Origin of the sequence: Phenylobacterium sp. (genome assembly GCF_031181185.1) — a bacterium.
GTDB lineage: Bacteria > Pseudomonadota > Alphaproteobacteria > Caulobacterales > Caulobacteraceae > Phenylobacterium.
In genome coordinates, this window is sequence record NZ_JAPSKZ010000010.1 from 1 (window position 1) to 40,937 (window position 40,937).

At 69.4% G+C, this 40,937-nt stretch carries 39 protein-coding genes and 1 riboswitch; of the genes, 25 read left to right on the forward strand and 14 right to left on the reverse strand.

Features of this window, described 5'->3' with window-relative positions; genetic code table 11:
* Window positions 1-52 precede the first annotated feature (52 nt).
* Entirely contained in the window at window positions 53-175 is a 123-nt protein-coding gene (locus RIF93_RS02195) for a hypothetical protein (protein WP_375163818.1), read from the forward strand.
* A gap of 131 nt (window positions 176-306) precedes the next feature.
* Window positions 307-498, forward strand: coding sequence for a hypothetical protein (locus tag RIF93_RS02200; protein WP_309088011.1), 192 nt, complete (start codon window positions 307-309; stop codon window positions 496-498).
* A gap of 33 nt (window positions 499-531) precedes the next feature.
* Here RIF93_RS02200 and lepA read toward each other — a convergent pair whose 3' ends face one another.
* On the reverse strand, window positions 532-2,337 hold the full coding sequence (gene lepA / locus RIF93_RS02205; RefSeq protein WP_309088013.1) for a translation elongation factor 4: 1,806 nt from the start codon (window positions 2,335-2,337) through the stop codon (window positions 532-534).
* Window positions 2,338-2,906: 569 nt separating this feature from the next.
* Here lepA and RIF93_RS02210 point away from each other — a divergent pair.
* Genes RIF93_RS02210 through RIF93_RS02220 form a run of 3 tightly spaced genes read left to right on the forward strand, consistent with a single transcriptional unit; the run spans window position 2,907 to window position 8,350 of the window.
* Window positions 2,907-3,932 carry a hypothetical protein gene (locus RIF93_RS02210; RefSeq protein WP_309088015.1) on the forward strand — a complete coding sequence of 342 codons (1,026 nt, stop codon included), beginning with the start codon at window positions 2,907-2,909 and terminating at the stop codon, window positions 3,930-3,932.
* 57 nt (window positions 3,933-3,989) lie between these two features.
* A complete protein-coding gene (locus RIF93_RS02215; protein ID WP_309088017.1) occupies window positions 3,990-6,761 on the forward strand; it encodes an autotransporter-associated beta strand repeat-containing protein in 2,772 nt (923 codons plus the stop codon).
* Window positions 6,762-6,799: 38 nt separating this feature from the next.
* On the forward strand, window positions 6,800-8,350 hold the full coding sequence (locus tag RIF93_RS02220; RefSeq protein ID WP_309088019.1) for an autotransporter domain-containing protein: 1,551 nt from the start codon (window positions 6,800-6,802) through the stop codon (window positions 8,348-8,350).
* 446 nt (window positions 8,351-8,796) lie between these two features.
* Here RIF93_RS02220 and RIF93_RS02225 read toward each other — a convergent pair whose 3' ends face one another.
* Window positions 8,797-9,384 (reverse strand): GNAT family N-acetyltransferase, encoded by a 588-nt coding sequence (locus RIF93_RS02225; RefSeq protein ID WP_309088021.1) that lies wholly within the window; start codon window positions 9,382-9,384, stop codon window positions 8,797-8,799.
* Window positions 9,385-9,539: 155 nt separating this feature from the next.
* Here RIF93_RS02225 and RIF93_RS02230 point away from each other — a divergent pair, with 155 nt between their 5' ends.
* Together RIF93_RS02230 and RIF93_RS02235 are read left to right on the forward strand one after the other, a co-directional pair.
* Entirely contained in the window at window positions 9,540-9,914 is a 375-nt protein-coding gene (locus tag RIF93_RS02230; protein WP_309088023.1) for a hypothetical protein, read from the forward strand.
* Window positions 9,915-10,048: 134 nt separating this feature from the next.
* Window positions 10,049-10,714 carry a DUF1134 domain-containing protein gene (locus tag RIF93_RS02235; RefSeq protein ID WP_309088025.1) on the forward strand — a complete coding sequence of 222 codons (666 nt, stop codon included), beginning with the start codon at window positions 10,049-10,051 and terminating at the stop codon, window positions 10,712-10,714.
* Here RIF93_RS02235 and RIF93_RS02240 read toward each other — a convergent pair.
* Both RIF93_RS02240 and RIF93_RS02245 read right to left on the reverse strand, forming a co-directional pair.
* A complete protein-coding gene (locus RIF93_RS02240; RefSeq protein WP_309088027.1) occupies window positions 10,711-12,045 on the reverse strand; it encodes a dihydroorotase in 1,335 nt (444 codons plus the stop codon). The two genes, RIF93_RS02235 and RIF93_RS02240, sit on opposite strands and share 4 nt — an antisense overlap.
* Window positions 12,038-13,012, reverse strand: coding sequence for a glycosyltransferase family 9 protein (locus RIF93_RS02245; RefSeq protein ID WP_309088029.1), 975 nt, complete (start codon window positions 13,010-13,012; stop codon window positions 12,038-12,040). The genes RIF93_RS02240 and RIF93_RS02245 overlap by 8 nt, the downstream gene beginning before the upstream one ends.
* A 62-nt stretch (window positions 13,013-13,074) precedes the next feature.
* Here RIF93_RS02245 and RIF93_RS02250 point away from each other — a divergent pair, with 62 nt between their 5' ends.
* From RIF93_RS02250 to RIF93_RS02275, 6 genes are all read left to right on the forward strand, one after another.
* Complete coding sequence (locus RIF93_RS02250; RefSeq protein WP_309088031.1) at window positions 13,075-13,869, forward strand: folate-binding protein YgfZ; 795 nt, start codon at window positions 13,075-13,077, stop codon at window positions 13,867-13,869.
* 62 nt (window positions 13,870-13,931) lie between these two features.
* Window positions 13,932-14,519, forward strand: coding sequence for a DNA-3-methyladenine glycosylase I (locus RIF93_RS02255; protein WP_309088033.1), 588 nt, complete (start codon window positions 13,932-13,934; stop codon window positions 14,517-14,519).
* Window positions 14,519-15,190: a ribonuclease HII gene (locus tag RIF93_RS02260; protein WP_309088035.1), complete on the forward strand. Its 672-nt coding sequence runs from the start codon at window positions 14,519-14,521 to the stop codon at window positions 15,188-15,190. Before RIF93_RS02255 ends, RIF93_RS02260 begins: the two co-directional genes overlap by 1 nt.
* A 100-nt stretch (window positions 15,191-15,290) precedes the next feature.
* A complete protein-coding gene (locus RIF93_RS02265; RefSeq protein ID WP_309088037.1) occupies window positions 15,291-17,555 on the forward strand; it encodes an ATP-binding protein in 2,265 nt (754 codons plus the stop codon).
* An 82-nt stretch (window positions 17,556-17,637) separates the two neighbouring features.
* The gene (locus RIF93_RS02270) at window positions 17,638-18,717 is read left to right on the forward strand and encodes a site-specific DNA-methyltransferase (RefSeq protein ID WP_309088039.1); all 1,080 of its coding nucleotides are present in this window, start codon (window positions 17,638-17,640) and stop codon (window positions 18,715-18,717) included.
* Window positions 18,718-18,746: 29 nt separating this feature from the next.
* Entirely contained in the window at window positions 18,747-19,901 is a 1,155-nt protein-coding gene (locus RIF93_RS02275) for an MFS transporter (RefSeq protein WP_309088041.1), read from the forward strand.
* On the opposite strand, the gene mutY is transcribed toward RIF93_RS02275, so the two are convergent.
* Window positions 19,898-20,935, reverse strand: a complete 1,038-nt coding sequence (gene mutY, locus RIF93_RS02280; protein ID WP_375163821.1) for an A/G-specific adenine glycosylase — start codon at window positions 20,933-20,935, stop codon at window positions 19,898-19,900. The genes RIF93_RS02275 and mutY overlap by 4 nt on opposite strands.
* A 98-nt stretch (window positions 20,936-21,033) precedes the next feature.
* Between mutY and RIF93_RS02285 the strand changes: the two genes are divergently transcribed.
* From RIF93_RS02285 to RIF93_RS02325, 9 genes are all read left to right on the forward strand, one after another.
* Window positions 21,034-21,573 (forward strand): DciA family protein, encoded by a 540-nt coding sequence (locus RIF93_RS02285; RefSeq protein ID WP_309088043.1) that lies wholly within the window; start codon window positions 21,034-21,036, stop codon window positions 21,571-21,573.
* 113 nt (window positions 21,574-21,686) lie between these two features.
* Window positions 21,687-22,307: a DsbA family protein gene (locus RIF93_RS02290; RefSeq protein ID WP_309088045.1), complete on the forward strand. Its 621-nt coding sequence runs from the start codon at window positions 21,687-21,689 to the stop codon at window positions 22,305-22,307.
* A complete protein-coding gene (locus tag RIF93_RS02295; RefSeq protein ID WP_309088047.1) occupies window positions 22,308-22,931 on the forward strand; it encodes a DsbA family protein in 624 nt (207 codons plus the stop codon).
* A gap of 6 nt (window positions 22,932-22,937) precedes the next feature.
* Window positions 22,938-26,381 (forward strand): chromosome segregation protein SMC, encoded by a 3,444-nt coding sequence (gene smc / locus RIF93_RS02300; RefSeq protein ID WP_309088049.1) that lies wholly within the window; start codon window positions 22,938-22,940, stop codon window positions 26,379-26,381.
* A gap of 176 nt (window positions 26,382-26,557) precedes the next feature.
* Window positions 26,558-26,914, forward strand: a complete 357-nt coding sequence (locus tag RIF93_RS02305; RefSeq protein WP_309088051.1) for an AtpZ/AtpI family protein — start codon at window positions 26,558-26,560, stop codon at window positions 26,912-26,914.
* 16 nt (window positions 26,915-26,930) lie between these two features.
* On the forward strand, window positions 26,931-27,716 hold the full coding sequence (locus RIF93_RS02310) for a F0F1 ATP synthase subunit A (protein WP_309088053.1): 786 nt from the start codon (window positions 26,931-26,933) through the stop codon (window positions 27,714-27,716).
* Window positions 27,717-27,773: 57 nt separating this feature from the next.
* Window positions 27,774-27,998: a F0F1 ATP synthase subunit C gene (locus RIF93_RS02315; RefSeq protein ID WP_012521147.1), complete on the forward strand. Its 225-nt coding sequence runs from the start codon at window positions 27,774-27,776 to the stop codon at window positions 27,996-27,998.
* A 75-nt stretch (window positions 27,999-28,073) separates the two neighbouring features.
* Window positions 28,074-28,691 carry a hypothetical protein gene (locus tag RIF93_RS02320; RefSeq protein WP_309088056.1) on the forward strand — a complete coding sequence of 206 codons (618 nt, stop codon included), beginning with the start codon at window positions 28,074-28,076 and terminating at the stop codon, window positions 28,689-28,691.
* Between the two features lie 12 nt (window positions 28,692-28,703).
* Window positions 28,704-29,207: a F0F1 ATP synthase subunit B gene (locus tag RIF93_RS02325; protein WP_309088058.1), complete on the forward strand. Its 504-nt coding sequence runs from the start codon at window positions 28,704-28,706 to the stop codon at window positions 29,205-29,207.
* A gap of 7 nt (window positions 29,208-29,214) precedes the next feature.
* Here RIF93_RS02325 and RIF93_RS02330 read toward each other — a convergent pair whose 3' ends face one another.
* The 6 genes from RIF93_RS02330 to RIF93_RS02355 all read right to left on the reverse strand — a co-directional run bounded on the left by RIF93_RS02330 (window position 29,215) and on the right by RIF93_RS02355 (window position 35,435).
* The gene (locus RIF93_RS02330; protein WP_309088060.1) at window positions 29,215-29,601 is read right to left on the reverse strand and encodes a PGPGW domain-containing protein; all 387 of its coding nucleotides are present in this window, start codon (window positions 29,599-29,601) and stop codon (window positions 29,215-29,217) included.
* Window positions 29,602-29,731: 130 nt separating this feature from the next.
* Window positions 29,732-31,297: an aminomethyl-transferring glycine dehydrogenase subunit GcvPB gene (gcvPB, locus tag RIF93_RS02335; RefSeq protein WP_309088062.1), complete on the reverse strand. Its 1,566-nt coding sequence runs from the start codon at window positions 31,295-31,297 to the stop codon at window positions 29,732-29,734.
* Window positions 31,294-32,625: an aminomethyl-transferring glycine dehydrogenase subunit GcvPA gene (gene gcvPA, locus RIF93_RS02340; protein ID WP_309088063.1), complete on the reverse strand. Its 1,332-nt coding sequence runs from the start codon at window positions 32,623-32,625 to the stop codon at window positions 31,294-31,296. Before gcvPA ends, gcvPB begins: the two co-directional genes overlap by 4 nt.
* A 53-nt stretch (window positions 32,626-32,678) precedes the next feature.
* Entirely contained in the window at window positions 32,679-33,044 is a 366-nt protein-coding gene (gene gcvH / locus RIF93_RS02345) for a glycine cleavage system protein GcvH (protein ID WP_309088065.1), read from the reverse strand.
* A gap of 13 nt (window positions 33,045-33,057) precedes the next feature.
* Complete coding sequence (gene gcvT, locus RIF93_RS02350) at window positions 33,058-34,209, reverse strand: glycine cleavage system aminomethyltransferase GcvT (RefSeq protein ID WP_309088067.1); 1,152 nt, start codon at window positions 34,207-34,209, stop codon at window positions 33,058-33,060.
* A 183-nt stretch (window positions 34,210-34,392) separates the two neighbouring features.
* A riboswitch (glycine riboswitch) is annotated at window positions 34,393-34,482 on the reverse strand.
* A 182-nt stretch (window positions 34,483-34,664) separates the two neighbouring features.
* Window positions 34,665-35,435 carry a hypothetical protein gene (locus RIF93_RS02355; RefSeq protein WP_309088069.1) on the reverse strand — a complete coding sequence of 257 codons (771 nt, stop codon included), beginning with the start codon at window positions 35,433-35,435 and terminating at the stop codon, window positions 34,665-34,667.
* A 276-nt stretch (window positions 35,436-35,711) separates the two neighbouring features.
* Here RIF93_RS02355 and RIF93_RS02360 point away from each other — a divergent pair, with 276 nt between their 5' ends.
* Window positions 35,712-36,335 (forward strand): DUF4145 domain-containing protein, encoded by a 624-nt coding sequence (locus tag RIF93_RS02360; RefSeq protein ID WP_309088071.1) that lies wholly within the window; start codon window positions 35,712-35,714, stop codon window positions 36,333-36,335.
* A 273-nt stretch (window positions 36,336-36,608) separates the two neighbouring features.
* On the opposite strand, the gene RIF93_RS02365 is transcribed toward RIF93_RS02360, so the two are convergent.
* Both RIF93_RS02365 and RIF93_RS02370 read right to left on the reverse strand, forming a co-directional pair.
* Window positions 36,609-37,091, reverse strand: coding sequence for a hypothetical protein (locus RIF93_RS02365; protein ID WP_309088073.1), 483 nt, complete (start codon window positions 37,089-37,091; stop codon window positions 36,609-36,611).
* A 1-nt stretch (window position 37,092) separates the two neighbouring features.
* Entirely contained in the window at window positions 37,093-37,917 is an 825-nt protein-coding gene (locus tag RIF93_RS02370) for a DUF6731 family protein (protein ID WP_309088075.1), read from the reverse strand.
* Window positions 37,918-38,704: 787 nt separating this feature from the next.
* Between RIF93_RS02370 and RIF93_RS02375 the strand changes: the two genes are divergently transcribed.
* Window positions 38,705-38,926 carry a hypothetical protein gene (locus RIF93_RS02375; RefSeq protein WP_309088077.1) on the forward strand — a complete coding sequence of 74 codons (222 nt, stop codon included), beginning with the start codon at window positions 38,705-38,707 and terminating at the stop codon, window positions 38,924-38,926.
* Between the two features lie 353 nt (window positions 38,927-39,279).
* On the opposite strand, the gene RIF93_RS02380 is transcribed toward RIF93_RS02375, so the two are convergent.
* Window positions 39,280-39,882 carry a hypothetical protein gene (locus RIF93_RS02380; protein ID WP_309088079.1) on the reverse strand — a complete coding sequence of 201 codons (603 nt, stop codon included), beginning with the start codon at window positions 39,880-39,882 and terminating at the stop codon, window positions 39,280-39,282.
* 240 nt (window positions 39,883-40,122) lie between these two features.
* Here RIF93_RS02380 and RIF93_RS02385 point away from each other — a divergent pair, with 240 nt between their 5' ends.
* The gene (locus tag RIF93_RS02385; RefSeq protein ID WP_309088081.1) at window positions 40,123-40,923 is read left to right on the forward strand and encodes a hypothetical protein; all 801 of its coding nucleotides are present in this window, start codon (window positions 40,123-40,125) and stop codon (window positions 40,921-40,923) included.
* Window positions 40,924-40,937: the final 14 nt, after the last annotated feature.

Here is a 40,937-nt window from a genome sequence, read left to right on the forward strand (position 1 = left end):
GTCCCAGTAGATCAGGCCATTGACCGGCGGCGGAACCGAGGACCCGATGATCATGCGCTGGGTCAATGGCCTGATCTACTGGGACCTGCCGATGTGGGTGTTCGCCGGCCTCTACCTGGCGCTCTTCGCTGCGGTGCTGGCGTTCTGGAAATTGGTCCCGCCCGCCCGGAAATGATCGTTCCACAGGCAGTTTCGCGAAGCTTTCGCGAAGTCTGTCGCCGCGCTGCAACGAAAGCTTGCCAGGAACATTGTGCGGTGCGAAACGGCCCCCCGCGTACCTGGAGTATACCCGTGCTTGAAGTTCCCATGCGTACCTTCCCCGGCCTCTTCGTGGGCCGCCGCACCGTCCTGCAGGCGCAGGAGGTCGCGGGCGAGGCGAAGTTGGGGACGGTCTACCGCTGCGGGGCGTGCGAGGAAGTGATCCTCACCGAAGCCGACGAGACCGCGCTGCGCGACGTGGTCGTCAAGTGCCGCTGCGGCGAGTTCAACCAACTCTAGGCGAGACTCCGCGGACGACCTCGGCCGCGCTTATCAGTCAGCGTCCATCTTCAGCGCGGCGATGAAGGCTTCCTGCGGGATCTCGACCTTGCCGAACTGCCGCATGCGCTTCTTGCCCTCCTTCTGCTTGTCGAGGAGCTTGCGCTTGCGGCTGATGTCGCCGCCGTAGCACTTGGCCGTCACGTCCTTGCGGAGCGCGCGCACCGTCTCGCGGGCGATGATCCGGCCGCCGATCGCCGCCTGGATCGGGATCTGGAACATGTGCGGAGGGATCAGCTCCTTCATCTTCTCGACCATGCCCCGGCCGCGGCTCTCGGCCCGGTCTCGGTGGACCAGCATGGAGAGCGCGTCCACCGGCTCGGCGTTGACCAGGATCGACATCTTCACGAGGTCGCCCACGCGGTAACCCTCGATGGAGTAGTCGAAGCTGGCGTAACCCTTCGAGATCGACTTCAGGCGATCGTAGAAATCGAACACCACCTCGTTCAGCGGCAGGTCGTAGACGACCATGGCGCGGTTGCCGACATAGGACAGCTCGCGCTGCTCGCCGCGGCGATCCTGGCAGAGCTTGATGATCGAGCCCAGGTACTCGTCCGGCGTGAAGATGGTGGCCTTGATCCAGGGCTCGGCGATGCTGTCGATCTTCACCGGGTCGGGTAGGTCGGCCGGGTTGTGCAGCTCGATCTCGTCGCCGTTGGTCATCTTCACGCGATAGACGACCGATGGGGCCGTCGCGATCAGGTCGAGGTCGAACTCGCGGGACAGGCGCTCCTGGATGATCTCGAGGTGCAGCAGGCCCAGGAAGCCGCAGCGGAAGCCGAAGCCGAGGGCCGCGCTGGTCTCCATCTCGTAGGTGAAGCTGGCGTCGTTCAGGCGCAGGCGGCCGATGGCGGCGCGCAGGTCCTCGAAGTCGGCCGCGTCCACCGGGAAGAGCCCGCAGAACACCACCGGCTGGACCTCGCGGAAGCCCGGCAGCGGCTTGTCGGTGGGCTTGCGCTCGTCGGTGATGGTGTCGCCGACGGCGGCGTGGGCCACTTCCTTGATCGAGGCGGTGATGAAGCCGACCTCGCCGGGGCCGAGCTCGGCCACGTCGGTCTGCTTCGGCCGGAACACCCCCAGACGGTCGATCTGATACTGGGCCCCGGTCTGCATCATCTTGACCTTCTGGCCGACCTTCAGCGTGCCGTCGAAGACGCGGACGAGCACGACCACGCCCAGGTACTGATCGTACCAGGCGTCGACCAGCAGGGCCTTCAGCGGCGCGTCGCGCTCGCCCTTCGGCGGCGGCAGGCGTCGGACGATGGCCTCCAGCACGTCGTGTATGCCGACGCCCGACTTGGCCGAGCATTCCACGGCGTCCGAGGCGTCCAGGCCGATCACGTCCTCGATCTGCTGGCGAACCCGGTCGGGTTCTGCGGCCGGCAGGTCGATCTTGTTCAGGACCGGCACGATCTCGTGGTTGTTGTCGATGGCCTGATAGACGTTGGCCAGGGTCTGGGCCTCGACGCCCTGGCTGGCGTCCACCACCAGGATCGAGCCTTCGCAGGCGGCCAGCGACCGGCTGACCTCGTAGGCGAAGTCCACGTGGCCGGGGGTGTCCATGAGGTTGAGGATGTAGGTCTCGCCGTCGTCGGCCTTGTAGTGCAGGCGTACCGTCTGGGCCTTGATGGTGATCCCGCGCTCGCGCTCGATGTCCATGTTGTCGAGCACCTGCTCGGACATCTCGCGCGCCGACAGCGCGCCCGTCTCCTGGATCAGGCGGTCGGAGAGCGTCGACTTGCCGTGGTCGATGTGCGCCACGATCGAGAAGTTGCGGATCTTGTCGAGGGGAGTCGTCATTGCGCGCGCCCTCTAGCACATATCGCGTGCTCTGCGAGGCGCAGGGTCGTCGCGCCGCGGAAACCCCCGCGGCCAGCCGGCTGCAAGGCCGGCTACGGGTCGGAGCGGACCCTCAGACGGTCATGCTCCGAGGAGCTGCCTCAGGTGGGTGCTGCTGGGCTGTCGTGTGGCTGTTGTGCTTCAGCCTTCCGTCATCCGCTCACCGGCGGCGGAAGGCGATCGGAGACAATCGCCAATTCACCCAACGGCGGAATGCGAAATGTAAAACCTTGTAACCGCGACACCCGCAAAGGTTGTGGTCTCTGAGGAGCGCCAGCAAGCTGCGCCACGAGTGATCGGAGTAGCGTAGTGCGCTTATCTCAAAGGCCTGAGTTCAAGGGCCGGCCCGGTGCGCCGGGGCGTTCGGCCCGTCGGTTCGCCGCACGCGCGAACCTATCCGGCGCCCCCTCCGAGGGCTCAAATGAGCCCCGAACCGCTGATGCGCGGGCTCCCCATCGAAATCTGCAGACCGCCTCCACGGCGCGCCATTCGCGCGCGCCGACAAGGCCGCCTCGGAGAACGCCATGCGAATGACGACCTCGGCCGCCCTGCTGGCCACCGCCTCCTGCTTCGCCCTCGCAGCGGCGCTGGCGCCGAACGCCGCCAGCGCGGGAACCTACAACGCAAGCGACGAGGCGTCGCTGAAGGCCGCGATCGCCAGCGCCAACGCAGATGCGGACGCCAACGCAACCATCACCCTCACCGCCGACATCACGGTCAGCGACCCTGCGACCATGCCGGCCGCGAGCAAGCCGATCACGCTGAACAGCGGCGGCTTCGACCTGAGCGTCGTCAGGTTCAACGGCCCGGGCCTCGTGACCGTGAGCGGCGGCGGAGAGGTTCAGCTGGTCGGCTCCAATGCCATCGCCGGCAACCTCGGGGCTCAGAGCGCGACGGTGCGCCTGCAGAGCGGCACGCTGAACGCGACGCAGATCGTCACCAGCGGGACCGGCGGAGCCTTTGTCGTCGGCGGTGCGGGGGTCGCCACGGCCACGGGCACGACGCAGGTGGGCGGGAGCGCCGGGCTGCTCCGGATGGAGGCTGGAGGCGTCCTTCATACGGCCGGCCTCACGATGGGGACCACCTGTGCGGCCGGCGCACTGGTCGTCGATGGCCCAGGCTCTTTGCTGCACGTGTCAGGCAGCATCAGCGTCAGCGCATCTACGTCGAGCGTGGGTAACCTCCAGGTGACAGGCGGCGGCAGGGTGCAAAGCGCCACGCTGACCATCGGCAACGCCTTTTTCGGCAACACGGTCGCATCGCAGCTGACCGTCACAAATCCGGGCTCCACTGTCGCGCTCAGCAGCGACCTGTTTCTCGCACGAGGCGCCATCTCGGTTCTGGACGGGGGCGCCTTCAGCGCGGCCAGCGGAAACCTGAATGGCGTCGGCGGCGACGCCGACCTGTTCATCCGCAATCCTGGCTCGAGCTTCAGCGTGACGGCCGACCTGAACGTCGGAGCCGCTACAGCGAACGGGAGGGCCGCCGTCACCGTGGCGGACTCCGCCAACCTGACCGTTGGCGGCCAACTCAAGCTGGGGCACATCGCGGGCTGAACCGGCGTCCTGAACATCGGCGGCGTCGAAGGCCAGGCCGCCGCCGCTCCCGGAGCCGTGCAGGCCACGACCCTGGTCTTCGGACCGGGCGTCGGCCGGCTCAACTTCAACCACACCTCCATCAACTACGACTTCGGTGCGGCAATCTCCGGCAACGGGGCGATCAACCAGGTGGCGGGCGTCACCCGGCTGACGGGCGACAACTCTGGCTTCGCGGGAACGACCACGATCTCGGGCGGAACCCTGAGCATCGGGAACGGCGGGGCAACGGGTTCCATCGCCGGGAACATCGTCAACAACGCGACCCTGACCTTCAACCGCACCGGCGCGCTGACCTATGGCGGCGCCATCACCGGCACGGGCGCGGTGAACATCCAGGGCGGCGGCGCCCTGACATTGACGGGCCAGTCCGCCATCGGCGGCGTCGTCACGCTTGTCGGCAGCACCCTGAACCTCCAGGGCGGCGCCCAGCTCGAGACGTCGAGCAACTTCAACGCCCGCGGGATCGCGGCGGCGCGCGTCAGCGGGCCGGGATCGGCGCTGCTCGTCGGTGGCGCCGCCATGATCGGCAACACCGATGGTACTCAGATCACGTTCGTGGTCGAGAACGGGGGAGAGGTCGAGGCCGGCCTCTTCGCGATCGCGTCGAGCGACATCACGCCGGAAGCCGACGTGACCGTCACCGGGACCGGGTCTCTCATCACCGCCACCGATGTGCAGGTGGCCATCAATGTCGGCGGGAATGTGGGCCGGCTGACGATTTCGGACGGCGGCCGGATCAACAGCGCCGGCGCCTGGATCGGTTACGACTTCGGCAACGCCACGCCGGCGGAGGTCACGGTCTCCGACGCCCTTTGGACCGTCACGGGCAACATGCGGTTCCGCACCGGCCGCATGGAGATCGTCAACGGCGGCTTCGTCGGAGCGGGCAATCTCAACGTGGGCGCGGACGGAGGCCTGGCCGACCTGCGGGTCGCGGACGGCTCCACGCTCGCGACGGGCGTCTTCAATATCGGTGTCGGCGCCGGGGCAGCCGTCACCACGCTCTCGGGCGGCTCCGCGATCAGCGTCACCGGTCCGATGAGCATCGCCTTGAACTCGTCGGGCTCCGGAGTGCTCAACATCGGCGGCGCTGAGGGGCAGGCCGCGGCCACGGCGGGCGTGCTCTCGGCGGCGACGCTGAGCTTCGGGCCCGGCGATGGGCGGCTGAACTTCAACCACACCTCGACGAACTACAGCCTGGCCACGCAGTTCATTGGGCAGGGCGCGATCAACCAGGTGGCGGGCGTCACCCACCTGACGGGGGCCAGCACGGGCTACACGGGCCTGACCACCATCTCGGGCGGCGAGTTGCGCGTGGACGGGACGCTTGGCGGCGCGACGAGCACGGTGGCGGTGAACGCGGGCGGTCTGCTGGGCGGCTCGGGCACGGTCGGCGGCGACGTCACGGTGGCCAACGGCGGCGTCCTCGCGCCGGGCAACAGCCCGGGCACGCTGACCATCGCCGGCGACCTGGTGCTGAACGGCGGCTCGATCCTGCAGATGGAGTTCGGGGCGGCCGACGATCCCGGCAACGCGCTGAACGACCTGATCGTGGTGGGTGGCGACCTGCGGCTGGATGGGACGATCGATGTCACGGAGACGGCCGGCGGCGTCTTCGGCGACGGGCTCTATCGGATCATCGACTACACGGGCACGCTCGACGACCAGGGTCTGAACGTGGGCGTCCTGCCGGCCGGCTCGGCCACGGTGCAGACCTCCATCGCCAACCAGGTGAACCTGATCGTCAGCGGCGTCTCGGGCGGCGGTGGCGGCGGCGGTGGCGGCGGTCCGCCCCCGCCGACGTTCAGCTTCTGGGACGGCGACGGCGGGACGGCGGCGGACGGCCAGATCACCGGCGGGTCGGGGACCTGGAGCCGTACGGGGGCGGCCTGGACCAGCGCCGAGGCGACCGCCAACGGCGCCTACACCGAGCCGTCGTTCGCCGTCTTCGCAGGCACGGGCGGAACGGTCACCGTGGACGCCAGCGGGGGACCGATCGGGGCGACCGGCCTGCAGTTCGCCGCCGACGGCTACCAGCTCCAGGGTGGGGGGATCGCGCTGGGGACGCCCGAGGCGACGATCCGCGTCGGCGACGGCACGGCGGCGGGCACCGGCTTCACCGCGGTGATCGCCTCGGAGCTGACGGGCGTGACCCGGGTGGTGAAGGACGACCTCGGGACCCTCGTGCTGACGGGCGCCAACACCTATGCCGGGGGCACCACCATCGCGGCCGGGACGCTGCGGATCGGCGACGGCGGGACCTCGGGCTCGATCCAGGGCGACGTAGCCAACGAGGGCCGCCTCGTCTTCGACCGGTCGGACGCGGTGACCTTTGCCGGGACGATCTCCGGCTCGGGCTCGGTGCGCCAGGCCGGGACGGGGACGACCGTGCTGACCGGCGCGAACAGCTATGCCGGCGGCACGACCATCGCCGCCGGGACCCTGCAACTGGGCGACGGCGGGACGAGCGGCTCCATCGCGGGCAACGTGGCCAACGACGGGACGCTGGCGTTCAACCGCGCCGACGCCGTGACCTTCTCGGGCGTGATCTCGGGCGCGGGCGCGGTGCGCCAGATGGGCGCCGGAACCACGGCGCTGACGGCCGCCAACACCTACGCGGGCGGCACGACCATCGCGGCCGGGACCCTGCGGGGAACAGCGGCCAGCTTCGGCTCCGGCGCCATCCAGGACGACGGCGCCCTGGTGATCGACCAGGCGGCGGATGCGACCTTCGCCAACGCCCTGAACGGCGGCGGGACCTTCACAAGCTCGGCGCGGGACGGCTGACCTACAGCGGCGCCGGAACCCTCGGCGGCCCCACTGACGTGCAGGCGGGCGTGCTGGCGGTGAACGGGTCGCTGGCGGGCTCCACCGTGACGGTGCGCGGCGGCGCGGGCCTGACCGGCTCGGGGATTGTCGGCGGCGCCAACCTCGAGACCGGCGCCACCGTCGCGCCGGGCGAAAGCGGCGTCGGGACGCTCACCGTGAACGGCGGCTTCGCCCAGGCGGCCGGTTCCACCTATCAGGCGCAGGTCGACCCGGCGACCAGCGCGTCCGACCGCATCGTTGTGGGCGGCGCGGCGACGCTCGCCCCCGGCGCGGTGCTGAACGTGAGCCGCGTGGGCGGCGGGACTTATCGGGTCGGCCAGTCCTTTGTGGTGCTGAGCGCCGCCGGCGGCGTGACCGGGACCTACACCCTGGCCGGCGAAACCGGGGCGCTGTCCGCTTTCCTGGGCCTGGACGACGCCTACGACGCCAACAACGTCTATCTCACGGTCGAGCAGGTCCGCGCACTCGCCGAAGCGGCGCAGACGCCGAACCAGACGGCCGCAGCCACGGGCGCCGACCGCCTGGCGGAGGACAACGCCCTGCGCACGGCGCTGGTCAATCTGGCCGACGATCCGACCGCCCGCGCCGCCTTCGACCAGCTCTCGGGCGAGGCGCATGCGTCCGGCCAGGCGGTGCTGGTCCAGCAGAGCGGCATGATCCGCGATGCGGCGATGGCGCGGTTGGACGACTGCGATGAGCAGGTCGGCGCAGCGGAGGAGGCCTGCGACCGGCCCGCGGGCTGGGCCCAGGTGTTCGGCGGCTGGGGCAAGCTGGACGGCGACAGCAACGCCGCCCAGGCCGACCAGTCCTCGGCCGGCTTCCTGCTCGGAATGGACGCCCCGCTGGGCGGCTGGCGGCTCGGCGCCTTCGCGGGCTACACCCGCTCGGACTGGGACGTGGACGCCCGCGCCTCCAAGGGCGAGAGCCAGGACTATCACCTCGGCGCCTACGCCGGCCGCGAACGCGGCGCGCTGAGCCTGCGCGCCGGCGGCGCCCTGGCCTGGCACGAGATCGACACCGACCGCACCGTGGCCTTCCCGGGCCTCAGCCAGTCGCTCGAGGCTGGTTACGACGCCCGCACGACCCAGGCCTTCGCCGACCTGGCCTACAGCCTCCCGGCCGGCGGCCTCGACTGGAGCCCGTTCGTCAACGTCGCCCACGTGCGGCTGCGGACGGACGGCTTCACCGAGACCGGCGGCTCGGCGGCGCTGAGCGGCGCGACCGAGACCATGAGCCAGACCGTCACCACGCTCGGCGTCCGGCCATCCACCCGCCTCGCGCTCGGCGGGACCGAGGCGCGGCTGCGGGCCTTGCTCGGCTGGCGCCACGCCTTTGGAGAGGTCGCGCCCAAGACCAGGGTGGCCTTCGAAGACGGCGAGGCCTTTGCGGTGACGGGGGCTGCGCTCGCCCGCGACGCGGCGGCGCTGGACCTGCGTCTGGAGCTGCCCTTCGGCGCCCGGGGCATGGCGGGGATTTCCTACGGCGGTCAGTACAGCGGCAAGGCCACGCAACACCGCCTCAGGGCCGACCTGCGGGTGCGCTTCTAGCCAAGCGAGGTCGCGTCCGAGCCGCGGGCGCGACCTCACGCTAGCGCCGTCGCCACGGGGGCAGCCGCACCCCGGCCGGGGCGGAACGCCGACAACCTGCTCGACGAGACGCGGCGCGGTTCGCTTCGGAGGCGATCGTGACAGCCAATGAGTTCAAGAAGCGCGCTCAAGAAGCCGAACTTGCAGCGAAACGCGCGACGTCGACGGCGGAGCGGGAGGCATACGAACGCGTAGCGCAAGGCTGGCGCCAGCTTGCGGCGCAAGCGGAGCGTGGCGCCAAGCGCGAGTCCTGAACCCGTCGCGGGCGGTGAGGTCTGCGTCTGGACCTGACCTCAACGTCATGTCGAGAGCTACGGCTGACTTTGGCCGGGCTACTCGGGGCGGCGCCTGGGCCGGACAGCAGGCGAGGGGCCGCCAGCTCTTCGCCTCACCAGGCCCGAAGATCGCTAGCGCCGCGGCTGGCGCACCATCGGCTTGATTCCGGGGAAATCTCCGGGCTGGACGGAGCCTAAGACTTCGAAGCCATGGCGCTCGTAAAGCGGCTCGTTCTTGGGGTTGGAGCTCTCGAGGTAAGCGATGACCCTGTCCTCGTCGCAGCGCCGCAACGATTCCCGGAGAATCGCCGACCCGTAGCCGCGCCCCTGGCGGGCGGGATCGACGCCAATCATCGCCAAGTACCAGTGGGGCTCCTCTGGATGGTAGCGGGCGATGGTCTCGCCCACCTCGGCGAGCACGGGCAATTTCTCCTCCCGCGCCAGCTCGCCGATCACCGCCATCATGGCCTCTCGGTCCGTGGTAACGCCGGGCGGGAGCCATAGCGCGGCTGCGGCGGCGTCCTCTGCGAGCCAAGCCGTGCCCGCCTCCAGAGCGGCCCCGCCCATCGCGCGGGCGAAGGGACGGAAGCCCTTCAGGAGCTTTTCGGGCGTGTCCAGCACATAGCGCAGGCAAGGGTCGCCGCTGAACGCCAGCATGAGCGTGTCGAGAACGGCGTCACTCTCCGACGCTTGCGCGGCGCGCACTCCGTAGTCACTCATGACAACCTCCTGCGCCTCTCCTGGCAGCTGACCAGTTGAGCAGGCGCTGCAGGGCCTGACCAGGGATGTGAGCTCAACTTCGGGCTCCGAACAGCGAGCGGGGACGCACCCAAGCGCGGTCGCCGTCCGACAAATTCCGCGGCTAGCTCTCGAACATGGCCCGCCTCCCGTTTCCTGCCCTCCCACATCTTTGGATCGTCGGCCTCGCCGTGTTCGCTCTGCCGGGATTGGGGGCCGCCCAGCCTCGGGCATCGGATCCGGACCTCGAGTGCCTCGTCGACGTGGCGAGGTCGAAAGGCAGGCTCGCGGACGCCGACAAGCGGCGTGCTGACCTCGCGATGATGTACTACCTGGGTCGCCTGACCACTCGGATGAGCGAGACGGAAGTCGCCGAGCGGATCGCGCAACTGCCGCGCCCGACCACGGAGGAGCAGGCGACGGCGATCAGACGTCGCTGCGCCGCCGACCTTCTTACCGCCGCCATCTTCCTGGCTCCGATCAACAAGGCGCTGTCGGAGGCGGCCAAGTAGTCGCCGACAGCGCCGCGGCGGATGAGCGGGTGGGACGTCGCGTCACGGCGATTGTGGTTAATCCGGCATTAAGCTGCGCGGCGGCATCAGACCGTGGGGACGGGAGCTGGAAGCTACAAGGAGGCACGCCGCCCATGGACCGTCGCACGCTCATCGCCACCGGGCTCGTCGCCCTCAGTGCGCCCGCCCTGGCGCGCGCCCAGTCGATCTCGAGCGAACCCCTGCCGCCGGCCGGCGAAGCGCCGCCGCCCCAGGCCACCGAAGGCCCGCCGGCGCCGCAGCCTCCGACGCCGACCTACTCCGCCGGCAACGAGGACAAGACCTACAGCCAGGACGAGATCGTCCGCGGCGTGTCCGACTTCATGGGCGTCACGGCCGAGACGGCCGGCGGCGTCGTCGAGCGCCTGTTCGCCAAGAACGGCCGTCCGACCGGCTACATCGCCGGCGAGGAGGGCTCGGGCGCCTTCGTGGTCGGCGGCCGCTACGGCCGCGGCCTGCTCTACATGAAGGACAAGGAGCCGATGGAGGTCTTCTGGCAGGGCCCGTCGATCGGCTGGGACTTCGGCGGCAACGCCAGCCGCGTCTTCACGCTGGTGTACGACCTGCACGTGCCCGAGATGATCTTCCAGCGCTTCCCCGGCGTGGAAGGCTCGGCCTATGTGGTGGGCGGCCTGGGCGTGAACTACCAGAAGGCCAGCGGCGTGACCCTGGCTCCGATCCGCGCCGGCGTCGGCCTGCGCCTGGGCGCGAACGTCGGCTACCTGGCCTACACGCGGAAGCGGAACATCCTGCCGTTCTAGGCGGCGAGGGTTTCCAGGAAGCGCACCGGCTGGCCCAGGTGCGGGGCCGTGATCTCGCCGTCCCGCATCACCACCCGGCCGCGGACGATCGTCGCCATCGGCCAGCCTTTGGCCTCCAAGCCGTCGAAGGGCGTCCAGCCCACGCGGCTGGCCATGTCCTCGTGGCGGATCGTCTTGCGGGCCTTGAGATCGACCACGGTCAGGTCGGCGTCGTAGCCCACGGCCAGCCGGCCCTTGTCGGCGAGGCCGAAGATGCGGTTGGCGCCGTGGCTGGTCAGGTCGACCAGGCGCTCCAGGCTGAGGCGTCCCTCGGCCACGTGGGTCAGCATCACGGGCAGCAGCGTCTGCACGCCCGGCATGCCGGACGGCGAGGCCGGGTACGGCCGGGCCTTCTCTTCTTTTGTGTGCGGCGCGTGGTCTGAGCCGATGACGTCGGCCACGCCGTTGGCGACGCCCAGCCAGAGGCCGTCGCGGTGCTCGGGCCCGCGGATCGGCGGGTTCATCTGGGCGAAGCCCTTCAGCCGCTCGTAGGCCTCGGGGCCGGCGAGCGTCAGGTGCTGCGGCGTCACCTCGACCGAGGCCACGTCCTTGTGATGGGCGAGGTAGGCGATCTCCTCGCGCGTGGTCACGTGCAGGACGTGGATGCGCTTCCCGAGGCTGCGGGCGATCCGCACCAGCCGCTCCGTGGACTGGATCGCCGACTGGGCGTCGCGCACCTCGTAGTGGCTGGTCCAGTCGCCGGTGCGCGCCAGCGGTCGGCGATCGGCCAGGCGGTACTCGTCCTCTGAGTGGAAGGCGGCGCGGCGATGGATGTGCCGCAGCACCTGCTCGACGCCCTCGTCGTCCTGCACCAGCAGGGTGCCGGTGGAGGCGCCCATGAAGACCTTGATGCCGCAGCAGCCGGGCAGGCGCTCCAGCTCGCCCAGGAACTTCGCGTTCTCGTGCGTGCCGCCGACGTAGAAGGCGTGGTCGCAGTGCATGCGGTCCCGCGCCCGGGCCAGCTTGTCCTCCAGCGTCGCCGGGTCGGTGGTGGTGGGCTCGGTGTTCGGCATCTCGAACACGGCCACGACGCCGCCCAGCACCGCCGCGCGCGAGCCGGTCTCCAGGTCTTCCTTCCACTCGAGGCCGGGCTCGCGGAAGTGCACCTGCGTGTCGATCACGCCGGGCAGCACCGTCAGGCCGGCGGCGTCGAAGGTCTCGCCGGCCGAGGCCTGGGAAAGGTCGCCGATGGCGGCGATCTTGCCGCCGCGAACGCCGATGTCGGCAGGGCCACGCCCGGCGTGGTTCACCACCTCGCCGCGGCGGACGATCAGATCGAAGGTCTCAGCCATGGGTCGTGGCCTCCGTGGCGGCGAGCAGTTCGTTCGCCGCGCCTACCACCTTCTCCACCGGAAGGTCCATCATGTGGCAGATGGCCTGGTCCAGGCCGGGGTCCACCGCTCGGATCTGCTCGAACTCGCGCGGCCCCCGCACGACCCGGGCATTCGGCCCCCAGGGCGCGTAGAGCCGCTCGTCCGACGGCCCGAACAGGCCGAGCGTCGGCGTCCCCGCGGCGGCGGCCAGGTGCATGGCGCCGCTGTCGTTGCCGATGAACAGGCGCGCGTGCGTCAGCGCCGCGTAGGCGGTCAGCAGGTCCTTGCCCGTCAGGTCGATGATCCGGTTCGGTCCGACGTCGCGCAGGCCTCGCACCAGATGCGCATCGCCAGGCCCGCCCACCACCATCAGCCGGCCGCCCTTCAGCGGGCCTTCGCCGCGCAGCAGCCGCATGGCCGCCTGACTGAAGCGCTCGACGGGCCAGGTCTTGCCGATCCAGTTGGCGGCGGGCCCCAGCGCCAGGATCGGCCCTTCGCCGGCGACGAGCTCGGCGGCGTAGGCGTCGATTTCGGGCGAGGTGAAGAGATGGGGCGCGGCCGGCTCGTCCTCGATGCGCAGGACACGGGCGGCTTCGACCACCTTGTGAACGGGCTCGGCGCTCTTCTTGTGGATCGCCCGGCGGCGCGTGCGCAGGAACCGGGCCAAGCCCGAGCCGCGCAGGTCCACGACCAGTCCCCAGCGGCGCTGGCGAACCTGCCGCCAGAGCTCGAACCAGTGGCCGCCGGACTTGGCCTTCTCCATGACGATCACCCGGTCGAGGTTCGGGACCTCGGCGAACAGCGGGGCCGCGGCCGGGCCGGCCACGATGGTGAACCGCGCGTGCGGGATCTCGTCGTGCAGCCGCTTGATCAGCCCCGAGGAGAGCACGGCGTCGCCGATGCGCGTCGCGGTGATGAAAAGAATCGGAAACGGACCGGACACCATGCGCCACCCATAGCCCAACCCGCCGCTGGCGCTACACCGCGGCGCGCCCCAAATTGCAGGTCATGACTGTCGCTCAGCTGAACAGCCGCGCGGTGATCGCCGTCGGCGGTCCCGACTGGCGGACCTTCCTGCAAGGTCTGCTGACCCAGGACGTGGAGACGCTCAGGCCCGGCGAGGCCCGTTTCGGCGCCCTGCTGACGCCTCAGGGTCGGTTGCTCTACGACCTGTTCCTGGTGGGCGCCGACGAGGGGTGCCTGCTGGACGTGGCCGCCGAGCACCGGGACGCGCTGCTCCAGCGCCTGACGCTCTACCGGCTGCGCGCCAAGGTGGACCTGGCCGCCAGCGAGGCGAAGGTGTTCGCGGCCTTCCCGGCGTCGGACGGCATTGTCGACCCGCGCCTGCCCGAGCTGGGCGCCCGCATTTACGGGGAGGGCGCCGGCGATGCCGATGAGACGGCCTACGAAGCTCACCGCCTCGCGCTGGGCGTGCCCGGCCCCGCCGACTGGGGCTCGGACAAGACCTATCCCATCGAGGCCAATTTCGACCTCCTCGGCGGCATCGACTTCAAGAAGGGCTGCTTCGTCGGCCAGGAGACGACCTCTCGGATGAAGCGCCGGGGTCAGGTGAAGAGCCGCATGCTGCCGATCACCTTCGAGGGGGCGCCCCCGCCGCCCGGAACCGAGATCCTCGCGGGCGAACTGCGGGCGGGCGAGGTGCTGTCGGGCGTGGACGGCCGGGCCATGGCCTTGGTCCGGCTGGACCGGGCGCTGGGCGCGCCCCTCACCGTCGGGGATCGTTCGGCGCAAGTCGAAACGCCGGCCTGGTTCCCGCAAACGGCTGGGGATAACGCGGCTTAGGCGTCCGGATGCGGCGAAAGGGAGCTTGAGGTTCGGCGCGCCGTCAGGTGAGGGTGCCGCCGATGACTGAGGCCCCGACGCGCTGCACCTGGAAAGGGATGAACGGCGACCCGTTCTACGAGCGCTACCACGACGAGGAGTGGGGCGTGCCCGAGTACGACTCCCGGGCGCTTTGGGAGAAGCTGGTGCTGGACGGCTTCCAGGCGGGGCTGTCGTGGATCACGATCCTGCGCAAGCGTGAGGCCTTCCGCGAGGCGTTCGACGGCTTCGATCCGGAGAAGGTCGCAGCCTACGACGACGCCGACCGCGCCCGGCTGATGGCCAACGCCGGCATCATCCGCTCGAACGCCAAGATCGACGCCGCCATCTCGGGCGCGCGGATCTACCTCGACATGCGCGACCGCGGCGAGGACTTCTCGGACTTCTGCTGGGGCTTCGTGGGCGGCAAGCCCGTGCAGAACCGCTGGGGCCCCGGCGACGTGCCGGCGCAGACGCCACTGGCGGTGGAGGTCTCCAAGGCGCTGAAGGCAAAGGGCTTCAAGTTCGTGGGGCCGGTGATCGTCTATGCCTGGATGCAGGCGACGGGCCTGGTCAACGACCACCTGACCTGCTGCTTCCGCCACGACGAAGTGAAGAGGCTCGTGCGCTGATGGCCAAAGGTCCCACGATGCTCCTCGAGAAGGCGTTCGTCGGCGGCCCGGTCTGCGGGGTCGACGAAGCGGGCCGCGGTCCGTGGGCGGGGCCGGTCTCGGCCGCCGCCGTGATCCTCGACCCCAATCCCCGCAAGATCCCGAAGGGCCTGGACGATTCCAAGAAGCTCTCCGCGAAGGCTCGAGAGAGCCTGGAGCTCGAGATCAAGGCGAAGGCGGTGGCCTGGGGCGTGGGCTTCGCCAGCGTCGAGGAGATCGCGAGCCTCAACATCCTGCACGCCACCGGCCTGGCCATGTGCCGGGCCATCGAGGCCATGGCGGTGAAGCCGGCGTTCGCCCTCGTGGACGGCAACTATCGGTTCAAGCTGCCCTGCGAGGTGACGACGGTGGTGGGCGGCGACGGCAAGTCCAAGTCGATCGCCGCAGCCTCGATCCTGGCGAAGGTCGCCCGCGACCGGCTGATGACCGAGATGGATGCCGTCTACCCTGGCTACGGCTTCGCCAGCCACAAGGGCTATCGCGCTCCGGTCCACGCGGAGGCGCTGCTGACGCTCGGGCCCTGCCAGATCCACCGCCTGAACTGGGGACCGGTGAAGCTGGCGCTGATGGGCAAGGACCCGCTGATGGCGTTCGAGGACGCCTTGCAGGACGAACTGCCCTTCGCCGACTAACGCTTGACGCGACGTAACCCGCGTCTGCAACCGGCGGTAAGTCAACGAATTTCTTACGACTTTGCCAGTATGGGGCAGCGGTAACTCGTCTGGAGCCCGCATGCTCGCGGTTCTGACCTGCGTCTACGAAGGCCACGACCTCCGGTTGGTGGCGGCCGCCGCGCTGATCTGCGCGACGGCGTGCCTCGCTGCGTTCGGCTTCCATCTGCGCAGCCTGCGGACGCGGGATGGGATGCGCTGGGCCTGGACCGGCTTCAGCGGTCTGGCCGCGGGCGCGGGCGTCTGGGCCACCCATTTCGTCGCTATGCTGGCCTACCAGCCGCACCTCCCGGTTGGTTACGACCCGGTGGGCACGGCCGCGTCGCTGGCGATCTCCGTCGGCGGTATGTTGCTGGGCTTCGGGCTGCCGGTGCTGGCCCGCAACCGCGCGGGCCAGTTGGCCGGCGGCGCCGTCACCGGCGCGACAGTCGGCGCGATGCACTACACCGGCATCCTGGCCATGCGCGCCCAGGCCCAGATGGTTTGGGAGCCCGTCTATCTGACAGCGTCCATTGTCCTCGGCGTTGTGCTTGCCATGCTGGCGTTCGGGGCCCGTGGCCGGCTCCGCGGCCCGCGTGCGCTGTTCGTGCCGGCGGTCATCCTGGTCCTAGCGATCTGCAGCCTGCACTTCACGGGCATGACCGCCCTGACGCTCGCGCCCGATCCGACGCTCGCACCCCCGGCCGAGGCGATGGGGCGCGGCAAGCTGGCGGTGGCCGCAGGCGGTCTCGCGGTCCTTATCCTGGCCGCCGCTGGCAGCCTGATCTGGATGGAGCGCCTCGGCCGGCGTTCGACGCTGAAGAGCGTGCGCAGCGCCCTCGACGTCGTTCCTGCAGGCCTCGCGTTCTTCGACCCGGCCGGACGGCTCACCGCCTGGAACCACGCCTTCGCCGACCTGATGGACGGCTGCGGCCGGCCGCCGGCCACGGGCGTGCGGCGCGAGCGCTTCGTGGAAGCGGCCCTGCTGGCCGGCTGGCGACCGGTCGAGAGCCCCGACGCGGTCGAGCGCTGGAACGCCCATGTGGACGGCGCGAGCGTGCCGCCCTCCGAGCTGCGCCTGCCCGACGGCCGCTGGATGCGGCACGAGGCCTTCACCACCCACGACGGCGGCGGCGTGACGGTGATGACCGACGTCACCGAGCAGCGGGAGACGGCCCGCACGCTGGCCGAGGCGCGCGACGCCGCTGAGGCCGCCAACCGAGCCAAGACCGAATTCCTGGCCAACATGAGCCACGAGATCCGCACGCCCCTGAACGGGGTGCTGGGCGTGGCCGACATCCTCATGCGCAGCCCGCTCTCAGCGAAGCAGCAGGAGCTGGTGGGCGTAATCCAGGCGTCGGGCTCGCTGCTGAACGCGCTGCTGAACGACCTGCTGGACCTCGCCCGCATCGAAGCGGGCGCCGTCGAGCTGCGGCCCGAGAGAGCCAGCCTGGGCGAGGTCGTCCGCTCGGCCCGCGACCTGTTCCAGGCCCGGGCCGACGAGCTGGGCCTCGCGCTCGCTGCTGAGGTTGATCCGGCGTGCGAGACCGACGTGCTTTGCGACGCCGTGCGCCTGCGTCAGGTGCTGGGCAACCTGCTGAGCAACGCCCTGAAGTTCACCGACGAGGGGCGTGTGACCCTGCGCGTCGTGCGCTCGGGCGCGCGCGTCCGCTTCGAGGTCGAAGACACCGGGGCCGGCTTCGACGAGGCCTCCCGAGCCACCATGTTCCAGCGCTTCCGGCAGGGCGACAACACCTCCACCCGTCGCCACGGCGGCGCGGGCCTGGGGCTCGCCATCTGTGACGAGTACGTGCGCCTGATGGGCGGCGAACTTGATTGCGCCAGCCGCCCTGGAGAAGGTTCGGTGTTCCGCTTCGAGCTGGACCTGCCGGCCCTCGAACCTGCAGCGCCCGCCGGAGCCGTCGAGGACGAGGCGCCGGAACCGGTTCCGGGCGAAGGCTTCCGCGTGCTGGTCGTCGACGACAACGCCGTCAACCGGCAGGTCCTGCAGCTGATCCTGGAGAGCGCCGGCATCGACTGCGAAAGCGTCGAGAACGGGCAGGAGGCCGTGGACGCCGTCGCGCGCGGCGCCTTCGACGCCATCCTCATGGATATCCAGATGCCGGTCATGGACGGGCTGGAGGCCACGCGGCGCATCCGCGCCTGGGAAGAGGCCCAGGCCCGCCAGCGCGCGCCGATCTACATCGTCTCGGCCAATTGCCTGCCCGAGCACGTGGACGCCGGTCGTGTCGCAGGCGCCGACGGACACCTGAACAAGCCGGTGTCGGTCGCCGAACTGCTGGGCGTCCTGGCCCCGCACGTCGCGGAAGCGCGCAAGGCGGCTTAACTTCCCGTTGACCATGCGCGTCAACGGGGCCTTCACCATAAGGCTCCAGGATTCAGTTTCCTGTTCCTGTAGGGTTTGCGCGATGGGCCTGCCGGTCGACACCATCATTGAGGGCGATTGCCTGGAGGAGCTGAAGAAGCTCCCGGACCGCTCGGTCGACCTGGTGTTCGCCGATCCGCCTTACAACCTGCAACTGGGCGGCGACCTGCTGCGGCCCGACAACTCGAAGGTGGACGCGGTCGACGACCACTGGGACCAGTTCGAGAGTTTCGAGGCCTACGACGCCTTCACCCGCGCCTGGCTGAAGGAATGCCGCCGCGTGCTGAAGGACGACGGCGCGATCTGGGTGATCGGCAGCTACCACAACATCTTCCGGGTGGGCGTGGCGGTGCAGGACCTGGGCTTCTGGATCCTCAACGACATCGTCTGGCGCAAGTCGAACCCGATGCCGAACTTCAAGGGCACCCGGTTCACCAACGCCCACGAAACCCTGATCTGGGCGACCAAGTCGCGCGGCGGCCGTCGCTACACCTTCAACTACGACGCCATGAAGATGGCGAACGACGAGCTGCAGATGCGCTCGGACTGGACGCTGCCGCTGTGCACGGGCGACGAGCGCCTGAAGGACGGCGCCGGCGCCAAGGCCCATCCGACCCAGAAGCCCGAGGCCCTGCTGCACCGGGTGATCCTGGCCTCCACCAAGCCCGGCGACGTGATCCTGGATCCGTTCTTCGGCACCGGCACGACGGGCGCCGTCGCCCGCAGGCTCGGCCGCAAGTTCGTCGGCATCGAGCGCGAGGCCGAGTACGCCAAGCTCGCCAAGCAGCGCATCGCCAAGGTCGTGCCGGCCACCGCGGACGAGATGGCGGTGACCGGCTCGAAACGGGCCGAGCCGCGCATCCCCTTCGGCACGATCGTCGAAGCCGGCCTCCTGCGGCCAGGCGACGTCCTCTACTGCCCCAAGGGCCGCAACGCCGCCCGTGTGCGCGCCGACGGCAGCCTGGTCGTGGGCGAGCTCTCGGGCTCGATCCACAAGGTCGGCGCGATGGTTCAGTCGGCTCCGGCCTGCAACGGCTGGACCTACTGGCACTTCAAGTCGGACAAGGGTCTGGCCCCAATCGACGTGCTGCGGGCCAAGGTGCGCTCTCAGCTCTCGGCCTAGCTTCGAAGGGCTGGTACGACGCGTAGGTGATGAGCCCCCGCGTCCTCGTCTTCACGCTCTGCACCTTCGCCTTCGGCTCGGCGGCGTTCATTTTCGCCGGCCTGCTGGAGGTGATGGCGCGCGATCTCGGCGTCTCGACCGCCGTCGCGGGCCAGCTGCAGACCGTCTTCGTGCTCACCGCCGCCGTGCTAGGCCCCATCGCCGCCTGGCTGCTCGGCCGCGTGGACCGCAAGATCGTCCTGACGCTTTCGCTGGGGCTGGGCGTCGCGGCACACCTGGCGTGTGCGATCACGCCGGACTTTCCCACGCTCCTCGTGTTGCGGGCCTTCGCGGGCCTGGCAGGCGCTGTCGCGGGGCCTTCGGCCAGTATCGCGGCGGCGGCGCTGGCGCCGCCGGAGAAGCGCGGCTCGGCCATCGCCATGACCACCGGCGGCATGACGTTGGCCTTTGTGCTGGGCATCCCGCTGGGCAGCGTCGTGGGCTCGATCTTCGACTGGCGGGCGACCTTCGTATTCGCCGGCGCGCTATCCGGGCTGGCGCTCGCAGGCGTGCTCATCTTCATGCCGAGCGTGAAGCCGCCGCCCAAGCGTGAGGGCGGCAAGCTGCCGGTGAGCCACATCTGGCCGCTGTACCTGACCACCTTCCTGCTGTTCGCGGCGAACATGACGGTGAACCTCTACATCGCTCCGCTGGTGCGGGTGGGCGCCGGCGTCACCGGGGCGGGCGTCGCGGCCTTCCAGATGATGATCGGCGTGGGTTCGGTGCTGGGCCTGTGGCTGGGAGCCCGGGCCGCGAACCGTTACGCCGGCAAGACCTGGATCCTGCAGGGCTTCGGCATCCAGGCTGCGGCCATGACCCTGCACTTCCTGGCCACCCACCACGCCCTGCCGCCCGGCTGGCCCAGCATGGTGTTGGTGGCCCTAGCGATCTTCGTGGCCGCCACGGCGCTGTTCTCCATGACGCCGGTGGTGCAGGCGCGGCTGATCCAGATGACCGACGGCGCGCCGGTCGCCATGGCGCTCAACGGCTCCGTGGTCTCGGTCGGGCAGGCGCTGGGCTCGGCCCTGGGGGGCGCGTCGCTCGCGATGTTCGGCGTGCCGGCGATCCCGGGCGCGGCGCTCGCCATGTCGCTGGTGGCGCTGACGACCCTGCTGTTCGTCTTCCCGACGGGCGAGCCCGACTAGAGCAAGTTGGTCAGGCCGGCGCGCGCGGCCTTGAGGAAGACGCTGGGCAGGGCCTCGAGGTCGCCCCGGGGGCTCCAGATGACGCCGTCGGCTTCGCCCTCCGCCCGCAGAAGGCGCAGCGTCAGGGTGAAATGGGTGAAGCCGTGCTCCACCTCGCCAACGCCGCGCCATTCGGCCTCGGCCGGCGCGGCGGCCACCGCCTCGGCGTCGCTCCAGCGCTCGGCGCGCCAGTCGGAGGTCGGCAGGGCCAGCATGCCGCCCAGCAGCCCCTTCGGCGGCCGGCGGACGAGCGCCACCTGATCCCCACGGGTCAACACATAGGCCACGCCGTGCCGGTGGGGCCGTTCGGCCTTGGCCGTCTTCCGCGGATAGGCGGCAGGCGTGCCTGTCGTGAACGCCGCGCAGTGGTCCGCCACCGGGCAGCGGTCGCAGAGCGGCGCCTTCGGCCGGCAGATGGTGGCGCCCAGATCCATCAGCGCCTGGGCCCAGTCGCCGGGACGGTCCTCGGCCACCAACGCGGCGGCGAGGCGCTTAAGTTCCGGCTTGGCGTCCGGTAGCGGCTGCTCGACGGCGAACAGCCGCGACATCACCCGCTCGACGTTGCCGTCGACCACATTGGTCGGACGGTCGAAGGCGATCGCCGCCACGGCGGCGGCGGTATAGGGGCCGAGCCCGGGCAGACGCCGTAGGCCGTCCTCCGTATCCGGGAAGACACCGCCATGCTCGGCCGCCACGGCTCGGGCGCAGGCCAGCAGGTTGCGGGCGCGGGCGTAGTAGCCGAGGCCCGCCCAGGCGGCCATGACCTCCTCGTCCGGTGCGGCGGCTAGGTCCCCCACGGTCGGCCAGCGGGCGATGAACTTCAGGAAGTAGGGCGTCGCGTGCGGCACCGTGGTCTGCTGCAGCATCACCTCGGACAGCCAAACCCGGTACGGATCGGCGCGGACGCCGGCGGCGTGCGCGCCTGGGCCCACGCGCCAGGCGAGGTCGCGGGCGTTGGCGTCGTACCAGGCGAGCAGTTGGGCGCGGAGGGACACGGGATTCCTCTTAACCGGTGAGTGGCGGCGGCGCATCTGCGGCGCCAGGTCCCGGCTCCACCCTTCGCGCAGGCCGCCATGCCGGCTAAAGATGCGCCATGCGACGTCGCCTGCCGACATCCCAGGAAGCCCTGCAGATCCTTGCGCAGAAGCGCACGCGTCCCTCGCGCCGTCCGCCGCCGCCGGCAGGACGGGCGCTGACCGGCTTCGTGCGTGAGCTGGACTCCCGCTTCGGTCAGGGTGCGAGCGCGTTGTCGGCCCGCTGGCGGGAGGTCGTGGGCCCCGACATCGCGCGCCGAACCGAACCGGTGAAGCTGGTGAAGGGCCGCAACGGCGGCCCCTCGTCGTTGGAGATCCGCGTCGCCGGAGCCTCGGCCGCCATCGTCCAGCACCAGGCGCACGAGATCCTCGCCCGGGTGAACCTTTTCCTGGGTCCCGACGCCGTGCAGAAGCTGCGGATCGTCCAAGGCCCCCTGCGGCGCTCGGAAACCGCGCCCGCGCCGCCGCGCCGCCGCGCCCCGCCGCTCGACGCCGCCCAGGAAGCCGAACTGCTCCAGGGCTTGGCCGAGGCGCCTGACGGCAAGCTCAAGCAGGCGTTGCTGGCGCTGGGCCGTGGCGTCCTGCGACAACGTCGCTAGATTGACTCTGGGCCGCCGTTCCCGTCGCTAGGAGCGCTTCGAAGGCGCTGTTTGCGCGCGCCTGCGGGAATCGGGCTTTAATCCTTCGTTCAAAACTTCCGGAAGGTTTCTCGATGTCGATCCTCAGCCGCCGCCTTCTCCTCGTCGCCGCCGCGGGCGCGAGCCTGGCGCTCGCCGGATGCAGCAACGGTGGCGGCGGAGCCGCCGCCTCCGCCGAAGACATGACCCTGGGCGATCCCAACGCGAAGGTGAAGGTCGTCGAGTACGCCTCGGTCACCTGCAGTCACTGCGCCGCGTTCAACGAGACCACGTTCCCGGCCTTCAAGGCCAAGTACATCGACACCGGCAAGGTGCATTACACCTTCAAGGAATTCCTGACGGCGCCCGAGCAGGTCGCCGCCGCCGGCTTCCTGATCGCCCGCTGCGCCGGCAAGGACAAGTATTTCACCGTCATCGATGCGCTCTTCCGCAGCCAGCAGGAAATGTTCCAGAGCGGCGACATGCGCGGCGGCCTGCTGCGGGTGGCGCAGTCGGCCGGCATGACCGAGCAGCAGTTCAACGCCTGCGTCCAGGATGAGAAGGCGCTGACCGCGCTGAACACCCGCGTGGAGAAGGCCATCCGGCAGGACGGCATCTCGGCCACGCCGACGTTCGTCGTGAACGGCAAGAAGATCAAGGAAGGCGACATTACGCTTCCCGAACTCGACGCCGCCATCGCCGAGGCCTCGAAGTAGATGGGCCCCCTGAGCCGCCGCGTCGCGCTGCTCGCAGGGTTGGGCCTCGCGGTCGGGCCGGGGCCGGCGCTCGGCCAGGCGGCTTACCCGTCTCCGGAGATGACGCTGGGCTCGGCCAAGGCGCCGGTCCACGTGGTGGAATACCTCTCGGTGAGTTGCTCGCACTGCGCCGACTTCAACGAACAGGTCTTTCCGTCGCTGAAGGCCAAGTACATCGACACGGGCAGGGTCCGCTGGACGTTCCGCGAGCTGCTGACGCCGCCGCAGCAGGTCGCCGCAGCGGGCTTTCTGCTCGCCCGCTGCGCCGGGCCGGGGAAGTACTTCAAGGTCGTCGACGAAGTCTTGCGCAGCCAGTCCCGCTGGAAGTCGGGGAACATCAAGCCGATCTTCGTCGAGATCGCCCAGAAGAACGGGCTGACCGAGGCCCAGTTCGAGGCTTGCCTGCGCGACCAGAAGGCGCTCGACGCGCTGGAGGCGCGGGTCCGCTACGCCGTCGAGACGGACAAGGTCCAGAGCACGCCGACCTTCTTCGTCAACGGCAAGCGCGTGGAGAGCGCCCAGGTGCCCTCGCTCGCCGAGATGGAAGCGGCTATCGCAGCGGCGGCGAAAGGCGGGAGGCGCTGACCTAAGGTGCACTTCCAGCGGCTGCGCCTTTCGGGCTTCAAGTCCTTCGTCGATCCGACCGAGTTTCGGATCGAACGGGGGGTGACGGGCATCGTCGGGCCGAACGGCTGCGGCAAGTCCAACCTGCTCGAGGCGCTTCGCTGGGTTATGGGCGCCAATTCCGCCAAGGCGATGCGCGCCGGCGGCATGGACGATGTGATCTTCGCCGGCAGTGGCAACCGGGCCGGCCGCAACCACGCCGAAGTGTCGCTGACCATCGACAACTCCGACCACCGCGCGCCGGCCGCGTTCAACGACCATCCGGTGATTGAGGTGGTCCGCCGGATCGACCGGGGCGAGGGCTCCACCTACCGCATCAACGGCCGGGAAGTTCGCGCGCGCGACGTACAGTTGTTGTTTGCCGACGCCTCAACCGGCGCGAGTTCTCCGGCCCTCGTGCGCCAGGGGCAGATCTCCGAGCTGATCGCCGCCAAGCCCCAGAACCGCCGCCTGATCCTGGAAGAAGCCGCCGGGGTCTCGGGCCTTCACTCCCGTCGCCACGAGGCCGAGCTCCGCCTCCGGGCCGCCGAGGCAAACCTGGCGCGTCTGGACGATGTCGCATCCGAGCTCGAGAGCACGCTCTCGCGCCTGCGCCGCGAAGCCCGCCAAGCCGAGCGCTACAAGAAGCTCTCCGCCGAGATCCGCGCGCTGCAGGGTGCGGTGCTCTTCGCGAAGTACGCCGAGGCCAAGTCCGCCGCCGAGCGGCTGGCCGCCGAAGCCGCGGCCGCGATCCGCGCCGTGGAGGAGACGGCCCGCGCCGCCGCCGCCGCGACGCTGCGCGCCGCCGCCGCCGAGGAGGCGCTAAAGCCCCTCCGCGAGGCTGAGACGATCGCCGCCGCCGTGCTGCACAAACTGGCGATCGACAAAGACCGCCTCGACCGCGAGGAGGAGGCCCACGCCGCAGAACTCGCCCGCCTCTCCGGTGACCTTGAGCGGATCGACGCCGACCGCGCCCGCGAGGAGCACATCGTCGAGGACGCCGAGGTCGCGCTGAAGCGCCTGGTCGAGGACCTCGCCGCTGTCGAGGCCGCCATCGCCGCGGCGCCCGAGCGCGGTCCCGAGCTGGAAGCCGCCGTTCGCGCCGCGGAAGCCGCGCGCGCCGCCGCGGACGCCGAGGTCGAGCGCCTCGCCGGCGAGGTAGCCGCGCGCGAAGCGCACGTCCGCGCCGCCCGGACCCGCGTCGAGGAAGCCCACGGTCGCGTCGCTCGCACCCGCCGCGCGTTGGAGCAGGCGCGCCAGGAGCGGCAGGCGGTCGCCACGACGGCGAACCCCCAGGCCGTGCAGGCGAAGGCCGAGCTGGAAGCGGCGGAAAGCGCGCTGACCGCCGCGCGCGCAGCCTTGGACGCTGCCGAGGAAGAGCGGACCCAGGCCGTCGCGGCCGAGCTGGCCGCCCGTGACGCGGCCCGCAAGCTGGACGAACAATTTGGCCGCCTCACCGCGGAGGCCCGCGCGCTGGCCGGCCTGGTCGCACAGGCCAAGCGGGGCGGCTTCGCCCCGGCGCTGGACTCGGTCGCGCCCGACCGGGGCTACGAAGCGGCCCTCGCCGCCGCGCTCGGGGACGACCTCGACGCCGCGCTCGATCCCGCCGCGCCTGCATTCTGGGGCGGCCGCGAGGCGCCCGCGCCGGCCTGGTCCGCGGGCGCAACCCCACTCGCGCCCCTGGTGAAGGCGCCGGCCGCGCTCGCGGCGCGTCTGGCCTATGTGGCGCTGGTCGAGCGGGCGGACGGCGACCGGCTGCAGAAGCAGCTGCCGCCCGGCGGCCGCCTCGTCTCGCGCGAGGGCGACCTGTGGCGATGGGACGGCTTCACCGCGCGGGCGGAGGCGCCGAAGCCGGCCGCCGTGCGCCTCGAGCAGAAGACTCGGCTCGCCGAGATCGAGGCCGAGATCGAGAAGCTCGAGCCCAAGGTGAAGGCCGCGCGCGAGGCCCAGGCCGCCGCCGCCGAACGCCTGCGCAAGGCCGAGGAGGCGCTGCGCAACGCCCGCCGCGAGCCGCCGCAGCTGGAGCAGAAGGCCGCCCAGGCCCGCGGGGCCCTGCAACGCTTCGACCAGGAGGCTGCCCGCAATGAGGCGCGCGCGGCCTCGCTGGACGACCTGATCGGCCGCTTCGAGGCCGAACTGGCCGAGCACGAGGCGCAGCTGCAGGCGGCCACCGACGCCGCCTCGGGCGAGGCGGACAGCGGCGATCTGCCCGAACGTCTGGCGGCCGCGCGCGCGGCGTCGGCTTCCGCCCGCGAAGCCGCCGCGGCGGCGCGGGCCGCCTATGAGGCGGAGATCCGTGAGCGCGACGGCCGCACCCGCCGCCTGGAGTCGCTGACCCGCGACCGCGACGACTGGGCCCGCCGGTCGGCGGCGGCGGCCAAGCGGCTGGAGCACCTGGCCGAGGTTCGCGCCAAGGCGCACGCCGCGCTCGAAGCCGCCAAGGCTGCGCCGTCGACGCTGGAAGCGCGTCGAGAGAGGCTGCTGGACGAGCTGTCGACGGCCGAGGCGCGCCGCGCCAAGACCTCGGACGCGCTCGCCGCCGCCGAGCACGAGCGGGCGGAGGCGGATCGCGCCCTGCGATCCGCCGAGGCGCAGGCGTCCGAAGCCCGCGAGCTGCGCGCAAGCTTCACCGCCCACTCCGAGGCCGCCGTCCAGCGGCTGGCGGAAGTCACGGCGATGATCCGCGACACGGCGCAGATGGAGCCCGAGGCGCTCGGCCGGAAGTTGGCGGACGAAGCCGTGGCGGTCCCGACCGACGCGGAGGGCATGGAGGCGCACCTCTACAACCTGGAGCGCCAGCGCGAGGCGATCGGGCCGGTGAACCTGCGCGCCGACGAGGAGGCGACGGAGTACGCCGCGCGCCTCGAGACGATGCAGGCGGAGCGCTCGGACCTGACCGGCGCAATCGCGCGGCTGCGGCAGGGGATCGACGAGCTGAACGGCGAGGGGCGCGAGCGCCTGACGGCGGCGTTCGGCGTCATCAACGAGCACTTCAAGACGCTTTTCCAGACCCTGTTCCAGGGAGGCCAGGCCGAGCTGCGGCTGGTCGAATCGGACGACCCGCTGGAAGCGGGCCTGGAGATCTACGCCTGTCCGCCGGGCAAGCGGCTGGCGTCCATGAGCCTGATGAGCGGCGGCGAGCAGGCGCTGACGGCGGCGGCGCTGATCTTCGCCGTGTTCCTGGCCCAGCCGGCCCCGATCTGCGTGCTGGACGAGGTGGATGCCCCGCTGGACGACGCCAACGTCGACCGGTTCTGCAACATGATCGACGAGATGTGCCACCGCACCGAGACGCGGTTCATCGTCATCACCCACAATCCGGTGACCATGGCCCGCACCGACCGGCTGTTCGGCGTGACGATGGCCGAACGGGGCGTCTCGCAGCTGGTGTCGGTGGACCTGCGGCAGGCCGAGGCCATGGCCGCGCAGTAGCCGCTGGCCGACGATACGTGGCGGACGTTCTGCCACACTCTTGGATTATCGTTTAAAAACAACGATCTACATACTTCCGACCTAACCTTGACGCACTGCACACGCGTCTATAGGTTCCGCGCGACTTCAAGCCCCCGCCGTGGCGGCGACGTCGCGGTCTTTTGGCCTTCCGACCCATGCCGCAAACGGACCAGACGCGCGAAGAAGCGCTTCGGCGCCTGGATGCTCAGGCCAAGGCTCTCGAGGCGCGCACCGCGCCGAAGGAGCCTCAGGACTACGGCTCCAAGGCTGCGGGGTATGGCTACCGCCTGCTCGGCGTCCTGCTGGGCGGGCTGTTCGTGGGTATGGGCTTCGGCGCGCTCGCCGACGCCCTGCTCAAGACGGGGCCCTGGGGGATGATCGTCGGAGTCCTGGTGGGCTTCGTGGTGTCGATCTGGATGGCCGTCCGCTCAGCGCAGCGGATGTCCGCCGAGGCGGCGAGGGAATGGGGTCCTCCCAAGGACCTGCCCCTCGACGACGACGAGGAAGATTGAGGGAGTTCGAGGCGGCATGGCCGACCCGATGCACCAGTTCGAGATCCAGAAGATCGTGGATCTCCCCGATGTGACCATCCCCGGCGTGGGCGTCATCGACATGGCGTTCACGAACTCGACGCTCGCCATGACCGTGGCGGCGGCGGGCATCGCGCTCTTCTTCGGGCTGGCCACTGCGCGCGCCCAGGTCGTGCCGGGGCGCCTGCAGATGCTGGGCGAGTCGGCCTTCGGCTACATCGATGACCTTGTGACCTCCATCATTGGCGAAGAGGGGAAGAGGTTCTTCCCGTTCGTCTTCACCCTGTTTCTCTTCATTCTGGCGATGAACCTGCTGGGCCTGTTCCTGGTGTTCACGGCCACGTCGCAGCTCGCCGTCACGGCGACGCTTGCAGCAGTAACGATCCTGCTCGTGCTGATCGTGGGCTTCGCCCGCAACGGCCACAACATGTACAAGCTGTTCGTCCCCTCGGGCGTGCCCTGGTACATGCTGATCCTGGTGACGCCGATCGAGCTGATCTCCTTCCTGCTCCGGCCGGTGACCCTGGCTCTCCGTCTCTTCGGCAACATGCTGGGGGGGCACGTGGCCCTGAAGGTGTTCGCCGGCTTCGTGGTCTCGCTGGGCGCCCTCGCCGCCGGCGGCGGCCTCGGCCTCCTCGGCATCCCCGGCGCCATGCTCTCGCTGGGCGGCGTCGTGGCGCTGACGGCGCTCGAATTCCTGGTGGCCTTCCTCCAGGCCTTCGTCTTCGCAGTTCTGGCCTGCGTCTATCTCAACGACGTGGTCAACCTCGGCCATCACCACTGACCGGCCGAGCCAAGTACCCCTTCAACCTTTCAACTTCGCAGTAGGACTAGGACAACAATGGAAGCGGAAGCCGCTAAGTACATCGGCGCTGGTCTCGCGACCCTCGGCATGATCGGCGCGGGCATCGGCGTGGGCACCCTGTTCAGCGGGTTCCTGCAAGGCGCCACCCGCAATCCGTCGGCCGCTGGCGGCCAGTTCACGAACCTGATCCTGGGCGCGGCTCTGACCGAAGCCCTGGGCATTCTGGCCTTCGTGCTGGGCCTGCTGATCCTCTTCAGCTAAGCGACAGACACTTGGAGCCGGCGGCGCCTTTCCGGCGACGTCGGCTTCGCGCCTTCTCAAGGACCTACAAGCCAGATGGCGACTGAGTCCCAAACGCCGGCCACCGGCGATCACGACGGCAATCCGGCCGCCGAAGCCGCCGAGGCCGTCCACGGCCACGAGGTTCCGGCCGGCACGTCCGAAGTCGCCCATCACGGCGGCGAGGGCGGCGGCCTGCCGCAGTTCCGCTTCGAGTACTGGGGCGGCCAGATCGTCTGGCTGCTGATCCTGTTCGCGATCCTCTATTTCCTGTTCGCGCGCGTCTTCACGCCGCGCTACCGGAAGATTGTCGAGACCCGTCAGGCCACCATCGCCGGCGCGCTGGAAGAAGCCCGCCGCGTGCAGGCGGACGCCGACGCCCAGGCGCAGGCCGTGAAGGCCGAGATCGACCAGGCCCGCGGCAACGCGCGCCGCATGGTCGCCGACGCCAACGCCAAGGCGGCGGCCGAGCTCGCTCAGAAGCAGGCCGCCGAAGACGCGCGGCTGAACGCCGAACTCGAGGCGGCGGAGCAACGCATCCGCGCCATGCGCGACAGCGCCATGAGCAACGTCGAAGCGGTGGCCACCGACACGGCCCAGGCGATCGTCGAAAAGCTCACCGGCGCGGCCGTGACGCCCGCTGAAGCCGGCGCCCTGCGCGCCGCCCGTTCGTAAAGAGACCTAGCGATGCCCGCATTCCTCAATCCGGCCGAGGCGGAATTCTGGGTCGGCGCCGGCCTGGTTATCTTCCTGGCGATCGTCTTCTTCGTGGCGAAGGCCCACAGGGCCGCCGCCGCGGCCCTGGACGCCAAGGCCGCGTCGATCCAAGCCAATCTGGATGAGGCCGCGCGGATTCGGGACGAGGCCCAGCGGCTGCTGAAAGAACTGCAGGCCGAGCGCGCGGACGCCGAGCGTCAGGCCAAGGACATGCTGGCCAGCGCCGAGGCGCAGGTCCGGCAGTTCGAGGCTGACGCCAAGGCGAAGCTCGAGGAAGGCCTGGAGCGCCGGCGCCGGATCACGGAGCAGAAGATCGCCACCGCTGAGGCTCAGGCCGCGGCCGAGGTGAAGGCCGCCGCCGCCGAACTCGCCGCGCAGATGGCCGAGCAGGTGCTGGCGCAACGAATCGCCGGCGCGAAGTCGGATCCGCTGGTCGACCGCGCGATCGGCCAGCTGGCCGGCAAGCTGCAGTAGAAGAGATCTAGCGGCGGCGCTTGTAACGCCGCCGCATCTTCACGGCGAAGCGATAGCGGCTGGGAAGCACCACCCGCTCGATCCGCAGGTACTGCTGCCAGAACACCGGCAGGATTTCGGGGTCCCGACGCAGCAGACGGCGGATCGGATAGACCGTCTTCGGATGCGCCCGCTGGAACTTCACGAACTGGCGCTTCGCCCGGAACGAGTTCCTGAGCACGATCATCAGGCCGACCACGATCACAGGGATTCCGCCAGGACCCGGCAGCGGCGCGATCGCAATCCCAGCCACCACGATCGCCAGGCCAAGCACGACCAGTCCGCCTCGAACGAAGCGGCCTACAACCTCGCGCGCGAGATCGTCCGTGGCGCGGTAGACGCGCAAAGAGGGCATGGCGAAAGACACGTGATTCAGACCTGGGAGCGCGCGGCGAAGCGGGGAGGTTCCGCCGTCACGCTTCAGATATGCGAACGCGCCCCGGACTCGTAAAGGCGAGGGCGCGTTAAATTTTCCTAACGCGCAGCTATTCCGCGGCTAATGGCGCCGGCGCCACAGTCGTGGGCTCCTCGCGCCACACCAGCTTGGGTTTTCGGGCGGCCAGGGTCTCGTCCAGGCGACGCATCGGCGCGAGATGGGGCGCACCCTTGAACCGCTCGGCGTCGCCCGCCTTCGCGGCCGCGGCCAGCGCCCGCAGGGCTTCGCAGAAGCGGTCGAGCTCTTGCTTGGACTCCGTCTCGGTCGGCTCGATCAGCATCGCCCCGTGCACGACCAGCGGGAAGTACATGGTCATGGGGTGGAAGCCCTCGTCGATCATCGCCTTGGCAAAGTCGAGGGTGGTGACGCTGGTGCCTTCCAGCCAAGCGTCGTCGAACAGCGCCTCGTGCATGCACGGGCCGTCGGGGAAAGCGGGCGTCATGACGTCCGAGAGCCGAGCCTTGACGTAGTTGGCGTTCAGCACGGCGTCCTCGGCGACCTGGCGCAGGCCGTCGGAGCCGTGGCTCAGCATGTAGGCCAGGGCCCGGACGAACATGCCCATCTGGCCGTGGAAGGCGCACAGGCGGCCGAAGCCGGCGTCCTGCTCGACGAGGTCGAAGCCGGCGACGCCGCTGACGATCCACGGGGCCGGGGCGAAGGGCGCCAGCGCCTCGGAGAGCACGACCGGGCCTGCGCCAGGACCGCCGCCGCCGTGGGGCGTGGAGAAGGTCTTGTGCAGGTTGATGTGCATGGCGTCGACGCCGAGGTCGCCGGGGCGGACCTTGCCGACGATGGCGTTGAAGTTGGCCCCGTCGCAGTAGAAGTAGGCGCCGGCGGCGTGGGTCAGGCGGCTGATCTCGAGGATGTCGCGTTCGAACAGGCCGCAGGTATTGGGGTTCGTGACCATGATCGCGGCGACGTGGGGGCCGAGCTTGGCCTCGAGGTCGGCGAGGTCGACGCGACCGTCCGTGGTCTGAGCAATTTCGGTGACCGAGTAGCCGACGAAGGCGGCGGTGGCCGGGTTGGTGCCGTGGGCCGAGGTGGGGACCAGCACGGTGCGGCGGTCGCCCTGGCCGGCGGCCTCGTGGGCGGCCTTGATGCAGAGCAGGCCGCAGAGCTCGCCGTGGGCGCCGGCCTTGGGCGAGAGCGCCACGGCGGGCATGCCGGTCAGGGTCTTCAGCCAGTGGGCCAGGCGGTCCATCAGCGCCAGCGCGCCCTGGGTCGTCGAGACCGGCTGCAGCGGGTGCAGGTCGGCGAAGCCCGGCAGGCGGGCCATCTTCTCGTTGAGGCGCGGGTTGTGCTTCATCGTGCACGAGCCCAGCGGATAGAGCGCCAGGTCGATGGCGTGGTTCTTCTGCGACAGGCGCACGTAGTGGCGGACGGCCTCGGGCTCGGAGAGGCCCGGCAGCTTCAGGTCGTCGCGGACCAGGTCGCCGAGGTCCGAGGCGTCCAGCTCGCAGGCGGGCAGGTCGACGCCGGTCTTGTCCCAGCCGTCCAGCTCGAACAGCAGGGCCTCGTCCTGGAGGAGGGCGCGGCCGCCGGTCAGCGACTGGAAGCCGGCCGCGTCGGCCGAACCTTCGGGGCGGGTCGGGCGGCCCACGTTCTGCATGGTCATCGGGCGAGCGCGTCCTTCAGCGCGACGATGTCGGAAGACGTGGTGGTTTCGGTGGCGGCGAGCAGCAGGACGTCGTCCAGGCCGGCCTTGGGGTCGAGGCGCGAGAACGGCACGCCGGCGACGATGCCGTCGGCCAGGAGCTTCTCGACGAGGGCGGCGGCCGGACCCTTGGTGCGGACGGCGATCTCGTTGAAGAACCGCGGCGTCAGCACCTCCAGGCCGGCGGCGCGCACGGCCTCGGCCAGCTCGCGGGCCTTGGCGTGGTTGATGGCGGCGAGCTGCTTCAAGCCTTTGCCGCCCAGCAGCGACAGGTGGATGGTGAAGGCCAGCGCGCAGAGGCCCGAGTTGGTGCAGATGTTCGACGTCGCCTTCTCGCGGCGGATGTGCTGCTCGCGGGTCGACAGGGTCAGCACGTAGCCGCGGCGGCCCTCGGCGTCGACGGTCTCGCCGCAGAGGCGGCCCGGCATCTGGCGGACGAACTTCTCGCGGGCGGCGAAGAGGCCCACGTAGGGGCCGCCGTAGTTCAGGGCGTTGCCGATCGACTGGCCCTCGGCGACGGCGATGTCGGCGCCCATGGCGCCGGGCGACTTCAGGAGGCCGAACGACACGGCCTCGGTCGTCACCACGATCAGCAGCGCGCCCTTGGCGTGGGCGGCCTCGGCGATCTTCGTCACGTCGGTGACCACGCCGAAGACGTTCGGGGTCTGGACGACCACGCAGGCCGTGTCGCCGTCGATGGCGTCGATGACCGCTGCCTCGGCGTCGATGGCCGCGGCCTGGCGGACGATCTCCATGCCCTCGGCATGGGCGATGGTCTGGGTGGTGGCGGCGTAGTGCGGGTGCAGGCCGCCCGAGAGGATCGCCTTCTCACGCCGGGTGACGCGCTGGGCCATCATCACGGCCTCGGCGCAGGCCGTCGAGCCGTCGTACATCGAGGCGTTGGCCACATCGAGGCCGGTGAGCGCGGCGACCTGGGTCTGGAACTCGAAGAGGACCTGCAGCGTGCCCTGGGCGATCTCGGGCTGGTAGGGCGTGTAGCTGGTCAGGAACTCCGACCGCTGGATGATGTGGTCGACGCTGGCCGGCACATGGTGGCGGTAGGCGCCGGCGCCGCAGAAGAACGGGCCCGCGCCGGCCGGGCGGTTCAGGGCGGCGAGGCCGGAAAGCTCCCGCTCCACCTCGAGCTCGCCGGCATGCAGCGGCAGGTCGAACAGGTCGGCCTTGCGGGCGGCGGCCGGCACGTCGGCGAACAGCGCATCGACGTCGGGGGCGCCGATGACGCCGAGCATCTGGGCCCGGTCGGCCGGGGTCAGCGGGAGGTATCTCATCAAACTAGTCCGTTCGTCAGGCCTTCTCCCGCAAGGGGAGAAGGGGACCAAAATCAGAGGCTCGCCACGTAGGCGTCGTAGGCGGCCTTATCCATCAGGGCGTCGAGCTCGGCGGGGTTGGCGACGCGGATCTTGGCGAACCAGCCGTCGGCTTCGGCGCCCTGGTTGACCGTCTCGGGCGCGCCGGACAGCGCGTCGTTGGCCTCGACCACCTCGCCGGTGACCGGGGCGTAGATGTCGGAGGCGGCCTTGACGCTCTCGACGACCGCGAAGGCGTCGCCGGCCTTCACGCTCTTGCCGACCTCGGGGACTTCCACGAACACCACGTCTCCCAGCTGCTCGGCGGCGTGCGAGGTGATGCCGACGGTGGCGACATCGCCGTCCAGCGACACCCACTCGTGATCCTTGGTGAAGCGCATCGGGTCTCTCTCCTCAAACCTTGCGGACGTACTTGTGGGGGACGAACGGGGTCTTCACGACCTCGCAGGCCTGGGCCTTGCCGCGGACCAGGACCTTCAGCTTCGTCCCCACCTCGGAATGGATCGGCGGCACGAAGGCCAGCGCGATGCCGTAGCGCAGGGTGGGCGAATAGCCGCCCGACGTGACGACCCCGACCACCTTGCCGGCCTCGTCGGCCACCTCGGCGCCCTCGCGGGCGGGGGCGCCTTCCAGCACCTTGAGGCCCACGCGGATGCGGGACGGCCCCTCGGCCAGCTCCTTGGCGATGCGGGCCGCGCCCGGGAAGTCGCGCTGCTCGCGGCGGTTCTTGTTGATGGCGAAGGTCAGGCCCGCCTCGACGGGGCTGACGGTCTCGTCCAGGTCGTGGCCATAGAGCGGCAGGCCGGCCTCAAGGCGCAGGCTATCGCGCGCCCCCAGGCCGATCGGCTTCACCCGCTCGTCGGCCAGGAGCTGGTTCCAGACGGTGGTGGCGGCGTGCGCCGGGACCGAGATCTCGAAGCCGTCCTCGCCGGTGTAGCCCGAGCGCGAGACGATGCAGTCGACGCCGAAGCCCTGGCAAAGGCGGGCGTCCATGAAGGCCATGGCGACCACTTCGGGGATGTGGACCTTCAGGGCCTCCACCGCCTGGGGGCCCTGGATGGCGATGAGGGCGCGGTCCTCCAGGCGCTCGATCTGCACCTGCGGGCCCAGCTCGCCCTCGATGACCTTGAAGTCGTTGTCCTTGCAGGCGCCGTTGACCACCACGAAGAGGCCGTCGTCCCCCGAGCCGTCGATGGCGACGGGCCGGGCGGCCATCAGGTCGTCGACGATGCCGCCGTTGCGGTTCAGCAGGACCGAATACTTCTGGCGGCCGGGCTTCAGGCCGATGAAGTCGCCCGGGACCACCTCCTCGAAGGCGGCCAGCGGGGCCACGCCGCGCAGGCGCGCCTGGCCCATGTGCGAGACGTCGAACAGGCCGGCGTGCTCGCGGCACCACAGGTGCTCCTTCATGACGCCGTCGGCGTACTGGACGGGCATGGAGTAGCCGGCGAACGGGACCATGCGCGCGCCCAGCGCCACGTGGGTCTCGGTGAGCGGCGTGGTCTTCAGGACCGTTTCGGGCGGCAGTTCGGACGGGCTGGACATGGCGGGCGCGCGGACTCCGGCTGACGATGCGGCGAACCCAAGAACCGGCAGGCCGGCTCCATCGTTCGCGCCCCCGCTGTCCCTGAAGCCTGAGAGATTTCGGGTCGGCGCTAGCCTGGCGACCCTCTGCTCCTTCGGCGGCCCTTCGCGGCGTGAGCTACGAGGGACTCTTTCCAGCGTTCATCAGCCCGCGCGGTCCTTTTGCCTGAGCGTTTCCGGGGCGGTTGCGCCTTCGGCGCCGGATGAGAATCCGGCCTCTCCCGCGAGAGTTGGCGCGAACCTCGTTGAAGGGGCGGGGAGAGTCAACGGGGGATGAGGGAGGCGTGGGGACGCAAGGAGGGGGCCTTGGCCGGCTGCCTAGAAGCGGACGTTCCGGACAATCGGCGAGGCACGCCCGTTCCGGGTCGGGAGAGGACGTTTGGACGGTCCGGCCGTTCCGTCGTCGCCTGGCGCCCTCAGTATCGGATCCACACGTCGCGGCCCAGGCTGATCGGCGCTGACGGGTCGAAAGGCTTGACCAACCGCGCCCGCACCTGCCCTGGCGTGTCGGTCGTCTCGACCTCAACCTCCGCGCCAAAGGCCGAGACACAGCGGAAGCGGTCCCCTTCGATCGGCTCGCAGCGCCGCCGCTCGAGGTGCTGGTCGGCCGTCGCGCGTTTGACCGGTCCCAGCGCAAGATAGAGTTCGCCGCCTTTGCCCTTGTCGATGGCGACGAAGAGGTCGGTCGCCGGGAACGCCGTCCGGTCGGCCGTTAGCAGAGTCACCGCGGCGTCGGCGGGCACACTCGGTCCCTTCACCGCCGGTCCGCCGAAGTAGGACGCGCCCCCGACGCTCTGCGTCAGGTGATAGGTGGCCTCGAACCGGCCGTCTCCATCCAGGTCGACGACGCAGCCCTGCAGCGAGAAGAGGCGCGGCTCCGGCGGCCCGCACCATGCCTTGCGGCCGTCGCTGGAAACGGCGGCGAACACCAGCATCTCGGCGCCTTTCCCAAGCTTCAGGCCTGCCGGATTCTGCAGGCGTGCGACCTGCCGTGGCTTGAGGAAGACGCGCGCCACGGTGTCCCGCATCCCGACCGTGACAGGCGGGCCGACCTCCGAGGCTTCAAAGCTCAAGGGGACCGCGAAGCGCAGCAGGTTGGGCGCCTTCGGCGCGGCGCTCGCATCGGCCGCCGAGAGCGACAGGGCGCAGGCAAGCATAGCGCCCAGGGAGTACTTGCGTTGCTTCATGCCGCCTCCTTGGCCGATGGAGGTTAGCCTCGCAACTTGTCGTCGCAACGGCGTTGGCGCCGCATTTGGTCGCCTGAGAGCCAGGAGCGGACGCTGGATCGCACGCCAAAAGCAGGCCGTGCTTGCCGCTTGGCTGATCAGTGCCGCTTGAGCCACAGTAGAGCCGTGGGCAAGTACGATCTGTTCCGCCGGCTGCCGTGCGCGAAGAGAAGGGAAAGTTAAGCCCAGCGGTACTGAGAGGCGTCCATGAGACTCGCACCGGGTCAGAGCGTGAGCATGACCGAAGCTACCGACGTGGCGCTCCGTTGCCCGCATTGCCGCCATACCGGCGTTTTCTTCCCCGTCCAGGACGGGTGGGACACGCGTTGGTGGGAGTCAGTGGGAGACGACATGGAGAAGCGTGCGGCGGGGGCACGTGTCTGCCCGAATCAGGACTGCGGGGGCATCGTCTTAGTCGTGATGCACGAGAAAGAGCTCGTGGAATCCTTCCCACCGGAAATGATTGATTTCGATGCGACGGCTCTACCTGAGCGGCTGCTTGCTACACTGGAAGAGGCGGCCAGGTGTCACGCTGCGGGTGCCTACCGGGCATGCGCCTTGATGGTGCGGCGACTTCTTGAGGAGCTTTGCGATGACCGGAAGGCCGACGGCGCGAACCTGAAGGCTCGGCTCAGCAGTCTCGGTTCAGCAAACCTAGTTCCTACCGAACTGTTGGAGGCGGCAGATGAACTAAGGATTCTCGGGAACGACGCGGCGCATATCGACGGGAAATCTTACGACAACATCGGGGCGGACGAATGTGAGGCTGCACTAGAACTCGCCAAGGAACTGCTCAAGGCCGTCTACCAATACAATGCTCTCCTAGACCGTCTTCGCGCCCTGAAGAAATCACGAGATTGACTCGGCCAGTGTAGGTCTAGCCACCACCTAGCGCCAGGAAGGGACATTCAACCTGCGGCGAGAAGCGGACGTAAGCGGCCTAGGTCCGAATCCCTATTTCACCGCCACCTCTGCTCGAAAAGACGAGCAGATAGAGAGACTTGCGGTAGCTAAGCGGAAGCTCGTCCTGAGGCGCACCCTAAAGCTGCCGGAGCATCGCCGAAGCACAGCGGCACTGATCGGTACGCGCGACTGAGGTGACATCCTCCAGCACAGCCATAGTTAGCCGCGCCATCATTCCCGACCGTCATGCCCGGCGAAAATGGCGAACAGATAGGCTGCACGTACAAACGAGGCGCTGGCCCAGACGGTCAAACCCGCCCAGCTAGCTACATAGAACAACCATGGGTCCTTGGGGCCGGGGGTTGGCTGAGCGACTAGCAACGGTACCGTCGCCAAGCAAAGTGCTGCTCCGACCCAAATCGACACGAACGTGTAATGCACCGTCCGCCGGAAGTAGATGCTGCCTTTGGCCCGACCGAGGAAGCCTCGCTCGGCGGTGATGACGAACGTGTAGAACGTGAAGAGGAATGCCGTGAACACCGTCGCGAGCGTGAACACGCAGGTATAAAGCTCATCCACATGCCACTTGGAGCGTTCTGCGAGCGCATATGCTTGGGGCCCAGCCCACAGGGTGACTCCCATGGCAATCACCGCCAGTAGAGACGGATGATGAAGCTCCCAGGACCGTCCGGCACGTTGCGTTAGCGTCGCCATGTCAGCCAAACTGCTTGTTTATAGCTTTCATGTTATCAGAGAACACCTTGCGCAGGAATAGCCGCCTGACCTCATAATTCTTGTCGGGCTCGCCCTCGGGAAGATCAAGCACCTGCTCCCCTTGCAGCTGCTCTTTCATGAAATTGATCATGTCATCCTCACCGCCGCCAGCGGCGTTTACTTTAAGAGCCTTCACGCCATCGACGTCGATTAGCCCTCCGATATCTTCCAATATCTCTTGCTTCCGCAGGAACTTCTTCCGACTTTTGCCTACCGTGACTTCGATTTTGACTCGGACGCCGCCGTATGCCTCCGCGATCAGCTTCGCCCCCTGGGCAGCCGCGATGTTGGCATCATCAAGCGCTTCCAAGTTCTCTGGGCCCGCGAACGTAACTGCGAAGCCACGGGGCTCCTTCGCCAAAAACCGGTCCATCGCGTTTTTCGCGAGCACCGGGGCGAAGCCGAATATGCGGTTGGCGTTCGTGGCCGCTAGATAAAGCGCCAGGCGGCCAGCTGTGACGGAATGGATGTTCCGCTGCAGGAGAAGCACGCGGGTTGGCCGATGATATAGGTAGGCTGCAACGTGGCCGAGACCACCTTCGAGTTTGATCGGCTTCAGACCATCTGGTCCGGTCTCAGGCGGGATGTTCTGCGTTTGAATGCGGCAGAACTCCCCTTCCAGATAGTCCCCGTCCTCCTTGCAGCGCTCCAGGCGAGCGACGACCCCCTCGCCAAGCTCTAGCTCGCGTGCCCCTGGATTGGGCTTTGCGATCACCTCAGTGAGAATGTCGGGGAAGTCGGAGACACCCCGCTCCGGCTTCGTCACTCGGAAAAATCTCGCGTGAATCCTGCTATCCAAGATCGCCCCCCGGCACCTTACAACCTGTACCTGCTAAACACCGTTCTACACGTCCGCTCCGAGTCTCCAAGAGCCACTCATCGCAGACCTCGCTTCAGGTGGTCGCGGCGCACTTCCGCCGCTCGAAGCTTGGACCAATTTGGCTATCGCGGCACTAGCCAGCTGATCCTGACGCGGCTGCCGTAGCGCGTCACTCCTTTGACCGCATTGCACATGCAAGCGCGGCAATGGCGGTGATCAATGCTGCGAGCGCGTTGAGAAGTTCGGGAGTAAGGGGGATCATTTTGCCTGAACCATTATGTAAGTGGGTTAAGGCAACGGGGTCGCGTTCTGGCGGAAATGACCGTTTTCGAACCACTTTGAGCACAGCCGGCGAAGGTGAGGCATTTTGGTGAGGCGTGACTCACGCCATCTCCGAGACACCTTTGCGATACCTGTGAGGCGCTCTTTGCGCGGCACTCGGAGCTAAACCTCCGAACGCGAGGAGTCAGCGCGGAACCTAACAAAGCGAAGCTTCGCTGCACCGCCGCCGAGCGGACCCTGCGAAGGTCGCCAATGATCACCAGCAGACCTTAGCCGCTCGGGCGGCCGGCTCTCGGATCTTCCAGCCTCGCCTTCCGTCCGGCCCGGTCGAGGACAAGCCGCATCGCGGCAGCCTGCGGCCATCCTGGACATGGCCCGGCCGGAAGGGTCAGTTGGCTGCCGTGGGATCCATGGTGGGGCGGCGCCCCGAGGCGCGGGTGGGGGAGCGAGGATGAGGCGGGCGGCGTTCGGAGCCTTGGCGGGGCTCCTCAGCCTGGGATGGCTCGCGGGCTGCGCGACGAGACCTGCCGACGGCGCCTATGTGGAGCGCGACAGGACGGCATGTACGCACATGGCGGCGGGGAACATGTCGGACGCCGTCGTGCTGGAACTCCGGCGCGATGGATCCTGCCTGGTCCAGCTGGCGCCTGTGGCGGGCCCCTTCAGGCCCTGACGCGACGGACGTCGGGTTCGCGCTCGATCGGACGAGACATCTTGCCCGTAGCCGGCCAGGCTGACGCGTTCGTGGCGTTCCACCAGCTCCTCTTGAAATGCGCGGACCCTGATAACCCTGCGGACGTCGGACCCTCCGGAGGTTAGCTTAGAGACACCAGCGGACCTTAGCGGTTCGGGGGGCGGCTCTCGATCTTCCGGCCTCGACGCCAGCCTGACGGGCGGGCCAAGTCAAGGACAGGCCGCTTCGCGGTGGCCTGCGGCCATCCTGGACATGGCCCGGCCGGCAGGCTCGGTGAGCTGCCGTGAGATCAACGGCGGGCTGGCATCCTGGCGGATGTTCCAGCCAATGGATCAGGAAGGCTCACTCTTCACGTCGCCGCGACGCATCATGCGACGGTGAGCGAACCATCGCGCCACGGCTGCGCGTCGCTGTGCGTCGGCGCCGGTGTAGGCATGCCGTAAGGAGCCAGCGTCGATGCGCAGCGTCACGCGCTCAGACATGCTGTCTATGGGGTTCAGGAGGGTGTGCAAACGGCGGTGTAGGCGGCTTCCCGCTTCATACGGTTCTTCGTGGAGAGGTTGTTGTCCCATCGCGCTGAGATCGTCTCGCACGGTCCGTAGGACGATGAGGGTGCGCCCAACCAGGTCAAGCACGTCTGCTGCCGTGGTGCGCTGAAGCATCAACTCCAGCGTCATGATGCTCGCGTCTATGGTCCGGGCATGGCCGCTGAGCTTGGCGCCGTCCAACCTGCCCGAATTGGCAATTGGCTGAAGCCAGTCATACAAGCGCGTCACCGCTGAGAGGGCGATTTCACAGGCCTCGGCTGCCTGAGCCGTGGCTTCGTCCGCAGCCTTGGAGGCTGCTCTTTCTTGCCGGCGGGGGACGTGAAGCGCCGTCCACACCACGGCCGCGTTCACGACGACGCCGAGAAAGGCCGCGACCACACCGGGCAAGGCTGCGTCCGCCTGCCGAACCGCAGCTATTGTCGAAATAAGTTCTTCGCTTCCGCCCACAGTTCCCCCCGGAAGGCCAATGCCTGTGCGCAATGAACGCGCCGTGCGGAGGGGGCAAGCTGTTCCCATTTTGTTCTTGACTTGCGCGCGCGTTTGTGGGAGGATTGCGGCAGCGTGCGGAGGTGCGGCCGGTGGGCCCCTTGCCGCGCTTTCCGAACATCATCACGACGAGGATTGGCGATGGCCAAGGGCAAGCGGCGTCCGCTGTGGCGGGCGCCGGCGGCGGACGGCCGCCGTGTGTATGTGCGCTATTCGGCCGAGCTGGCGGTGCGGCTGCTGGAGCGGATCGCGGCGGGCGAGCTGGTCTACCGGATCTGCCAGGAGCCGGGGATGCCGACGCCCGAGGCGATCTCGAAATGGGCGCGCGAGAAGCCGGACTTCGCCGAGGCGCTGCGGGCGGCGCGGACGCAGGGCGGGCGGCCCTGCGGGGTGCGGGGGCAGCCGTTCGGCCTGTGCGAGGCGACCGCCCAGGCGATCTTCGAGCGGCTGTGCGAGGGGGAGAGCCTGACGAAGATCGGGGCGGACCCGGCGATGCCCTCGCTCTCGACGATCTTCTACTGGCGCCGGCGCTTCCCCGAGTTCGAGGAGGCGGTGCAGACCGGCAAGCGCATCCAGGCCGAGATGTGGGCCGACAAGGGCTGGGAGCTGGCCGAGGCGGCGACGCCGCAGACGGCCTATGCGGTCGAGGTGCAGCTGAAGCAGCTGCGCTGGATGGCGGGGGTGAACGCGCCGAAGGTCTATCGGATCAAGCCGGTGGAGCCCGACGTCCCGCAGGAGAAGCTCGACATCCTGATGCGCATCTTCAAGATCGAAGAGGACCCGGTGACCGGCAAGGAGCGGGTGGTCGCCTATTGCCCGAACCCGGACACCGGCGCCGTCGAGCGCGAGGATGTCACGCGCTGGCGGCCCGGGCCGAACCAGATCCCGATGCCGGGCGGCGGCATGCGGTGGGCGCCGCCGCCGCCGGAGGAGAAGGGCTAGGGCAATAGGCGACC

Bases quoted from the DNA above. Each gene is read 5' to 3' on its own strand.
- RIF93_RS02195 (WP_375163818.1), top strand. From the start codon at position 53: ATGCGCTGGGTCAATGGCCTGATCTACTGGGACCTGCCGATGTGGGTG.
- RIF93_RS02200 (WP_309088011.1), top strand. From the start codon at position 307: ATGCGTACCTTCCCCGGCCTCTTCGTGGGCCGCCGCACCGTCCTGCAG.
- lepA (WP_309088013.1), bottom strand. From the start codon at position 2,337: ATGACGACTCCCCTCGACAAGATCCGCAACTTCTCGATCGTGGCGCAC.
- RIF93_RS02210 (WP_309088015.1), top strand. From the start codon at position 2,907: ATGACGACCTCGGCCGCCCTGCTGGCCACCGCCTCCTGCTTCGCCCTC.
- RIF93_RS02225 (WP_309088021.1), bottom strand. From the start codon at position 9,384: ATGAGTGACTACGGAGTGCGCGCCGCGCAAGCGTCGGAGAGTGACGCC.
- RIF93_RS02230 (WP_309088023.1), top strand. From the start codon at position 9,540: ATGGCCCGCCTCCCGTTTCCTGCCCTCCCACATCTTTGGATCGTCGGC.
- RIF93_RS02235 (WP_309088025.1), top strand. From the start codon at position 10,049: ATGGACCGTCGCACGCTCATCGCCACCGGGCTCGTCGCCCTCAGTGCG.
- RIF93_RS02240 (WP_309088027.1), bottom strand. From the start codon at position 12,045: ATGGCTGAGACCTTCGATCTGATCGTCCGCCGCGGCGAGGTGGTGAAC.
- RIF93_RS02245 (WP_309088029.1), bottom strand. From the start codon at position 13,012: ATGGTGTCCGGTCCGTTTCCGATTCTTTTCATCACCGCGACGCGCATC.
- RIF93_RS02250 (WP_309088031.1), top strand. From the start codon at position 13,075: ATGACTGTCGCTCAGCTGAACAGCCGCGCGGTGATCGCCGTCGGCGGT.
- RIF93_RS02255 (WP_309088033.1), top strand. From the start codon at position 13,932: ATGACTGAGGCCCCGACGCGCTGCACCTGGAAAGGGATGAACGGCGAC.
- RIF93_RS02260 (WP_309088035.1), top strand. From the start codon at position 14,519: ATGGCCAAAGGTCCCACGATGCTCCTCGAGAAGGCGTTCGTCGGCGGC.
- RIF93_RS02265 (WP_309088037.1), top strand. From the start codon at position 15,291: ATGCTCGCGGTTCTGACCTGCGTCTACGAAGGCCACGACCTCCGGTTG.
- RIF93_RS02270 (WP_309088039.1), top strand. From the start codon at position 17,638: ATGGGCCTGCCGGTCGACACCATCATTGAGGGCGATTGCCTGGAGGAG.
- RIF93_RS02275 (WP_309088041.1), top strand. From the start codon at position 18,747: ATGAGCCCCCGCGTCCTCGTCTTCACGCTCTGCACCTTCGCCTTCGGC.
- RIF93_RS02285 (WP_309088043.1), top strand. From the start codon at position 21,034: ATGCGACGTCGCCTGCCGACATCCCAGGAAGCCCTGCAGATCCTTGCG.
- RIF93_RS02290 (WP_309088045.1), top strand. From the start codon at position 21,687: ATGTCGATCCTCAGCCGCCGCCTTCTCCTCGTCGCCGCCGCGGGCGCG.
- RIF93_RS02295 (WP_309088047.1), top strand. From the start codon at position 22,308: ATGGGCCCCCTGAGCCGCCGCGTCGCGCTGCTCGCAGGGTTGGGCCTC.
- RIF93_RS02305 (WP_309088051.1), top strand. From the start codon at position 26,558: ATGCCGCAAACGGACCAGACGCGCGAAGAAGCGCTTCGGCGCCTGGAT.
- RIF93_RS02310 (WP_309088053.1), top strand. From the start codon at position 26,931: ATGGCCGACCCGATGCACCAGTTCGAGATCCAGAAGATCGTGGATCTC.
- RIF93_RS02315 (WP_012521147.1), top strand. From the start codon at position 27,774: ATGGAAGCGGAAGCCGCTAAGTACATCGGCGCTGGTCTCGCGACCCTC.
- RIF93_RS02320 (WP_309088056.1), top strand. From the start codon at position 28,074: ATGGCGACTGAGTCCCAAACGCCGGCCACCGGCGATCACGACGGCAAT.
- RIF93_RS02325 (WP_309088058.1), top strand. From the start codon at position 28,704: ATGCCCGCATTCCTCAATCCGGCCGAGGCGGAATTCTGGGTCGGCGCC.
- RIF93_RS02330 (WP_309088060.1), bottom strand. From the start codon at position 29,601: ATGCCCTCTTTGCGCGTCTACCGCGCCACGGACGATCTCGCGCGCGAG.
- gcvPB (WP_309088062.1), bottom strand. From the start codon at position 31,297: ATGACCATGCAGAACGTGGGCCGCCCGACCCGCCCCGAAGGTTCGGCC.
- gcvPA (WP_309088063.1), bottom strand. From the start codon at position 32,625: ATGAGATACCTCCCGCTGACCCCGGCCGACCGGGCCCAGATGCTCGGC.
- gcvH (WP_309088065.1), bottom strand. From the start codon at position 33,044: ATGCGCTTCACCAAGGATCACGAGTGGGTGTCGCTGGACGGCGATGTC.
- gcvT (WP_309088067.1), bottom strand. From the start codon at position 34,209: ATGTCCAGCCCGTCCGAACTGCCGCCCGAAACGGTCCTGAAGACCACG.
- RIF93_RS02355 (WP_309088069.1), bottom strand. From the start codon at position 35,435: ATGAAGCAACGCAAGTACTCCCTGGGCGCTATGCTTGCCTGCGCCCTG.
- RIF93_RS02360 (WP_309088071.1), top strand. From the start codon at position 35,712: ATGACCGAAGCTACCGACGTGGCGCTCCGTTGCCCGCATTGCCGCCAT.
- RIF93_RS02365 (WP_309088073.1), bottom strand. From the start codon at position 37,091: ATGGCGACGCTAACGCAACGTGCCGGACGGTCCTGGGAGCTTCATCAT.
- RIF93_RS02375 (WP_309088077.1), top strand. From the start codon at position 38,705: ATGAGGCGGGCGGCGTTCGGAGCCTTGGCGGGGCTCCTCAGCCTGGGA.
- RIF93_RS02385 (WP_309088081.1), top strand. From the start codon at position 40,123: ATGGCCAAGGGCAAGCGGCGTCCGCTGTGGCGGGCGCCGGCGGCGGAC.